Source organism: Streptomyces sp. NPDC005151, from assembly GCF_053599875.1.
In genome coordinates this window covers 1-55,986 of the sequence record NZ_JBSFYR010000040.1, presented here as the reverse complement: position 1 = coordinate 55,986, position 55,986 = coordinate 1, and the positions used below count along the sequence as shown (strand labels likewise).

General features: G+C 68.7%; 53 protein-coding genes and 6 pseudogenes (1 of these 59 only partly in view). 19 read left to right on the top strand and 40 right to left on the bottom strand.

Translation table 11 applies throughout. From position 1 onward, the window contains the following. The 8 genes from ACWD6R_RS21935 to ACWD6R_RS21900 form a co-directional block, all read right to left on the bottom strand. On the bottom strand, positions 1–1,033 hold the 5' portion of the coding sequence (locus tag ACWD6R_RS21935) for an N-acyl-D-amino-acid deacylase family protein (protein ID WP_451820226.1). The gene continues 587 nt to the left of window position 1, outside the view; the window shows 1,033 of its 1,620 coding nt (coding positions 1–1,033); the start codon lies at positions 1,031–1,033; its stop codon lies beyond the left edge, outside the window. Continuing rightward, positions 1,033–1,806: an amino acid ABC transporter ATP-binding protein gene (locus ACWD6R_RS21930; protein WP_451820225.1), complete on the bottom strand. Its 774-nt coding sequence runs from the start codon at positions 1,804–1,806 to the stop codon at positions 1,033–1,035. The genes ACWD6R_RS21935 and ACWD6R_RS21930 overlap by 1 nt, the downstream gene beginning before the upstream one ends. Next, positions 1,803–2,777 (bottom strand): amino acid ABC transporter permease, encoded by a 975-nt coding sequence (locus ACWD6R_RS21925; protein WP_451820224.1) that lies wholly within the window; start codon positions 2,775–2,777, stop codon positions 1,803–1,805. Before ACWD6R_RS21925 ends, ACWD6R_RS21930 begins: the two co-directional genes overlap by 4 nt. Positions 2,778–2,785: 8 nt before the next feature. Further along, on the bottom strand, positions 2,786–3,670 hold the full coding sequence (locus ACWD6R_RS21920; protein WP_451820223.1) for an ABC transporter substrate-binding protein: 885 nt from the start codon (positions 3,668–3,670) through the stop codon (positions 2,786–2,788). Between the two features lie 211 nt (positions 3,671–3,881). Then, the gene (locus tag ACWD6R_RS21915) at positions 3,882–4,409 is read right to left on the bottom strand and encodes a hypothetical protein (protein WP_451820222.1); all 528 of its coding nucleotides are present in this window, start codon (positions 4,407–4,409) and stop codon (positions 3,882–3,884) included. A gap of 39 nt (positions 4,410–4,448) precedes the next feature. Beyond that, a complete protein-coding gene (locus ACWD6R_RS21910) occupies positions 4,449–4,982 on the bottom strand; it encodes an Lrp/AsnC family transcriptional regulator (RefSeq protein WP_451820221.1) in 534 nt (177 codons plus the stop codon). 81 nt (positions 4,983–5,063) lie between these two features. Continuing rightward, the gene (locus tag ACWD6R_RS21905) at positions 5,064–6,479 is read right to left on the bottom strand and encodes an NAD(P)/FAD-dependent oxidoreductase (RefSeq protein ID WP_451820220.1); all 1,416 of its coding nucleotides are present in this window, start codon (positions 6,477–6,479) and stop codon (positions 5,064–5,066) included. Positions 6,480–6,578: 99 nt separating this feature from the next. Beyond that, positions 6,579–8,027: an aldehyde dehydrogenase family protein gene (locus ACWD6R_RS21900; RefSeq protein ID WP_451820219.1), complete on the bottom strand. Its 1,449-nt coding sequence runs from the start codon at positions 8,025–8,027 to the stop codon at positions 6,579–6,581. 367 nt (positions 8,028–8,394) lie between these two features. Here ACWD6R_RS21900 and ACWD6R_RS21895 point away from each other — a divergent pair, with 367 nt between their 5' ends. From ACWD6R_RS21895 to katG, 3 genes and pseudogenes are all read left to right on the top strand, one after another. Then, positions 8,395–9,759: an APC family permease gene (locus tag ACWD6R_RS21895; RefSeq protein WP_451820218.1), complete on the top strand. Its 1,365-nt coding sequence runs from the start codon at positions 8,395–8,397 to the stop codon at positions 9,757–9,759. Positions 9,760–10,559: 800 nt separating this feature from the next. After that, positions 10,560–10,784 (top strand): DUF6381 family protein, encoded by a 225-nt coding sequence (locus ACWD6R_RS21890; protein ID WP_451820217.1) that lies wholly within the window; start codon positions 10,560–10,562, stop codon positions 10,782–10,784. A 60-nt stretch (positions 10,785–10,844) separates the two neighbouring features. Then, positions 10,845–12,857 (top strand): annotated as a pseudogene (gene katG / locus ACWD6R_RS21885) (catalase/peroxidase HPI); the annotation flags it as partial. 554 nt (positions 12,858–13,411) lie between these two features. On the opposite strand, the gene ACWD6R_RS21880 reads toward katG, so the two are convergent. Next, complete coding sequence (locus tag ACWD6R_RS21880; RefSeq protein WP_451820216.1) at positions 13,412–13,771, bottom strand: hypothetical protein; 360 nt, start codon at positions 13,769–13,771, stop codon at positions 13,412–13,414. A 119-nt stretch (positions 13,772–13,890) separates the two neighbouring features. Then, entirely contained in the window at positions 13,891–14,379 is a 489-nt protein-coding gene (locus ACWD6R_RS21875; RefSeq protein WP_451820237.1) for an N-acetyltransferase family protein, read from the bottom strand. A 569-nt stretch (positions 14,380–14,948) separates the two neighbouring features. On the opposite strand from ACWD6R_RS21875, the gene ACWD6R_RS21870 reads away from it, so the two are divergent. Continuing rightward, positions 14,949–15,575, top strand: coding sequence for an LAETG motif-containing sortase-dependent surface protein (locus ACWD6R_RS21870; protein ID WP_451820215.1), 627 nt, complete (start codon positions 14,949–14,951; stop codon positions 15,573–15,575). Positions 15,576–15,681: 106 nt separating this feature from the next. Here ACWD6R_RS21870 and ACWD6R_RS21865 read toward each other — a convergent pair whose 3' ends face one another. Continuing rightward, a complete protein-coding gene (locus ACWD6R_RS21865; RefSeq protein ID WP_451820214.1) occupies positions 15,682–17,886 on the bottom strand; it encodes a SpoIIE family protein phosphatase in 2,205 nt (734 codons plus the stop codon). 258 nt (positions 17,887–18,144) lie between these two features. Here ACWD6R_RS21865 and ACWD6R_RS21860 point away from each other — a divergent pair, with 258 nt between their 5' ends. Further along, the gene (locus tag ACWD6R_RS21860) at positions 18,145–19,218 is read left to right on the top strand and encodes an enoyl-CoA hydratase/isomerase family protein (RefSeq protein WP_451820213.1); all 1,074 of its coding nucleotides are present in this window, start codon (positions 18,145–18,147) and stop codon (positions 19,216–19,218) included. Between the two features lie 119 nt (positions 19,219–19,337). Here ACWD6R_RS21860 and ACWD6R_RS21855 read toward each other — a convergent pair. From ACWD6R_RS21855 to ACWD6R_RS21820, 8 genes and pseudogenes are all read right to left on the bottom strand, one after another. Further along, positions 19,338–20,367 (bottom strand): annotated as a pseudogene (locus ACWD6R_RS21855) (rhamnulokinase); the annotation flags it as partial. A 65-nt stretch (positions 20,368–20,432) separates the two neighbouring features. Beyond that, positions 20,433–20,537: pseudogene (locus ACWD6R_RS21850) on the bottom strand (L-rhamnose isomerase); the annotation flags it as partial. 233 nt (positions 20,538–20,770) lie between these two features. Further along, the gene (locus tag ACWD6R_RS21845; RefSeq protein WP_451820212.1) at positions 20,771–20,998 is read right to left on the bottom strand and encodes a hypothetical protein; all 228 of its coding nucleotides are present in this window, start codon (positions 20,996–20,998) and stop codon (positions 20,771–20,773) included. 64 nt (positions 20,999–21,062) lie between these two features. Next, a complete protein-coding gene (locus ACWD6R_RS21840) occupies positions 21,063–21,575 on the bottom strand; it encodes a pyridoxamine 5'-phosphate oxidase family protein (protein WP_451820211.1) in 513 nt (170 codons plus the stop codon). A 34-nt stretch (positions 21,576–21,609) separates the two neighbouring features. Next, entirely contained in the window at positions 21,610–23,136 is a 1,527-nt protein-coding gene (locus tag ACWD6R_RS21835; protein WP_451820210.1) for an MFS transporter, read from the bottom strand. A gap of 91 nt (positions 23,137–23,227) precedes the next feature. Continuing rightward, on the bottom strand, positions 23,228–23,713 hold the full coding sequence (locus ACWD6R_RS21830) for a MarR family winged helix-turn-helix transcriptional regulator (RefSeq protein ID WP_451820209.1): 486 nt from the start codon (positions 23,711–23,713) through the stop codon (positions 23,228–23,230). A gap of 391 nt (positions 23,714–24,104) precedes the next feature. Next, a complete protein-coding gene (locus ACWD6R_RS21825) occupies positions 24,105–24,566 on the bottom strand; it encodes a hypothetical protein (RefSeq protein WP_451820208.1) in 462 nt (153 codons plus the stop codon). Positions 24,567–24,664: 98 nt separating this feature from the next. Next, complete coding sequence (locus ACWD6R_RS21820; RefSeq protein WP_451820207.1) at positions 24,665–24,814, bottom strand: FAD-linked oxidase C-terminal domain-containing protein; 150 nt, start codon at positions 24,812–24,814, stop codon at positions 24,665–24,667. A gap of 99 nt (positions 24,815–24,913) precedes the next feature. Here ACWD6R_RS21820 and ACWD6R_RS21815 point away from each other — a divergent pair, with 99 nt between their 5' ends. Continuing rightward, positions 24,914–25,705: a pentapeptide repeat-containing protein gene (locus ACWD6R_RS21815; protein ID WP_451820236.1), complete on the top strand. Its 792-nt coding sequence runs from the start codon at positions 24,914–24,916 to the stop codon at positions 25,703–25,705. A 15-nt stretch (positions 25,706–25,720) separates the two neighbouring features. On the opposite strand, the pseudogene ACWD6R_RS21810 reads toward ACWD6R_RS21815, so the two are convergent. Further along, a pseudogene (locus ACWD6R_RS21810) lies at positions 25,721–26,205 on the bottom strand (SRPBCC family protein). 116 nt (positions 26,206–26,321) lie between these two features. Between ACWD6R_RS21810 and ACWD6R_RS21805 the strand changes: the two are divergent. After that, positions 26,322–27,671: a radical SAM protein gene (locus ACWD6R_RS21805; RefSeq protein ID WP_451820206.1), complete on the top strand. Its 1,350-nt coding sequence runs from the start codon at positions 26,322–26,324 to the stop codon at positions 27,669–27,671. On the opposite strand, the gene ACWD6R_RS21800 is transcribed toward ACWD6R_RS21805, so the two are convergent. Together ACWD6R_RS21800 and ACWD6R_RS21795 are read right to left on the bottom strand one after the other, a co-directional pair. After that, complete coding sequence (locus tag ACWD6R_RS21800) at positions 27,672–28,628, bottom strand: LysR family transcriptional regulator (RefSeq protein WP_451820205.1); 957 nt, start codon at positions 28,626–28,628, stop codon at positions 27,672–27,674. A gap of 82 nt (positions 28,629–28,710) precedes the next feature. Continuing rightward, complete coding sequence (locus ACWD6R_RS21795; RefSeq protein WP_451820204.1) at positions 28,711–29,511, bottom strand: NADPH-dependent F420 reductase; 801 nt, start codon at positions 29,509–29,511, stop codon at positions 28,711–28,713. Positions 29,512–29,561: 50 nt separating this feature from the next. Here ACWD6R_RS21795 and ACWD6R_RS21790 point away from each other — a divergent pair, with 50 nt between their 5' ends. Both ACWD6R_RS21790 and ACWD6R_RS21785 read left to right on the top strand, forming a co-directional pair. Further along, complete coding sequence (locus ACWD6R_RS21790; protein WP_451820203.1) at positions 29,562–30,113, top strand: GH25 family lysozyme; 552 nt, start codon at positions 29,562–29,564, stop codon at positions 30,111–30,113. A gap of 177 nt (positions 30,114–30,290) precedes the next feature. Next, positions 30,291–30,464 (top strand): annotated as a pseudogene (locus ACWD6R_RS21785) (zinc-dependent alcohol dehydrogenase); the annotation flags it as partial. 10 nt (positions 30,465–30,474) lie between these two features. Here the strand turns inward: ACWD6R_RS21785 and ACWD6R_RS21780 are convergent. Continuing rightward, a complete protein-coding gene (locus tag ACWD6R_RS21780) occupies positions 30,475–30,882 on the bottom strand; it encodes a glyoxalase/bleomycin resistance/extradiol dioxygenase family protein (protein ID WP_451820202.1) in 408 nt (135 codons plus the stop codon). Positions 30,883–30,952: 70 nt separating this feature from the next. On the opposite strand from ACWD6R_RS21780, the gene ACWD6R_RS21775 reads away from it, so the two are divergent. Together ACWD6R_RS21775 and ACWD6R_RS21770 are read left to right on the top strand one after the other, a co-directional pair. Then, the gene (locus ACWD6R_RS21775; RefSeq protein WP_451820201.1) at positions 30,953–31,417 is read left to right on the top strand and encodes a MarR family winged helix-turn-helix transcriptional regulator; all 465 of its coding nucleotides are present in this window, start codon (positions 30,953–30,955) and stop codon (positions 31,415–31,417) included. Between the two features lie 35 nt (positions 31,418–31,452). Further along, positions 31,453–31,719, top strand: coding sequence for a hypothetical protein (locus ACWD6R_RS21770; RefSeq protein WP_451820200.1), 267 nt, complete (start codon positions 31,453–31,455; stop codon positions 31,717–31,719). A 43-nt stretch (positions 31,720–31,762) separates the two neighbouring features. Here ACWD6R_RS21770 and ACWD6R_RS21765 read toward each other — a convergent pair whose 3' ends face one another. Next, positions 31,763–32,410 (bottom strand): HD domain-containing protein, encoded by a 648-nt coding sequence (locus tag ACWD6R_RS21765; RefSeq protein WP_451820199.1) that lies wholly within the window; start codon positions 32,408–32,410, stop codon positions 31,763–31,765. A 535-nt stretch (positions 32,411–32,945) separates the two neighbouring features. Here ACWD6R_RS21765 and ACWD6R_RS21760 point away from each other — a divergent pair. Next, the gene (locus ACWD6R_RS21760) at positions 32,946–34,625 is read left to right on the top strand and encodes an MOSC domain-containing protein (protein ID WP_451820198.1); all 1,680 of its coding nucleotides are present in this window, start codon (positions 32,946–32,948) and stop codon (positions 34,623–34,625) included. A gap of 421 nt (positions 34,626–35,046) precedes the next feature. Continuing rightward, the gene (locus tag ACWD6R_RS21755; protein ID WP_451820197.1) at positions 35,047–36,012 is read left to right on the top strand and encodes an NADP-dependent oxidoreductase; all 966 of its coding nucleotides are present in this window, start codon (positions 35,047–35,049) and stop codon (positions 36,010–36,012) included. 131 nt (positions 36,013–36,143) lie between these two features. Here ACWD6R_RS21755 and ACWD6R_RS21750 read toward each other — a convergent pair whose 3' ends face one another. Continuing rightward, entirely contained in the window at positions 36,144–36,572 is a 429-nt protein-coding gene (locus ACWD6R_RS21750) for a VOC family protein (protein ID WP_451820196.1), read from the bottom strand. Positions 36,573–36,978: 406 nt separating this feature from the next. On the opposite strand from ACWD6R_RS21750, the gene ACWD6R_RS21745 reads away from it, so the two are divergent. The 3 genes from ACWD6R_RS21745 (at position 36,979) to ACWD6R_RS21735 (ending at position 39,603) form a co-directional block, all read left to right on the top strand. Then, complete coding sequence (locus tag ACWD6R_RS21745; RefSeq protein ID WP_451820195.1) at positions 36,979–37,485, top strand: hypothetical protein; 507 nt, start codon at positions 36,979–36,981, stop codon at positions 37,483–37,485. Positions 37,486–37,558: 73 nt separating this feature from the next. Then, positions 37,559–38,977 carry an MFS transporter gene (locus ACWD6R_RS21740; protein WP_451820194.1) on the top strand — a complete coding sequence of 473 codons (1,419 nt, stop codon included), beginning with the start codon at positions 37,559–37,561 and terminating at the stop codon, positions 38,975–38,977. A 152-nt stretch (positions 38,978–39,129) separates the two neighbouring features. Continuing rightward, positions 39,130–39,603: a transposase gene (locus tag ACWD6R_RS21735; RefSeq protein ID WP_451820193.1), complete on the top strand. Its 474-nt coding sequence runs from the start codon at positions 39,130–39,132 to the stop codon at positions 39,601–39,603. 416 nt (positions 39,604–40,019) lie between these two features. Here ACWD6R_RS21735 and ACWD6R_RS21730 read toward each other — a convergent pair whose 3' ends face one another. The 7 genes from ACWD6R_RS21730 to ACWD6R_RS21700 form a co-directional block, all read right to left on the bottom strand. Next, positions 40,020–40,514 carry a hypothetical protein gene (locus ACWD6R_RS21730; RefSeq protein WP_451820192.1) on the bottom strand — a complete coding sequence of 165 codons (495 nt, stop codon included), beginning with the start codon at positions 40,512–40,514 and terminating at the stop codon, positions 40,020–40,022. A 454-nt stretch (positions 40,515–40,968) separates the two neighbouring features. Continuing rightward, positions 40,969–41,538 carry a hypothetical protein gene (locus ACWD6R_RS21725; RefSeq protein ID WP_451820191.1) on the bottom strand — a complete coding sequence of 190 codons (570 nt, stop codon included), beginning with the start codon at positions 41,536–41,538 and terminating at the stop codon, positions 40,969–40,971. 260 nt (positions 41,539–41,798) lie between these two features. Beyond that, a complete protein-coding gene (locus ACWD6R_RS21720) occupies positions 41,799–42,518 on the bottom strand; it encodes a response regulator (RefSeq protein WP_451820190.1) in 720 nt (239 codons plus the stop codon). Next, positions 42,518–43,702: a sensor histidine kinase gene (locus ACWD6R_RS21715; RefSeq protein WP_451820189.1), complete on the bottom strand. Its 1,185-nt coding sequence runs from the start codon at positions 43,700–43,702 to the stop codon at positions 42,518–42,520. The genes ACWD6R_RS21720 and ACWD6R_RS21715 overlap by 1 nt, the downstream gene beginning before the upstream one ends. Beyond that, on the bottom strand, positions 43,696–44,298 hold the full coding sequence (locus ACWD6R_RS21710; RefSeq protein ID WP_451820188.1) for a class I SAM-dependent methyltransferase: 603 nt from the start codon (positions 44,296–44,298) through the stop codon (positions 43,696–43,698). The genes ACWD6R_RS21715 and ACWD6R_RS21710 overlap by 7 nt, the downstream gene beginning before the upstream one ends. 497 nt (positions 44,299–44,795) lie before the next feature. Next, positions 44,796–45,578 carry a helix-turn-helix domain-containing protein gene (locus ACWD6R_RS21705; protein WP_451820187.1) on the bottom strand — a complete coding sequence of 261 codons (783 nt, stop codon included), beginning with the start codon at positions 45,576–45,578 and terminating at the stop codon, positions 44,796–44,798. Between the two features lie 317 nt (positions 45,579–45,895). Continuing rightward, entirely contained in the window at positions 45,896–46,510 is a 615-nt protein-coding gene (locus ACWD6R_RS21700) for a DUF2867 domain-containing protein (RefSeq protein ID WP_451820186.1), read from the bottom strand. A gap of 135 nt (positions 46,511–46,645) precedes the next feature. On the opposite strand from ACWD6R_RS21700, the gene ACWD6R_RS21695 reads away from it, so the two are divergent. Beyond that, positions 46,646–47,209 (top strand): TetR/AcrR family transcriptional regulator, encoded by a 564-nt coding sequence (locus ACWD6R_RS21695; protein WP_451820235.1) that lies wholly within the window; start codon positions 46,646–46,648, stop codon positions 47,207–47,209. 404 nt (positions 47,210–47,613) lie between these two features. On the opposite strand, the gene ACWD6R_RS21690 is transcribed toward ACWD6R_RS21695, so the two are convergent. From ACWD6R_RS21690 to ACWD6R_RS21655, 8 genes are all read right to left on the bottom strand, one after another. After that, entirely contained in the window at positions 47,614–47,886 is a 273-nt protein-coding gene (locus ACWD6R_RS21690; RefSeq protein ID WP_451820185.1) for a hypothetical protein, read from the bottom strand. 216 nt (positions 47,887–48,102) lie between these two features. Beyond that, positions 48,103–48,975 carry a bile acid:sodium symporter family protein gene (locus ACWD6R_RS21685; protein ID WP_451820184.1) on the bottom strand — a complete coding sequence of 291 codons (873 nt, stop codon included), beginning with the start codon at positions 48,973–48,975 and terminating at the stop codon, positions 48,103–48,105. Between the two features lie 64 nt (positions 48,976–49,039). After that, the gene (locus ACWD6R_RS21680) at positions 49,040–50,374 is read right to left on the bottom strand and encodes a Dyp-type peroxidase (protein WP_451820183.1); all 1,335 of its coding nucleotides are present in this window, start codon (positions 50,372–50,374) and stop codon (positions 49,040–49,042) included. Between the two features lie 20 nt (positions 50,375–50,394). Next, the gene (locus ACWD6R_RS21675; protein WP_451820182.1) at positions 50,395–51,333 is read right to left on the bottom strand and encodes a hypothetical protein; all 939 of its coding nucleotides are present in this window, start codon (positions 51,331–51,333) and stop codon (positions 50,395–50,397) included. 119 nt (positions 51,334–51,452) lie between these two features. After that, positions 51,453–51,986, bottom strand: a complete 534-nt coding sequence (locus ACWD6R_RS21670; protein ID WP_451820181.1) for a hypothetical protein — start codon at positions 51,984–51,986, stop codon at positions 51,453–51,455. Positions 51,987–52,141: 155 nt separating this feature from the next. Then, on the bottom strand, positions 52,142–52,465 hold the full coding sequence (locus ACWD6R_RS21665) for a DUF4158 domain-containing protein (protein ID WP_451820234.1): 324 nt from the start codon (positions 52,463–52,465) through the stop codon (positions 52,142–52,144). A 481-nt stretch (positions 52,466–52,946) separates the two neighbouring features. Beyond that, the gene (locus tag ACWD6R_RS21660; protein ID WP_406424550.1) at positions 52,947–53,135 is read right to left on the bottom strand and encodes a ferredoxin; all 189 of its coding nucleotides are present in this window, start codon (positions 53,133–53,135) and stop codon (positions 52,947–52,949) included. A 31-nt stretch (positions 53,136–53,166) separates the two neighbouring features. Continuing rightward, positions 53,167–54,363 (bottom strand): cytochrome P450, encoded by a 1,197-nt coding sequence (locus ACWD6R_RS21655; protein ID WP_451820180.1) that lies wholly within the window; start codon positions 54,361–54,363, stop codon positions 53,167–53,169. A 660-nt stretch (positions 54,364–55,023) separates the two neighbouring features. On the opposite strand from ACWD6R_RS21655, the pseudogene ACWD6R_RS21650 reads away from it, so the two are divergent. After that, positions 55,024–55,143, top strand: a pseudogene (locus tag ACWD6R_RS21650) (WhiB family transcriptional regulator); the annotation flags it as partial. Positions 55,144–55,159: 16 nt separating this feature from the next. Then, a complete protein-coding gene (locus tag ACWD6R_RS21645) occupies positions 55,160–55,492 on the top strand; it encodes a YkvA family protein (RefSeq protein WP_451820179.1) in 333 nt (110 codons plus the stop codon). Positions 55,493–55,986 lie beyond the last annotated feature (494 nt).

The window sequence follows — 55,986 nt, the reverse complement described above, 5'->3', positions numbered from 1 at the left end:
CCCACCCCTTGACGCCCTGAGCGATGTCCGCCCTGATCCGGTCGCGCGTTTCCGGCCGACGCAGCCGTTCCAGCAGAGCGCCGACACCGCCCTCGCTCGTCCATGGGGGCAGCATGGCGTGCAGGACGGTGCTTCCCGCAGTGTACGGATAGACGTCGCACAGCACGTCCACGCCTTCGGCTCGGGCCTGTTCCAGCCGGGGCAGGGTGCGCAGCGTGGCGCCCCAGGCGTGCCGGCCCGCGGTCTTGTGGTGGGAGATCTGCAACGGGGCGCCGGAGCGGACCGCGATCTCCAGGGCCTCCTCCAGGGCCGACTCCACCTGTGACATCTCGTCGCGCAGATGAGTGACGTAGGGCTTGCCATGGCGGGCGGCGACCCTGGCCAGCGCGACGATCTCCTCGGTGTCGGCGTAGGTGCCGGGCGGGTAGATCAGCCCGGTGGACAGGCCGGCCGCTCCCTGGGTCAGCGCCCGGTCCAGCAGCGCGCACATGGTGTCCAGTTCGTCGGGCCCGGGCGGGCGGGCCTCGAAGCCCATCACTCCCGCGCGCAGCGTGCCATGGCCGACGAGCGAGGCGATATGGGTGCGACGCAGGGCGGGGTCCTGTCCGGTGGCGAATGTGTCGAAGTCCACCGCGGGCCGGACCGGGCCGAGTCCGAACGTCACCCTGAGATGTTCGGCGAGTACCGGCAGCCGTTCCGGGAGCGAGGGGAACAGGCTGGTCCCGCAGTTGCCGCAGATCTCCGTGGTGACGCCCTGGAGCAGCGGCGCGAGGCGGAGATCGTCCGTCGGCTCCGTGGCGCCGGCGCTGCCGTGGGGTGCCGCGAGGGCATCGGAGTGCGTGTGGACATCGATGAAACCGGGTGTGACGACCCGGCCCGTCACATCGAGGGTCTCGGCCGCCGCTGCCGGGGTACCGGCGGGGAGCACGGCGATCCGCCCGTCCACCACCGCGATGTCCGCCTCCCTGGCGGGTGCGCCGGTTCCGTCGACGAGCGTGCCGCCACGCAGCAGCAGATCGAGGGGGCGGCCCATCACAGCACCGTCGACAGGAAGGCCCGCGTGCGGTCGTGCCGCGGGTCGGTGAACAGAAGCTCCGGGTTTCCCGACTCGACGACGGCGCCCTGATCCATGAACAGGACACGGTCGGCGACCTCGCGGGCGAAGCCCATCTCATGCGTGACCACGACCATCGTCATACCGCTGCGGGCCAGGTCGCGCATGACGCCCAGGACCTCGCCGACGAGTTCGGGATCGAGGGCGGAGGTGGGTTCGTCGAAGAGCATGAGCGTGGGCTCCATGGCCAGTGCGCGGGCGATCGCCACGCGCTGCTGCTGCCCGCCGGACAGCTGCGCCGGGTAGTGGTCCGCGCGGTCCGCGAGACCGACGTCGGCCAGCAGTTGCCGGGCCTGCTTCTCGGCCTGCGCACGGGACCGGCCCTTGACGGCGACCGGCCCCTCCATCACGTTCTGCACCGCTGTGCGGTGCGGGAACAGATGGAACCGCTGGAACACCATGCCGATCCGCTCGCGCTGGCGTCGGATGTCGCGGGCGCGCCGTTCCCGCAGCACGCGGCCGGACGGGCCGTGCTGCTCGTAGCCGATCAGTTCACCGTTCATCCACACCCGCCCCGCGTCGATCTGCTCAAGGTGGTTGAAGCAGCGCAGCAGCGTGGACTTCCCGGACCCGGAGGGGCCGATGACACAGAGCACCTCACCGCTGCCGACGTCGAGATCGATGCCCTTGAGCACCTCGGTGTCACCGAATCGTTTACGGACCCCGCGGGCCCTGAGGATCACGTCATTCATGCTGCTGCCCCCTTCTTGGCGCGCCGGGGTACGAGATTGGCCAGGACCCTGCTCCGCAGCCCGGGAGCGGCGCCGGGGCTGTAGCGGCGTTCGACGGCGTGCTGGCCGATGCTGGCGATCGTGGTGAGCACCAGGTACCAGAGCGAAGCCACCAGGAGCAGCGCGACCACCTCGAAGTTGGCGAGGTAGAGGTGCTGGGAGACGGTCATCAGATCGGCGCCGGCGATGACCGAGACCAGCGAAGTCGTCTTGAGCATGGAGATGAACTGGTTGCCGAACGGCGGGATGATGACCCGCATCGCCTGCGGAAGGATGATGCGGGACAGGATCTGACGGTTCGACATGCCGATGGACGCGCCTGCCTCGCGCTGGCCGGGGTCCACGCTCTGAATGCCGGCCCGAACGATCTCGGCCATGTAAGCGCCCTCGTTGATGGACAGGCCGAGCAGTGCGGCCATGAATCCGGTGATGACTTGGTTGGACTGCCAGCTGATGAGTTTGGGGCCGTCGAAGGGGATACCGATGCTGATCACCGGGAACAGCAGGGCCAGGTTGAACCAGAAGATGAGCTGGACCAGCAGTGGGGTGCCCCGGAAGAACCAGGTGTAGGCGCCGGCGGTGAGACGCAGTACGGGACTGTCGGAAAGCTGCATCACCGCGACGACGATCCCGATGGCGATGCCGAGAGCCATCGAGACGAGGGTGAGCTGAATGGTCACCCCGAGGCCTTTGAGGATCACGCCGTCGAACTGGTACTCGGCGACGATGTCCCAGTGCAGGTTGGGATTGACGATGACGGTGTAGGCGAGCCACACCGCGAACAGTGCCGCGGCGAGGACCGCCAGCCAGCGCCCGGGACGAGGGCGTTTGGTCACCTGGAGGGACAGGTCGTCCTCCTGCGGTCTCGCGTCCGTGGGGGCCGGGTCCGGCGCCGCACCGAGGGAGGCGCCGGGCATCTTCTGGTGGCTCATGTCCTTTCTCACTGCCCGTCGTTGACGGTGGCTGCGGGTACGGCGCTGTCGCCGACTCCCCAGGTGTCGAGGATCTTCTTGTAAGTGCCGTCGTCGATCAGTTCCTGCAGGGCCTTGTGGACGGCGTCGCGCAGTCCGGCCTGGCTCTTCGCGGCCGCGATGCCCCACGGGGCGGTGCCGTACTGCTCCGGCAGGACCTGGTACGCGCTGCTCTTCTTGGTGAACATCTTGGCGACGGGATAGTCGACGATGGTCGCGACCGCACGTCCGCTGTCCAGCTGGAGCAGCCCGGTCGGTGCGTCCTCGCTCTGGGAGATCCGCATCTTCTCCTGGCACTTGGCGTTCTGTTCCTCGCCGATCTGGAGGTTCGAGCTGCCCTTGGCGAGGACGACGGTCTTCCCGCACAGATCCGCGAGTGAGTTGATGCCCTGCGGATTGCCCTTCTTCGTCATGATCACGCCGCCGGTGCGGAAGTAGTCGACGAAGTCGACCGCCTGGCGCCGCTGAGCACTGTCGGTCATGGATGACATGACCAGGTCGAACCGTCCGGATTCCAGCCCCGGGATCAGTCCGTCGAAGGCGGCATTGGTGAGTTCGAGCTTCAGTTTGAGCCGCTGGGCGATGGCCTTGGCCAGGTCGGGGTCGACACCGGTGAGCCGGGTGGTCCCGGGCTCGTACATCTCCATCGGCGGATAGCCGACCGCGGTGGCCACGCGCAGCACACCCTTCTGCCGGTACTGAGCAGGGAGCAGTTCGGCTGCGGTCCGGCCGGCGGTGGTCTGCGAGGCGCTGCCGGACGGGGCATCGCCCTGATCGGAGCGTCCACAGGCCGTGGCCGCGAGGGCCAGGACGGCGAGGGCTGCCAGGCAGCGCAGAGAACGGGGACGATTCATCGGATTCTCCCTCACGGGGTGGCGGTGCGCCGATGCTGGCAGTCGCGCCCGGGTGAATGGAAGATGATGAAGCTATTCATGCCTGACCATCGAAATCTGTACGGCTCCGAGCCCGGGCGAACCGGTCCCCGAACGGGAACGGGGCATCGCATGCGACAACCGCTCGGCCGACGCGCACGGCCGCTCGGTACCGGTGGACCGTGCGCGGGCACTACGGGCTCCTCGGCAACTTCGCGGACAGCGGCCGGCCGTCCACATCCGTGTCCCCGGCCGCATCGGAATCCACGGTGCCGTCTCCGTCTCCGCCTTCGTCCTTGCCCGCGACCACGGCCTGGCGCCCCGACCGTGACGACGTGGAACCGCCGTGAAACTGCACGCCGTACGGGTGGTGGAGGCGATCGGTGCCCGACCCGCCGATCGGGGCGGGTGCGGCAGCGGCGAAGAGGCGCATGGCCGCGCTGGGGCCCCGCCGCCACTGGTGGACCGGGCAGGCCCGCCGCACGCCGCCGTGGACGGGGCCGCCCTTCGGGTGATCGACGCGCAGTACGGCGGGATTCCGGCGGACACGGTGGCGGATCGACGGGCACATGGTCGTCGATCCGGCCACCTCGCGCCGTTGGGCGACTCGTTCCTGCGCGATGCGGCAGCGGCCGGCTCGTACGACGTCGGCGCGCCGATCCGGCCCTCCGGGGGCGCGAGGACGAATCAGTTCCTCACCGACGACACCCATCACGGCCATGTGCATGTGGGATTCGCGAGCCGACGCTCGCGACGCGGCTCAGCCGCGCTGGTCGAGACCGGCGCTGAGCGGCGGCTGCGGGGCGTCGAGCAGCGAGGTGTTCACCTCACCGACGCCCCAGCCGTACGCCAGCTTGTGCACTTCCAGCACGAAGAACGAGTCGGTCGAGACGACTCCGTCGATGTGGTGCAGTCTGCGGTTCATCAGGTCGGTGAAGTGGTCGGTGTCCCGGCAGATCACCTCCGCCATCACGTCGTAGGTGCCTGCCGTCATGATGACGTACGAGGTCTCGGGCAGCTCCCGCAGCCGTCGGCAGACCTCCTGGGCGCTGCCCGGCCTGACCCGGATGCCGACCATGGCGAACCGGTCGAAGCCGATGGTGAGCGGGTTTGCGATGCCGACGATCTGGAGGGTGCCGTTCTCCTCCATGCGCTGGACGCGATATCGCACGGAGGAGGCGGGGATGTCCAGTTCGTCGGCGATCTGGCTGTACGGGCGGCGGCCGTCCGCTTGGAGTGCGGCGATGATCTGGCGGTCGGTGTCGTCCAGGGGGCTGCCACCCAGCGTGCTCATGCTGTTGCTCCGGCTCTCATGTACGGTCCGCCACGGTGTGCGGGCCTGGATCTTTGGTCGTACGGGCCTATCCTGCCCGGCTCAGGAGTCGAAGCCGAGGCCGAGTCGGTCCAAGGTGCGCAGCCACAGGTTGCGATGGCCGTGCGTGTCCTCGCGGGCCATGGACCACCGGGTGGCCTCGACGCCGAGATACCGGACCGGCTCCGGGGGGAAGGGCACGGGAGGGCGGCGGATCATGGCGGGCCGGAGCCGTTCCGTGCGTCGGCCGGAGAGCAGGTCCAGCATGACCTGGGCGCCGTAGCGGGTGGCGCCGACGCCGAGTCCGGTGAAGCCGAGGGCGTAGGAGATCCGGCCGTGCGCGGCGGTGCCGGCGAACATGCAGAAGCGGGTGGTGGAGTCGATGACACCGCCCCACGAGTGCGAGAAGCGGACGTCGGCGAGGGCGGGGAAGGCTTCGGCGAACTGGGCGGCGAGGGTGTCGAAGGTCGCGGGGCGCTGGGTGAGGCGCTCGTCGACCCGGTTGCCGTAGTGGTAGATGGCGTCGTAGCCGCCGAACAGGATGCGGTTGTCGTCGGTCTTGCGGAGGTAGTGGAACTGGTTGCCCGCGTCGGTGATTCCGTGCTCGCCGCTCCAGCCGATGGCGGCGAGCTGCTCAGTACTCAGGGGTTCGGTGGTCAACGCGTAGTCGTAGACCGGAATCATGCTGAGCGAGAGGCGCTTGAGCAGGGGCCGGTAGATATTGGTGGCGAGGGCGACCTGCCGGGCGCCGACCGCGGCATAGGGGGTGGCGAGGCGGACCCGCCCGGTGTGACGGGTGGTCAGGGCGGTGACCTCGGTGTGCTCGGCGATGCGGACCCCGAGGTCGAGGCAGGCGGCGCGCAGGCCCCAGACAAGCCGGGCAGGGTCGAGGAGCGCGTAGTCGGGGGACCAGAGGCCGGCGGTCCACATGGGGGAGTCGACGTAGCTCCGCAGTTCGTCGCGGTCCAGCAGCCGGGTCTGTTCGCCGTACTGGTGGGCGAGCGCGTGGGCGTCCTTGAGCCCTTTCGCCTGCCATGGCGTGGCGGCGACGGTGACCTTGCCGCTGCGTACGAATCCGCAGTCGATGCCGTGGGTGTCCAGATCCCGCCGGAAGGCATCGAAGTTGTCCATGCCCAGGCGGTGCAGCAGCCGGGCCTCGGTGGGCCACCGGTCGGCGCCGTTGGCGAGCCCGTGGGTGATGCTGGGGGAGCAGAATCCGCCGTTCCGGCCGCTGGCTGCGTGGCCGCAGGTGTTCTGTTCGAGGACGAGGACATCCCGTTCGGGGTGGGCGCGTTTGGCGAGCAGGGCGGTCCACAGCCCGGTGTAACCGCCGCCGACGACGGCGAGATCGCAGGTGGTGTCGGCGGTCAGCCGGGGCAGCGGTGCGGGGTGCTCGGGCCGGTCCAGCCAGTAGGGGGCGGCCTTCGTGTCACGCAGTCGGCTGCGGTGGTCGGTGGGGCGCGGGGCTGCGGTGGTCATGTGGCGGGTACCTCGTTGCAGGCTTGGCGGGGCAGTGCAGGCCGGGGCCCCGACGCTGGTCGGGGCCCCGGTCGGCGGACGGTCGGGTGAGCGGGGCGGTCAGAGACTGATGACGCCGGTACGCATGTCGGTCATGTCCATGAGCGTCCACTTGCCGCCGATGCGGCCCCAGCCGGTGGAGCGGCCGCCGGCGCCGCCGAAAGGCATGTTGATGTCCCACCAGTTGTTGCTCTCGTTCACGACGACCTGGCCCACCTCCATCTCCTCGATGAAGCGGAAGGCGGAGGTCATGCTGCGGGTGAAGACGGCACCCTGGAGGCCCAGTTTGTCGTCGTTGGCGATGCGCAGAATGTCGTCCTCGTCCTGCCCGGTGATGATCGGGACGACCGGGCCGAAGGACTCCTCGCGGGACAGCAGGCTGTCCTCGGGCACCCCGTCCACCACGGTGAACTCGTAGTAGAGGTCCGTGGGGTGCCCTGAAGCGCGCTTGCCGCCGAGCAGGATGCGTGCGCCGCGCTCGCGGGCGTCGGCCATGTGGCGGTCCATCTTGGCCGCGACGCCCTCGTTGTTGAGGGGGCCGAGAACCGTCTTGGGGTCGAACGGGTCGCCGAGGGTGATGCGCTGGGCCTCGCGGAGCACGGCCTCGACGAACGCGTCGTGGATGTCCGCGTGCACGATGACGCGTTCGGTGGCGCAGCAGACCTGTCCGGCGCACGGATAGGCACCGTCGACAGCGGCCTTGGCGGCGGCCTCGACATCGGCGTCGGCGAGGACGACGAGCGGCCCGTTGCCCGAGCACTCCATGATGGAGCGCTTGAGTCCGGCGGCGGACTGGATCTTCGCGCCGGTCGCGGTGGAGCCGATGAACCCGATCGCGTGGATGCCCTCGTGGCGTACCAGCGCATCGCCGGTGTCGCCCTCTCCGGGCACGATGTTGACGAGGCCGTCGGGCAGTCCTGCGGCAACGAACGCCTCCATCGCCTTGAGGACGGTGAGCGGGGTGTTGGCCGGCGGCTTGACGACATGGGCGTTGCCGGTGGCGAGACCGGGGGCGACGAACTCCGCGAGCATCAGCAGCGGGAAGTTCCACGGCGTGATGATGCCCCAAGTGCCCACCGGGCGCCGGAAGGTGAACATCCGCTTGGTGTTGTCGGTGGAGGGCAGCGTCTCGCCGTGCAGTCGTACGGCGTCCTCGGCGTGCAGGTGGAAGAGCTTGGCCGCCTCCTCGATGTCGGCGACGGACTCGGCGAGCGGCTTGCCCTGCTCCAGGGACTGGAGGCGGGCGAGTTCGTCCACCCGCTTGCCGAGTTCCGTACCGATGCGGTGGCATAGCTCGGCACGGGTCCACACATTGGTCGAGGCCCAGGCCGGCTGGGCCTCGTTGGCGGCACGCACCGCGGCGTCGACGTCGGCGGCCGCGGGCAGCGGGAAGGTGCCCACGAGTTCGCCCGTCGCGGGGCTGATGACCTCGTGGGTGGTCCCGGAGGTGCCTTCGGTGTACGCGCCGTTGATGAAGAGCTGGTGCCGGTCGGCGGTCGGGGTGGTCATGCGTTGGCCTCTCTGTCCTGTCCTGTCCTGACCGGGAAAGGCGCGTCGGCTCTGGGCCGCGCCGGCCCGGGTCCGGTGCGATAACTGGAGACTCGCTGAGCAAACAAGAACTGTCAAGGCTGTGGATTGAGCAAAAACGAAAGTCGTCTGTTGCTTGTTCGTGAGTATTGACAGGCGTTTTTCGCTTCATCTATAACCAGGCTTCATCGACTCTCCTGTCTGCGCCCACCCTGAGGGGAACGCCATGTCATCCCAACCACAGATCCCAGCCCCACCCTCGTCGGACCCTTCGGACCCTTCGGACCCTTCGGACCCTTCGGACTCCTCGGGATCGGCGGGTGCGTCCGCCCCGGCGCTGCCGAAGAAGATGAGCTGGTTCGACGGATTCGCGATGTCGCTGACCATGCCGGCGGCGCTCATCGCCTCGCTCGGCGCCTCCATCGGCGGACTCGGCGCCTGGGGTGCGATCGCCCTGTGGGCGGCCTCGATGGTGCTGGCCACCGCGACCAACTGGATCTACACCGAGATGGCCGCGATGTTCCCCGACTCCTCCGGAGGGATCGCGCACTACGCGACCGAGGGCTGGAAGAAGCGGGCGCCCGTGGTGGGTCCGATCGCGAGCATCGGCTACTGGTTCCCCTGGACGACGGCCCTCGCCGTCTACTCCGGACTCATCGGCTCGTTCGTCCGGGCCCAGTGGTTCCCCGGCCAGGACTGGAGCGTGGAGTTCGGGCCGGTGAAGGTGGACTTCCCCATAGCCGTGGGCCTGCTCGTGATGCTGCTGCTGTTCGGCGCGGCGATGATCGGCCTGCATGTCGCCATGTGGGTCGTCTACGTCACCGGCGGTGCGCTGCTCGTGCCGCTCGCCGTATTCATCGTCCTGCCGCTGTTCTCCGGTGACTGGAGCGCGCAGGGCCTGCACTGGAATCTGCACGGCGCTGCGGGACTGCGCGAGGCGCTGGTGTGGCTGTACGTCATGGCGTGGACGTCGTTCGGTGTGGAGGTGTGCGCGACCTTCGCCCCCGAGTACAAGGACACGGTGCGCGACACCTCCCGGGCCCTGCGCGCCGGTGTGCTGTTCTCCCTCGGTGTGTTCATTCTGCTGCCACTGACCCTGTCGGGGTACGTCGGCGAGAAGGCCATCGGCAAGGAGCCCACCACCTTCTTCATCGGAGCCTTCCAGGACCTGGTGGGCGGCGCCTCCGACCTCATGGTGGTCTTCCTCATCGCCTCGCTGCTGCTCATCATGATCACCGGTCTCGCGGACGGTTCCCGGGTGCTGTACGAGATGGGCAAGACGGGGCTCACCATCAAGCAGGTGGGGGTGCTGAACAAGCGCGGGGTGCCGGCCCGGGCGCTGCTGGTGGCCCTGGTGCTCAATGTCTTCGTGCTGACGGTGCTTCAGACCCCGCTGGCCATTATCGTCACGGGCAACCTGGGATACATCCTCACCCATGTGCTGGCGGTCTCCGGCTTCGCGCTGCTGCGCAAGGACCGTCCCGACGCCGTGCGTCCCATCCTGCTGCCCCGGTTCTTCGTGCCCCTGGCCTGGACGCTGGCCGGGTTCCTCACCGTGGTGCTGGTGGTGGGCGCGACCGGCTTCTCCATCACCGGATACGGCGGCTACACAGAACTGGGAGTGGCACTCGCCGTTCTGGTCGTGGCGGTACTGCTGTGGCTGTACCGGACCAAGGTGCAGGACCGGCACATCACCGACGACCGCCCGGCCTGACCCGGCCGGCGCACAGGCTTCAGAAGCCGTTTCTCAAACGATCTTGGAACGTGCGGGTCGAACGGGGGTCCCGGTCGGGTGATGTTCCGGCTGTAAGCGCATGAAGACAGGGCCTCTCGGTAGCTCGGGGATGCGAATCGAACCGAGCAATGCCGGGAGGCCCTGTTGTCCTTGTTGTACGCGCCCACGTCCGTTGCCAACCCTGGTAGCCGCGAGAACTTGGTCGGCTTCGGACGCTGTGCTCGCGACCACGCCGCCCGATAACCCGCGCGCCCGACGTTATTCGTGACCTCGCGGCTGGCCGTCGAGGGTGAGCGGCCCAACCCGGTCGCGATCGCCCGGAACGAGCAGGTCCGCGGCCATGCGATGATCCGTTGAGACCGCAGGGTGGAACTTCATTCGACGCCGAACTCGTCTGGGAGTACACGCGCATGCTTCGTTGCCGTGCCTGGCTGGCGTAGGCATGGCCCGAGTTCACCGACCGGATTCAGGCCGAGCAGCAGGCAGAACTTGACGCGCTGGCCGCCCGCACTACCGGGCCAGTTGACCCGCTCGGTGACACGGGCCGTGGAGCAGCCACCTATCAGGGCCTTCCCGCGGGTCCGGTGGGTACCGGATTGCTGCAGATACCCAGCACATTGACGCAGAGGGAATGTAGGAGATGCTCGTCTTCGAAGTGACGCGACCCCATCAAGGCTGACTGCCTGCAACGATTGCGCAGGGTGACGCTTCCGGGTGCGCGAGCGGTGGAGCGCTGGTTGGCTGCGATGTGTCCCACCCGCACCTCCCCAGGAGTGAAGATGAGCATTGCAGGCGAGTCCGCCAGTCGTGCGCGGCAGACGCAGGACAAGGTTCGTGAGCTGAACGAGCGTGCCGAGCAGACGAGCGATCCGAAGGAACGTCGCAGGCTGTACGAGGAGGCCCGGCGCATCCAGGAGCGGTCCATGAAGGACGGCGGACGTGCGGCCGAGGACAGGCCCGGACGCAGTGCCGACAGTGAGAAGGACGAGTTCCCGTCTCGCTGACGCACCGTCGGCATCCAATGGCACGGAGGGCCTCCCACCGCATTGCGGTGGGAGGCCCTCCTCCCGGCCGTGAAGCGGGACATCGCGGAGGTACTGACGGACTCGCAGGACTGGTGGCCGGCCGACTTCGGTCACTACGGCCCGTTCATGATCCGGATGGCGTGGCACAGCGCAGGCACCTACCGGATCAGCGACGGCCGCGGCGGCGCCGGGGCCGGCCAGCAGCGCTTCGCCCCCCTCAACAGCTGGCCGGACAACGGGAACCTCGACAAGGCCCGCCGTCTGCTGTGGCCGGTCAAGAAGAAGTACGGCCAGAGCATCTCGTGGGCCGACCTCATGGTCCTCGCCGGCAACGTCGCCCTGGAGTCGATGGGCTTCAAGACCTTCGGCTTCGGCGGCGGTCGTGCGGACGTGTGGGAGCCCGACGAGGACGTCTACTGGGGTCCCGAGACCACCTGGCTCGGCGATGAGCGCTACACCGGCGACCGAGAGCTGGAAAACCCCCTCGGCGCGGTCCAGATGGGCCTCATCTACGTCAACCCGGAGGGCCCGAACGGCAACCCGGACCCGCTCGCCGCAGCCCGCGACATCCGTGAGACGTTCCGCCGGATGGCGATGAACGACGAGGAGACGGTCGCCCTGATCGCGGGCGGTCACACCTTCGGCAAGACGCACGGTGCGGGCCCCGCGGACAACGTCGGCCCCGACCCCGAGGGCGCCTCGCTCGAGGAGCAGGGCCTCGGCTGGAGGAACTCTTATCGCACCGGCAAGGGCGGCGACACGATCACCAGCGGCCTCGAGGGTACGTGGACGAACACCCCGGTGACCTGGGACAGCAGCTTCTTCGAGATCCTGTTCGGCTACGAGTGGGAGCTGTTCCGGAGCCCCGCCGGTGCGTATCAGTGGAGGCCGAAGGACAGCGCCGGGGCGGGCACCGTCCCCGACGCCCACAACCCGTCGAAGAGCCACGCCCCGACGATGCTGACGACCGACCTCTCGCTCAGGTTCGACCCGGCCTACGAGCAGATTTCGCGACGCTTCCTCCAGAACCCCGACGAATTCGCGGACGCCTTCGCCCGGGCGTGGTTCAAGCTGACCCACCGCGACATGGGCCCGATCGTGCGCTACCTCGGCCCGGAGGTCCCGGCCGAGACGCTGCTGTGGCAGGACCCCCTTCCCGCGGTGACGCACGAGCTCATCGACGCCGAGGACATCGCCGCCCTCAAGGGCCAGATCCTCGCCTCTGACCTGTCGGTGTCCCAGCTGGTGTCCACCGCGTGGGCGTCGGCCTCGTCCTTCCGTGGCAGCGACAAGCGCGGCGGCGCCAACGGCGCGCGCATCCGCCTCCAGCCGCAGAGCGGGTGGGCGGTCAACGACCCCGACCAGCTGGCGGCGGTGCTGCGCACCCTGGAGGGGATCCAGGAGTCCTTCAACGCCGCCCAGTCCGGCGGCAAGCAGGTTTCGCTCGCCGATCTGATCGTGCTCGCCGGTGGTGCGGCCGTCGAGCAGGCCGCCAAGGACGCCGGCTTCGACGTTGAGGTGCCCTTCACGCCGGGCCGCGTGGACGTGTCGCAGGAGCAGACCGACGTGGAGTCGTTTGCCGCGCTCGAGCCGACCGCCGACGGGTTCTGCAACTACCTCGGGAAGGGCAACCGGCTGCCGGCTGAGTACCTGCTGATCGACCGGGCGAACCTGCTGACCCTGAGCGCCCCCGAGATGACGGTCCTCGTCGGTGGCCTCCGCGTCCTGGGCGCGAACTACCAGCAGTCGCCGCTCGGCGTCTTCACCACGACCCCCGGGGCTCTGACCAACGACTTCTTCGCCAACCTGCTCGACCTGGGCACGACGTGGAAGGCAACGTCCGAGGACGCGAACACGTTCGAGGGTCGCGACGCCGCCACGGGCGAGGTCAAGTGGACCGGCAGCCGCGCCGACCTCGTCTTCGGGTCGAACTCCGAGCTGCGCGCGCTCGCGGAGGTCTACGCGGGCGATGACGCGAAGAAGAAGTTCGTGAACGACTTCGTCGCAGCGTGGGACAAGGTGATGAACCTCGACCGGTTCGACCTCGTCTGATCACGACGTCCAGGTAGGCCCGCGCCGGGTGACCACAGGTCCGGCCTCGATTGTCGCCCCCGTTGTCCTGGCCGTCAGGCACAACACCGAGGCGGCAACCGCTGTTGCTGCCATCGGCGGGTCGGTGACCGCAACTGGAGGCGCCCAGACGGGCATGCGCTCCCGCCGATAGCCAGCGACGGAGGACGAACCTCCGCCGGGCCGTAGGAAGCCCCGGACCGAAGATCCGGGGCTTCTCGCGTGCCCGCGTGGAGCGGCTCGGAAAGCGACGGTTCACACGGTGTGGTCGACGTGTTCGGTGAAGGCGGTCATCGGCAGCCCAAGGTTCACTGCCTGCGCGCAGGATCGTTCCATCGAGCCCTCGGGGCGTCCCAGGACCGCTCGCCGTGCACGTGGCTGTCTGAAGGCAAGGAACGCCGCGAACAACCTGCTTCAGCTGTCGGCATCCTCGTCGAAGTGCCCCGGGTACACGCGCACATGCTCGCCGCGTCGTACACGACGACAGCGCGGGGACCACCTGCCGACCGGTTGATCAACGGAGGAGGGACGTGGCCCTACGGCTTTGACGGTACGGTCGACGCGCGCAGGGCGCGGACTCGCGCAAGGGCGGCAGTGACGGGGCCGGCGTGGTCGGGCAGATGCTGAGACACCCAGTCGGGCGCCAGCGCAAGGAAGTTGGTCAGATCCTGCTCGGCACCGTCGAGCAGATGACGCAGCTCGGTGACGGACAGCTCGATCACCTGGCTGTCGCTTTGCTCCGCGTCGACGGTCAACCGGACGGTGTCGCCGAGGCGCTCGGCGAACGCGTCGGGGTCGTGGCCGAAGGAGGCCTGGCCGCTGCCGTCGACGACCTCACTCCAGTCACGCCAGTCCTCCAGCCCATTGCAGCAGCCGGGCAGGAACGCAGTTGTCACCAGCAGGGGGTCGAAGGGGAACATTAGTTGGCTCAGGGCATGCCGGACTCCTTTCAAAGTTCGGCTGAAGGCAGCAGCGCCCCGGAATCGTGAGACACCGGGCCAGTCCCCGGCGCTTCTCACAGAGTGCGGTGCATGATGTGCAGCCCGACGTAGCCCTTCTTCGGGTGGCGGAAGCCCTCCGGTAGTGTGCCCAGTACCTCAAAGCCGAGTGCACGGTACAGGTTCACCGCATGGACGTTGGTCTCCACAACCGCGTTGAACTGCATCGCCCGGTAGCCCGCAGCACGCGCCCACTGCATCGTGTATTCGCATAGCGCGCGCCCCACGCCCTGCCTGGAGTGCGCCGGGTCGACCATGTAGCTGGCGCTCGCGATGTGCGATCCGTTGCCCATGTGGTTGCGGTTCATCTTTGCCGTGCCCAGGACCGTACCCGAGTCGTCCACCGCGACGACGGTCCGGTTGGGGGATGGCAGGATCCACCAGTCACGGCCTTGGTCCTGGCCGAGATCCGTCGGATAGGTGAAGGTCTCACCTGCGGCGACGATGGTGTGGAAGAAGGGCCAGATGGCGGCCCAGTCCTCGGGGTTGGCTTCCCTGATCAACATGCGGTCAGGATGCCCGAACGGGAACACGACCTCCAGCACTTTTCCGGCCCGGAACATCGTCGGATTCTCCGGGTGACCCCATCGGGCGGAGGCTCGGGTGAAGGCGCTGGGGTGCGCGCAGAGAGGGTCCGTAGACGGTGGGGGGTGAGCTCAAGGCGCCCGTGACCTCTCGGTACGTGGGTATCGTTGGAGCGCCGGAGTACCTGGGCGCGTTTGAGCGCTGGATGTACCGAGACTCCCGGCGGCATGGAATCCCTCGCTACTGCTTCGGGGGACGGCTCAAGTTCATGGTCGAGGATCTCGATCGAAAGGCTTCGTCGGCCTGCACATCAGGTACCGCCCACTCTGACTGACGGCCGTTCGATACGGTCCGACAGCGGACGCTTACGTCATGCCACCGTCCACAGGGCCGCACGTTGAACGAAGTCTCCGTCATAAACCAACCCGGGTAGATGTGGTGACAGTTGTGAACCCACGTGGTTCATGGGGCGGCTGCGCGAACCTGTGAGCTGGGCAGTACTTTGCGCCTCACCGCTATTCAGGCGATGAAACATGTGGAGGAACAATTCATGACCATACCCAGGAGATCGTTGCGTGCCGCGGGGACATTCGCGGCCGCTGCGGTTGTCGGCCTGACCGGCGCGGTCCTTTCCGCCGGCCCGGCCGCAGCTCACACCCCCACCTGGGCCGTGACCTGTAGTGAAGTGACGCTTGACCTGACCGCCTACAACAGCGACGTCGCCAACACGGTGACCGTCACTGTTGACGGCAAGGACCTCCTGCCCACCGAGACATTCGGCAAGGAGTTCCACAAGACGCTCGAACTGCCGAAGCACGACAAGGAACTGACAGTCCACCTGGTGGTGAAGGCCGGCGACGGCGACCGGTTCTCGCAGGACGACACCAAGCAGGCACCGGTGTGTGAGGACAACACCCCGACGCCCACGCCGACGGCGTCCGAGTCGAAGCCCGCCGAGGAGCCCACGACGGAGGCGCTCGCGCCGAGCGCCACGCCGAGCCAGAGCTCCCCCGAGACCGCGCCTGCCGCGGCCTCGCCGAGCCCCAGCTCGCCCGACCTGGCCGAGACGGGTTCGTCGTCCGCCACGCCCATCATCGGTGGTGCGGCTGTCGCCGTGCTGCTGGCCGGTGGCGGCATCATGTGGTCCGTGCGTAAGCGTCGCACCGCGCAGGGCTGACGTAGCTCAGCAGTCCGCTGGTTCGGGCGTAGGACCGCGCAGGGACCGCCGGACGAGGGGCGTGCCGCATCATGCAGTGCGTGACGGCGCGCCCCTCACTGCTTCCTCAACGTCGTTCCTCCGTGGGCTCGGACGGATTCGGGGTCTCCGCCGGCTCTGCGGACTCATGGGCCTCCGTGGTAGTCGCCGCGGCAGCGACCGGGGGCCCGGAGGCGGGCGGTGTGGCAGGTCCGATCTCGCACCACACGGCCTTCCCCTCGCCGAGGGGCTCGACGCCCCAGCGGACGGCGACGGCGTCGAGGAGCAGCAGACCGCGTCCCGATGTCGCTGTCTCGCCGGGAGTCCGGCGCCTCGGCCAGGCACTGGAGCGGTCCTGCACCGAAAGCCGCACCCGGCGGACAGGCTCAGGCAGGACCTCCAACGTGAGCACTGCCCCGCCCTCGGTGTGCAGAAGCACATTCACCAGCAGCTCACCGGTGACCAGTTCGGCATCGTCCGCGAGATCGGCCATGCTCCAGTCCTGCAGTGCCTGACGCACGATGGAGCGGGCATCGGAGAGACCCTCGGGATCCGCCTGGTGGATGTACTGGTGCAAGCGCGGCGCCCGCCGCGACCCCGGGTCCGGACTGCGCCGGAGGATCAGCAGCGCCACATCGTCCCCCGCGCCCCAGCGCTCCCAGAGCCGGTCGGACAAATGGTCGGCCAGTGCCTGCGCACTCGCGGGCCCCGTGCTCACCTCGTGGATCAGCGCACGGACACCCGATTCGATATCGGCGCCCGGTTTCTCCACCAGCCCATCGGTGTACAGGACAAGGGTCTCGCCGGGCACCAGGTCGAGACGCGTCTCCGGGTACTCATCGTTCTCGAAGTCGGTGGAGAGCCCCAGGGGCAGACCGCCCCGTATCTGCGGAGAGCCGACCCGGCCGTCCATGTGCCGGATCAGCGGGCCGAAGTGCCCGGCGCGGACCACGCGTACGGTACCCGAGGGGAGGTCGACCTGGGCGTATGTGCAGGTGGCGAAGCGGTCCGTGTCCAGTTCGGCGAGAAAGCGCGAGGCCCGGGCCAGCACCGTCGCCGGCGGGTGTCCCTCGCCCGCGTACGCGCGCAGGGCGATGCGCAGCTGGCCCATGATGGCGGCCGCATGGGTGTCATGTCCTTCCACGTCGCCCACGACGATGCCGAAGCGGTTCTTGGGCAGGGCGATCACGTCGTACCAGTCGCCGCCGACCTGCCGCCCGCTGCGTGCCGCGTGGTAGCGCACGGCGATCTCGCCGCCCTCGATCTCCTGGATCTGCCGGGGAAGCATCGCTGACTGCAGCCCGGTGGCGAACTCCCGCTCCTCGTCGAAGAGGGTCGCCCGCTGCAGTGACTGGGCCACGATCGCCGCGAGCCCCAGACACAGGTTGCGTTCGTCGGCGTTGAAGGCCGTCCGCTCGCAGTAGAAGAGCGCGAGACCGCCCAGTGATCGCGCCTGCGCGACCAGTGGAAGATAGGTGGCGGCGCGGAACTTCAGTTGGTCCGCGTACGGCTCCAGGGCCGGATACCGCCGCAGGAGGCCGGCGATCGAGGTCACGAAACGGGGCCGACCGCTGAGGACCGTATCGGCCAGCGGGAACCGCGGATCGAGGTGCCCGGACCCGATCTCGATGATGCTCTCCGGCGCGACCCCGCTCACCGCGATGACATTCATGGAGGTGTTCTCCACCAGACCGAGGGCGAGCCCGTCCGCGCCGAGCATGGCCAGACTGCCGGGACCGGTGAGCGTGGCGGTCACGTCGTTCACGCTCACCGCACGCGACATCGCACTTGTTGTGCGTTCAACGATGCTGGTCTGCCGTTGGCGGCGTTTCTCCAGGTCCAGCACGAAGGCCGAATGGGTGACCTCCGCCGTCGCATCCCGCACGACCCCGATGACCCGGTGCGCCCGCCCGTCGTCCCTCCGCAGAATCCGCGCCTGGACATGTGTCCACTGGTGGGTGCCGTTCTCACGCGGAACCTGGAAATAGACGCTGTACGAACTGTGGCCACCCGTGATGGCCTCGTCGATCGCAAGTTCCAGCCGGGCCCGTTCCGCCGGGTCGAGCCGCGAAACCAGAATTCCCGGGTCAGGGGTGAACTCCTCCGGGTCCAGTCCGAACACGAGCAGACCTGCCGCGTCGATGTCCAGTGACCGCGCATCCAGGTCCCACTCGAAGCTGCCCGTGCGATTCAGGGCAAGCCGCTCCTCCGTCCCGGTCTCGCCACTGTATGGCCGGTCGATCTGAAGGCGGGGCGTATCGTCGGAGTCTGGCTCCCGGTCGTGGTCGGTCATTCCTGCTCCGGAGATCGTCCGGCGGGATTGGCGGACAGTACGGCCTGTATGTGCGTCTTGTGTGTGTCTCAATTGTCGAACCCGTCCCCGAGTACTGCCACAGCGGACCCGGAGCTCCCACCGGCCCGCCGAACGCGTCCCTGCGGGTCCTCGGTACCCCTGCTGCCCCGACCTGCGGACCGCCACCGCAGAATGAGCAACGGAAGATCGTCCGTGACCGGCGGGCGGTACAACCCAGGGGCTGACCGGAGCGCACTGATGAACAACGAAGACCCCGTCCTGCTGCACGCCGAGGGCCGCACCCGGCACATCACGCTCAACCGCCCACGCGCCCTGAATGCGCTGACCCACACCATGGTGCTCCGTGTCGACGAAGCCCTCACCGGGGCAGAACACGACGACTCGGTGACCGCGGTGCTGATCAGCGGGGCAGGGGAGCGTGGCCTCTGCGCAGGCGGCGACATCCGCGCCGTATATGAGGACGCCCGCGCGGGCGGCTCCGCATCGCTGGACTTCTGGCGTGACGAGTACCGGCTCAATGCCCGTATCGCCCGCTTCCCCAAGCCGTACGTTGCGCTCATGGACGGCATCGTGATGGGCGGCGGGGTGGGCATCTCGGCCCACGGAAGTGTCCGTGTCGTCACGGAACGCTCCCGCGTCGCCATGCCGGAGACCGGTATCGGCTTCGTACCCGACGTGGGCGGGACCCATCTCCTCGCCTCCGCACCAGGTGAACTCGGCACCCACCTGGCGCTCACCGGGGACGCCGTCGGAGCGGCCGACGCCCTGCTGTGCGGGCTCGCGGACCATTTCGTACCGTCGCGGCACCTCGCGGAACTGACCCGGGAGCTGGCCGGGGCCGCCACGCCCGCCGACGTCACGGAGGCGGTGCAGCAGTACGTCACCGAGGCGCCCGTTGCCGAACTGGCCGCGCATCGCGACTGGATCGACGCCTGCTATGCGGCGGACTCGGTCGAGGAGATCGTCGACCGGCTCCAGAACTGCGGCGTACCCGCCGCGAAGGAGACCGCCGAGACGATTCTGGCCAAGTCGCCCACCGCACTCAAGGCGACCCTTGCCTCGGTGCGCAGCGCCCGGCTCCTCAACAGCTTGGAGGAGGTGCTCGACCAGGAGTTCCGCGTCTCCTGCACCGCCTTCACCCGGCCCGATCTGGTGGAAGGTGTGCGCGCCCAGATCATCGACAAGGACCGCAACCCGCAGTGGTGCCCGGCCCGGCTGGACCAGGTCACGACGGCTGACGTGGCAGCGTTCTTCACCCCCTTGGGCGGCCGCGAACTCGGACTCGCCCGCGACGCCTCGGCCGCCGGCTGAGGCCCGCGGCGACCCGGGCGCGATTCACGGACCCGGCGGCGCCCCGACACAAGCGGCCGAGCTGGCAGCGCCCCCGGGCCGCTGCCCGCTCACTTCGCTTCGGAGCTCGTGGGGCCCGCTCACCCTGCGGAACGGAACTCCGCTCGGGCGGCCGCCCGGTCCCACGCCCGGCGGTCGCCCCGCGGCCTGTAGTGACGCAACTCCTGGGTACGCGCCACCAGCCGCCGCATCTCCGCAAGGTCGCCCACCAGGCCATAGGCGCGCGCCTGTATCAGGATGTTGCCCAGCGCGGTCGCCTCGGCGGGACCGGCGGTGACGGGCAGCCCGGTCGCATCCGCGGCCCATTGGCACAGCAGCTCATTGCGGGAGCCGCCGCCGACCAGATGGATCCGGGTCGGTTCGCGGCCCGCCAGCTCTGCGGCGCGCCGCAGCGTACGGCGATGGGCCAGTGCCAGACTCTCCAGGACACAGCGCGCACAGCCGCCAGGACCGTCCGGCGGCGCCTGCCCGGTGCGTACGAGAAATGCGTCGATCCGCGAGGGCATGTCCCCCGGTTCCAGGAGCGTCTCGTCGTCCGGGTCGATCAGCGGCGAACGGACGCGCGTCGGCCGCGGCGGTCAGCAGTTCGGCCAGCGTCGGGGACGCACCGGCATGGCCCCAGGCGCGACGGCACTCCTCCAGCAGCCGCATTCCCATGATGTTGCGGAGATGGCGGACGGTGCCGTCGACCCCGCGTTCATTGGTGAAGTTCGCCGCCCGTGACTCCTCGGTCAGCACCGGTGCATCGAGCTCCAGTCCCGCCAATGACCAGGTGCCGCACGAGACGTAGGCGAATCCGGGCTCCGTGGCCGGAACCGCGGCGACCGCCGACGCTGTGTCGTGGGAGGCGACCGTTGTGACCGCCGTACCGGCGGGCAGTCCGGTGAACTCAGCAACTTGCGGCAGCAGAGTCCCCGACGGATCGCCCGGTGCACGCAACGCCGGGAACAGCGAACGCGGCAGCCCCAGCCTGCCGATCAGCGCATCGGACCAGGTGCCGGTCCGCGCGTCGAACAGACCGGTGGTGGAGGCATTGGTGATCTCCGCGCCCACCGAGCCGGTCAGCCAGTGCACCAGCAGATCGGGCATCAGCAGCAGCGTCCGCGCGGCGAGCCGAGGGTGTTCGGAGCGGGACAGGAAGTCCAGGACGGGCCCGGCGTCGGTGAAGTGGCCCGCCTGCGGGCGGCACTGGGCGTGTCCCGGTCGATGAGCAGGGCCTTGGACGTTGCTTCCTGGACGTTGGCCACCGACCGGATGACGGCGGGAATCTTCGCCTCGATACGCCGGGCGCTCCTGCTGCTTCGAATCATCGGCGGACCGCCGTCCTCATGGCAGCCACCGTAGGGGCGGTGGCACCGCCGTGTCACCGGCATTCCGCCGCGCTGCCCCGGCTTGCCCGCGGGCACCGACCGAGGCGGCCGCCCGTTCCTTCCCCTCGGGAACGAACCGGCCGCCGCTGCGGGCATCGCAGCCTGGGCCGCCACACTGCGCGGTATGCAATGTTCCGTGCTGCTCAGCGACCGCTGCCGGACATGCTCGGCTGCAGGGTCCGCACGAGGTCGAAGAACCGGGCCTCATTGCCGCAGAGCCCTGCACGTTGCAGTGCACCGTCGGCCTCCGCCATCGGCGAGGCGAGCAGGGGCAGGTACAACGGCGCCTCGTCCGGGTCCGCGAGGGCGGCCCGAGTGGCCTCCAGCAGCCGGACGTACGCCTGCGCCGCGGCGAGTTCGTCATTGCGCATCTCAGCATCTCCTGGTCAGAGGTGTCGGACCATCAAGCATCTCTCATGGGTCTGACAACGCCGTTCAGGAATCCGTGACGGGGATGTCCAGGGCCGTTCCGTAGAGACGCGACACGCGGATCCGGATCACCACGCGCCGGTCCGCCACGATCTGTTCGAGGAACGCAGTCTCCTCCGCGGGATCCTCGAACCCGGGCGTCATGGAAAGCAGTTCACGACCGGTCGCGTCACCGGGAACCGCCGTCACCTCCGAGATCTCCGCATCGCCCTCGGCGACGGCGAACGAGAAGATGTCCGGCCCCTGGACATGCAGCGCGGCCTGCGGAGCGTTTCGCAGCCGGCGCACCTTGAGGCGATCGGCGGTGGCGGAGATCCGTACGACGCGCTCGTCGAGGTTCCATCGGTACAGCACCGTGGACAGATGGGGGTGGCCACTGCGTCCGACGAAGGAGAGCACTCCGAACTGCTGGTTGCTCAGGAGCCGTGACAGCTCGTCATCGGTGAGTGTGCGGGGCGCGGGCCCGGTACCCGGCTGCTGTTCGTCCTTTTTGCTCGTCTGTTCCGTGTTCGCGCTCATAGGGGTGCCTTTCGCGGGAGTAACGGTGGGACGTTCAGAGGTTTCGAGTGCTGCTCTGTGGCGACGCGGGGAGATGGTTCGGCCGCTCCGGGCGCAGCACCGTGAACGCGACGGCGAACGCGGCGACGAGGAAGCCCGCGCCTACGGTGAAGGCCAGGTGGTAGCCGCCCGTCAGTGCCCTGGCCCGGTTCTCTCCGTCCGTGAGCAGTCCCTCGGTGCGGGAGGCCGCCAGCGTGGACAGCAGGGCGACGCCCACCGCCATACCGATCTGCTGGGTGGTGTTGAACAGCCCGGACGCGAGCCCGGCGTCATCGGCCTTCGCATCGGACATGCCGAGCGTGGTCAGCGCCGGGAGGGCGAGGCCGAAACCGGCCCCGAGCAGCATCACCGGGAGCAGATCGGTGAGGTAGTGCGCGTGTACGGGCACGCGGGCGAGCAGTCCGAGGACCCCGACCAGCATGACGAGCCCGGTCAGCAGGACCCGGCGTTCACCGAAGCGCGCATTGAGGCGGGCCGAGACCCCCAGGGACACGGCTCCGATCGCCACGGCTGCCGGAAGCATCGCGAGTCCGGTCCGCGCGGAGCCGTAACCGAGAACTTTCTGCAGGTACAGGGCGACCAGGATCTGGAACGAGAACAGCGCGGCGACCATGAGCAGTTGGACCAGATTGGCCCCCGCGACCGTACGCGATCGCAGGATGTGCAGCGGCATGAGCGGGGTTCCGGCAGTGGCCTGGCGGGCGGCGAACGCGCCGAGCAGGACGACGGCGAGGGCGCCCAGCCCGAGCGTGTGCGCCGAGGTCCAGCCGTACTCCTCGACCTTGACGACTGTGTAGATGCCCACCATCAGCCCTGCGGTGACCAGGAGCGCGCCGGTGACGTCCGCTCCGGCCCGGAGGCCGAGACCGCGGTCGGCGGGCAGGACGGGCACGGCGACCACGAGCGCCGCAAGCCCGATCGGCAGATTGATGAAGAAGATCCAGTGCCAGCTGAGCGCATCGGTGAGGATACCGCCGAGCACCTGTCCGATCGACGCCCCGGCCGCACCGGTGAAGCTGAACACGGCTATCGCGCGGCCACGTTCGCGGGGGTCGGTGAAGAGCGTCACGAGGATGCCCAGGCCGACGGCGGACGCCATCGCGCTGCCGACGCCCTGCAGGAACCGGGAGGCGATCAGCATCGCGGGCGTGGTGGCCACGCCCGCCAGCAGCGACGCGGCGGTGAACACCGCGGTGCCCGCAAGGAACATGCGCTTGCGGCCGAGCAGATCGCCGAGCCTGCCTGCGAGAAGCAGCAGGCTGCCGAATGCGATCAGGTAGGCGTTGACGACCCAGCTCAACCCGGCAGGCGTGAACCCCAGGTCGTTCTGGATGGTCGGCATGGCCACGGTCACGATGGAGCCGTCGAGGACGATCATCAGCATCCCGGTGGCGATCACCCCGAGTGCCGGCCGACGGGAGCGGGCCGTGGGAGCGGGGGCCGCGGACGGCGCCGGAGGCTCAGCAGGTGCGGAAGAAGCGGAAGAAGCGGAAGAAGCGGAAGAAGCAGAAGGAGCGGACATGCGGTCTCTCCTGTCAAATGAGGTGACAGGAGAGACGTTAGCAGATGGTTTTGTTGCGGACTATTTCTTTCGGGCCTATCTCTCTGGCCCGTTACCCGCGCTGGCGTGCCCGCCGGACCGTCTGCGGACTCTCGGACGGAGTGGCCAGGTGTCCGTCGACCAGGTGTTTCAGTGCGCGCAGCAGCACGTCGCGCTCGCCCTGGGGGAGGGCGGTGAGCGCCCGCTCGTGCACACCGTCGACGATCTGCTGGCTCTGCTCGGCGACCTTGGCGCCCTTCTCGGTCGCGGCGATGATCCGGGCCCGGCGGTCCTTGCTGGAGGGGCGGCGCTCGGCGAGGCCGGCCTTCTCCAGGGCGTCGACTGTCACGACCATCGTGGTCTTGTCCATGTCGCCGATCTCGGCGAGCTGGATCTGGGTCCGCTCCTCCTCCAGCGCGTGGACAAGGACGCAGTGCATGCGCGCCGTGAGTCCGATCTCGGCGAGCGCTGCCGACATCTGAGTCCGCAGGACATGACTGGTGTGGTCCAGCAGGAAGGAGAGGTCCGGTTCGGTGCGGGTGGGTGCCATGGCAGTCATGTCTATCAGGGTAACCGCGATTGGGTCCGTGGCGGATTATCCGGAAGTCGGCCTATGTGGCATCGCCCGGGTGGCGGCCGGCGAAGGAAAACCGGTACCCGAACAACCGCCGGCGATGCCGCCATGGGGCGCCAAGCAGAGCGGAGCCACGACGTGCGGCGTCATCCGGCGCCGCCTGGGGGGTCGCACAGTCATCACATCACTCTTCATAGGTAGATCATGTGCATGACAGATTGCACGTTGGACCGACGCCCGGGAGAAAGCTCGACACCGCTTCTTAATTCACTTCTTGATCTAAGTGATGGCGTGAGAGGGCGTCAAGGAGCTCGTACAGACCTTGTGTTGCGGGGTTCTGCACCACGGCGCGTTCAGGTCTTGAACGGGTGACATTTCAGGACTCGACCTCCAGGAACCGTCGGCGTCGCGGCCCGCGGTACAGCAGCGCCGTCCAGCCCAGCTGCCCCAGCGCGGCCGCACACCGGGTCAGCTCCGTCTCCTCCTCGTGCGCAGCCCCGCTGCCGGGCGGACCGAGCCACTCCACCCGTACAGTGCCGGGCGTCCCGCCCTCCTGCACACGGTACCCGGGCGCGACCCGCTGCCCGGACGCATCAACGGCCGATGCGGGCACACCGGCCGCCTCCAGCGCCAGCGCGACCGCCCGCACCGTCCGATGGAGCTCCCATTGAGCCGGTACGCCCTCCGGGGCCGCCCGCCCGGTGTTCGTCAGCCGCCGGATCTGCAGCAGCCCCTCCCACGCCGTCCGCACCGACGCGGCACGCTTCTCCGCCGGCTCCGGAGCCAAAGGGCCGTCCCCGGTGGCCGGTTCGAAACCGGTGTCGTGCTCGCTGCCCATCCGCGTCCCCTTTACCCGTCCCGCACTCCTGTCAGTGTGCTTCGCCCCACTGACAAGGGCCCCGGACCACCCGTCCGACCGGCGACGACACCCAGGAGCTACGTCGGAACGCCCGGCCCGGCGCCGAGAACCTTTCCGGGATTCAGGATCCCGTGCGGATCCAGCGCCGCCTTCACCGCGCGATGCATGCCGAGCACCGCGGGCCCCAGCTCCTTGTTCATGCCGCACCGTCCACGCAATCCGTACACCAGAGGATCCAACGCACTGTGTCCGACAACGCCCAGGGCTCCCGGACCGACCGCACCCACCGCACCGAGCAGCGCGTCAACGGTACGGAGCGTGCCGCCCTGCGCGCCGACTGCGCGAACTGCTTCGGACTGTGCTGCGTCGCGTTGACCCTGACCCGGTCGGCGGACTTCGCGGTCAACAAGGACGCCGGGAAGCCGTGCCACAACCTGCAGGACGACTTCCGTTGCGGCATTCACACCGAGCTGCGGACCCAGGGGTTCCCCGGCTGCACGGTGTACGACTGCTTCGGTGCCGGCCAGAAGGTCTCCCAGGAGACCTTCGGCGGACGGGACTGGCGGCGGGCCCCGCAGACCGCGCAGCAGATGTTCCAGGTGTTCCCGGTCATGCGGCAGCCGCACGAACTGCTCTGGTACCTCACCGAAGCACTGACGCTGCTGCCGGCCCGCCCCCTCCACAGCGAGATACGACGCACCATCGACAAGACCGAACGTACCCATGTCGCCCCCGACGCGTTCGCGGACGTGGACGTCGCCCGTCACCGGGACGACGTGGCCGCGCTGCTGCTCCGCGTCGGCGAACTCGTACGCGCCACCGTCCCCCGCAAGAAGAAGCGCAACCATCGCGGCGCCGACCTCGTCGGCGCCCGGCTCAAGGGCGTCGACCTGCAAGGGGCCGACCTGCGCGGTGCGTACCTCATCGCGGCCGACCTCACCGGCGCCGACCTGCACCGGGCCGATGTGATCGGAGCCGACTTCCGGGATGCCGAGCTGTCCGGCGCCGACCTCACCGGGAGTCTGTTCCTGACGCAGGCGCAGCTGAACGCGGCGTGGGGCAGTGCCGCCACGAAGCTCCCGCCGTCGCTCAACCGCCCCACCCACTGGGGCACGTGACCGCAGGCCGAACAGTCAGATCGCTTCAACAACCTCCTTCAACCGCCGCAGAGTGGTACGGATGTTGCCGCGCTGGAAGTCGGCGAAGGTCTGCCCCCGGGTGGCTGCCCGGTCGAAGGCGTTGGCCAGCACATCCGGCCAGGCCCGGCGGCCGTCGGTCCAGATCTCGATGACCCTGGTGCCCCCGTCCACCGCCTCGAACCGGTACTCCCAGGTGGCGATGGACCCGGGCAGCCGCGGGCGCCGTGCACCGATCGCATGGACCCGGAAGGCGAACCGCTCACCGGGATCCGCCGCGGTCACCGTGCACCGCGTCGTCCAGCGCATCGCTCCGCGCTTGTTACGGCCCTCGAAGACCATGCCGACGTACGCCTCCCGACGCTCCCCGAGCACGATGGCGCCACGGTTCTCCGGGCTCCGACGTCCATCGCTGGAGGGTCGCTGAGCTGCGCGTACACCGTAGAGGGAGCAGCGGCGATCACGACGCTGTCCGACTCCACGGACGGCGACGCGAAGGGATGCGGACGGGCGTCGCGAACGGATCACGTCCGTGGTTCGTTGCACAGTGTGGCGTACCCGGAAGAACATTCGACAACCGGACCGAGGAGCCCCGTACATGCCCAGCCGTACCGACACCGGCCGCAACGACCCCAGCCGCACCCACCTGATCGAGCGGCTCATGGAACGGTTCCCGCACGTGCCGCGGGAAGCCGTCATCAAGGAGGACCTGCTCCGCGGCGGCGTGGCGTTCGACGAGTCCGCGCTCAGTGACAACGAGGACGGCGACGTCAAGCCGAAGTCGTACTTCATCTTCTCCTTCGACCACGGCACCCTGCCGGAGCTGGGAGCGGCCGCACTGCGACGCCCGCCGGAGGAGATCGTGCTCACCGGAGGCCCGTACGAGCTGCGCCGCACGGTTGTTTCGGTACGGGTGAACCCGACGTCGCCCTACCGCGTCGCGGCCGACGAGGACGGCGTCCTGGGGCTGTACCTGGACGGCAGGCGGATCTCGGACGTGGGTCTGCCGCCGATGCCGGACTACTACCGGCACACGCTCGCCAACGGCAAGTCGGTGATGGAGGTCGCGCCCACCATCCAGTGGGGTTACCTCGTCTATCTGACGGTCTTCCGCGTCTGCCAGTACTTCGGCGCGAAGGAGGAGTGCCAGTACTGCGACATCAACCACAACTGGCGCCAGCACAAGGCGGCGGGACGCCCCTACACCGGGGTCAAGCCGGTCGAGGAGGTGCTGGAAGCACTCGCCATCATCGACCGCTACGACACTGCGAAGACCTCCACCGCCTACACCCTGACCGGCGGCGCCATCACCTCCCACATCGGGGGGCGCGACGAAGCCGACTTCTACGGGCAGTACGCCAAGGCGATCGAGGACGCCTTCCCCGGCCGCTGGATCGGCAAGGTCGTCGCGCAGGCACTGCCGAAAGCCGATGTCCAGCGCTTCCACGACTACGGCGTCCAGATCTACCACCCCAACTACGAAGTGTGGGACCGCCGGCTGTTCGAGCTGTACTGCCCCGGCAAGGAGCGCTACGTGGGCCGCGACGAGTGGCACCGCCGGATCCTGGACTCCGCCGAGGTCTTCGGCGCCCGCAACGTCATTCCCAACTTCGTGGCGGGCGTGGAGATGGCCGAGCCGTTCGGCTTCACGACCGTCGACGAGGCCATCGACTCGACCACCGAGGGCCTGCGGTTCTTCATGTCGCACGGCATCACCCCGCGCTTCACGACATGGTGCCCGGAGCCCACCACGCCGCTGGGAAAGACCAACCCGGACGGCGCGCCACTGGAGTACCACATCCGGCTGCTGGACGCGTACCGCTCGACGATGGAGGAGTACGGGCTCAGCTCGCCGCCCGGTTACGGCCCGCCCGGACCCGGTCGCGCCGTGTTCTCCGTCAGCTCGTTCATGGACAGCCTCCCGGCCGCACCGTACGACGCGCGGTAGTCACTCGTCGGACAACGCCCGTGCGTCGGCCGCGAGTTCACGTACGACCTCGGCGAAGCCCCGCACCAGGGCGTTGTCCGCGCCGTCCACCCAGGCGAGCACGGTCCGCAGCGGCTCCGCATCCGTCAGCGGGACCCACGAGAGATCCGGCCGGGCGTAGTACTGCGCCATGCTGACGGGTGCGAAGCAGATCGCTGACCCCTCCGCGACCTGCTCCAGCATCTCCTCGACATTGTCGTTGGTCGGGCCCCAGCGCGGGCTCGACCCGTCCGGCCTGGGGTTGACCGCCCACCAGTCCACCCACTCGCGAGGTGCCCGCTCCGTCCACATCAGCGGCTCGTCGGCGACATCGAGTAGGGAGACACCGGAGCGGCCGGCGAGCGGATGCCCGGGCGGCAGACCGACGGCCCGTGGCTCGGAGTGCACGACCTCGGCATGCAGCCCCGTCAGGTCATTGGGCAGCCAGACAAAGGCGACATCGGCAAGCCCGTCGCGCAGCGCAGCGGCCTCCTGGCCCCAGTCGTACCGCTTCGGCGCCACCCGTACGCCCGGGTGACGCCGCGCGAACTCCGCCCTGGCCCGGGTGGTCAGCTTGCCCGCGCCGCTCGCCTCGAACCCCACCCGTAGGACGCCCGTCTCTCCGCGCCGGTGCCGTTCGGCGGCGGTTGTCACCCGCTCGGACTGACGCAGGGTGAGACGGGCCTCGGTGATCACATCGAGTCCGGCGGCGGTGGCGGCCACGCCACCCGCGTGCCGGTCGAAGAGCCGTACACCGAGTTCCGATTCCAGGCTCTTCAGCGCGGAGGACAGGGCCGGTTGGAGGACGCCGCTGCGGCTGCCGCTCGGCGACGACGCGACTGACGCGGTTTTCGCCGCTCTCGACACCGCCCGCGCCGAGACAGTGGCCTGGGAGAAGGTCAGCCGCAGCACGGCCTTCGACAACTGAGCGCGAGCCACAGGACCGACGAGGGGCGGGTCCGGGCGGAAATCCGACGTGAACCCGCCCCGTCGCCGATGGACGGAGCGGCGCGCCGATCCGTCAGGCGCGCCACTGCGCCGTACGCTCCGGGGACGCCTCGGCCAGCGCCTTCGCGATGGTCTCGGCATCGCCCTGGTTGCCGTAGACGGGCGTCCCCGGCTGCTGGCGCCACGATTCGTCCAGACCGCCCGCGTCCACCGTGTCGAAGCCCAGCTCGTCGATGAGGTCGCGCACGGTCTGCTTGGCGGCCGCGTCGTCGCCTGCGACCGGCAGGGCCTGACGGCCGGGGCTGCCCTTCGGGAGCGGCTTGGAGAGGATGTCCTCCGCGTACGTCCCGTTGAACGCCTTGATCACCGGGTGACCGATCTGCTCCTCGGTCCACCTGCTCTCCGGCAGGCCGTCCTCGATGGCGGCGATACGGCCGTCGCGCTGCTGCGGGTAGTAGTTGCCGGTGTCGATGACGACCACACCCTCCGCCGCCCCGTCGAGGAACCCTGCGGGCAGGCCGGGTACGGCCTTGACCGGGATGGTGACGACGACGACGCGCGCCCCTTGTGCCGCCTCCGCCACGGTGACCGGGGTGGCTCCGGTCTCCTCGGCGAGCGCCGTGAGCGTCTGCGGGCCACGGGAATTGGCGACGGACACCTCGTGGCCGAGCGCGGTGAGACGCCGGGTCAGGTTGCCGCCGATGTTGCCCGCTCCGATGATGCCGATCTTCATGGATCCGACCTCCGATGGTGCCTGCGAAGTGCAATGCCGTCTTGTCGCTTCACCAACTCGTCGATACAGCGACCTATTCCGGGGGGCCGGAAGAACGTTCCCCCTGGGGAGGGACGGATGGGAACCGGCGGCTGCGGGCACGTACAGAAAGAGAAAAACGGAACCACAGAGCCCACTTGAAGGCGGTGCCCATGCTGCATGGCGTCGATGTCAGCTCGTATCAGTCGTCCTTCGACACGGACGGACTCGACTTCGTTTTCATCAAGGCCACCGAGGACCGTTCGTACGTCAACCCGTACCTGTCCGCACAGGTCAAGCGCGCCAGGGACGCAGAATGCGTGGTCGGCTTCTATCACTTCCTGTGGTCGGGAAACCTCACCGCGCAGGCAGAGTACTTCGTGAGCAAGGCCCCGGAGAAGGCGGGCGATCTGCTTGCCGTGGACTGGGAAGTGACCGGTGACGGAACGCGGGCGAGCGATGCCGAGAAGGACCGCTTCATCCGCGAGGTCAAGCGCCTGAGGCCGCACCACCGGGTTCTGCTCTACTGCAACCGGCACTTCTGGCTGAACTACGACACCACGTCGTATGCCGGTGACGGTCTGTGGATCGCCGACTACATGACCGCCGGCCATCCCCGTATCAAGGCGACCTGGCGCATCCATCAGTACGCCGACCACCCGCTCGACAAGGACGTGGCCGCCTTCGCCTCACGCAGCGCCATGCGCACCTGGGCGCGACCATGACCGCTGCCTGCCTCAACGGCGGGCCGCGCCCATGACGGGTTGCGATCGCCGGACAAGCGCATACCGGATATTCGAAATACTCTGTTCCGAGGCTTCTGTCACTGCATGAGGCGCATGGTCCGTATCCGGCGTGGTGACCTCGGCCCGACGCGCCAGTCCGAAAGCGGAGGAGTGTCCATAAAAGCCGCTGTTGTCCGCAGCTTCGCCGAACCCCTCGTCGTCGAGGAGCGGCCGGTACCGACCCCGGCCGGGCACCAGGTTCTGGTGCGGATGGAGACCTCCGGGCTGTGCCGCACCGACATTCATGCCGCGCAGGGCGACTGGCCGGTCAAGCCGAGCCCGCCGTTCGTGTGACATCCGATCAATACGACTGAAGCTCGATCAGATGCCCTTCGGGATCGCGCACATGGGCAGTGCGAATTTTCGGCCCCCAGTCCGGACGGTCGCAGGAACCAGTGACCAGTGAGGCGCCGTGTTCCAGGCACAGCGTCAGTCCGGTGTCGACATCGGTGACCCGGCAGACGAACATCGAGCTGTCCTGCGCCGGCGGTGTCGTGGCGGGCAGACCTGCGGTCCCGGCCACCGCCGCCATGGCCCCGCGGTCGAAGAGCGCCAGCACACCCTCGCCGTCGACGTCCCAGTGGGCGTACGGTCCGGACGCGCTGCCGCTCGCCCGGACGGCCCCGATCAACCCGGGCAGCACCGCGTCGTAGAAGAGGAAGCATTCGGTGAACCTGCCGACCAGCAGGCGGGGGTGCAGCGCGTCCATCGGAAGGCCCTCCCAGGGTGCAATTGATAGGTGTGGACCCATTATTGGGCGCGGCCCTACGATATGGGCGATGAACGAGACACCGCCCAGCCTTCTGGGACTCACGTCCTACCTGCTGTCCAAGACGGGCAGGACGGCAAGGAACCGGGTCGCGGAGCGGCTGGCCGAGCGTGACCTGCGGCTGTGGCACATGGCCGTACTTGCCGCGCTCGTCGACTTCGGTCCGCATGTGCAAAGGGAGTTGGCGTCCAGACTTGCGATCGACCGCAGTGACATCGTGAAGGTCGTCGACGACCTTGCGGTCGCAGGCCTGGTGGACCGCGCCCGCGACGCCGGCGACCGGCGCCGCGTCACTGTCACACCGACACCGGCGGGCCGATCCGTGCTTGCAGAGATTCAGTCGGACACCCGAAACGTGCAGGAAGAGCTTCTGGCGCCGCTGACCGAAGACGAACGCACGCAACTGGAAGACCTGTTGAGGCGCGTCTACGTACACATCAACCATGAAGAGGACGGACAACGGCCAAGTCGCTGACCGAATCCAGGGTTCCGGTGCGGCAGACTTCTACGGTGACCACAGCAGCTCAACCGCCCCGCGACCGTGCGCTCGGGCGCGGCATCACCACCCTCATCCCGCAGGCTGCGAGCGTGACCCCGGCGGAGCAGGCGGCCGCGGTACTGGCAGGAATGCGGAGCGTTCCGGTGCGCATCGGGGTCATCCAGGCGGCCGTTGTCCTCCTGGAGGAGCGTGTGCGTACGACAGAGGACGACACGGAGCGTCGGGCGGCGGCCACGACCGTGGCCATGCTCCGCGGTGCGATCGGCCAAGCCGGCTGAACCGCCACCGCGGCGCCGTCCGGTGCGGATCGGTTGCGCCCGCTCACTCCGGCCACGGGGAGTCGAGGATCGTACGGACGAAGTCCCTGCGCTCGAAACCGGGCACATAGTGCTGCAGCACATCGGCCTTCACATTGCCGAAGGTCGTCTCCGGCTTTGGCTGGATCCCGTCGGTGAACGCAGCGAGAATGCGCCGCTTGAAGTCCGGCCGCGGATGCAGGGCGACAATCTCCGCCCGGTCGGCCTCCGAGATGTCCTCGTAGCCGATACCGAGCACGTCGTATTCGACCCCGGCCGTCACCAGGGCTACTTCCGGCTCCATGAACTGCGGGATGCCAGGCGTCGTGTGCAGCGCAATGGCGGTCCACACGCGCCGGATGCTGTCTTCCGGCACATGGTGCGACTGGAGGAATCGCCGGGCCTCGTCCGCGCTGTCCACCTCGAACCGCCGGCCGCTCCCGTGGAAGCGTTCGCCGAGCCCGAGGTCGTGGAAGAGAGCGCCGATGTAGAGGAGTTCGGGGTCGAAGCTCAGATCGCGACGGCGTCCCTGCAGGGCGCCAAACCAGAAGACGCGCCGTGAGTGGTAGTAGACGAGCTCGCTCGTGGTGTCCCGGACCAGCTGGTCCGCTTCCCGCGCGATTCCGGTGTCCGGCGAACGGATACCGGCTGCGGAGGACGGTGCGGTGGTCACCGTAATTCACCTGCACTTTCTTGTAAGTGGACAGCCATTGGCTCCACCTTCCGTGTTCGCCGGTGGAGCGACAACCCGGGCAGCGTGCCGAGAGCACGCCGAGGACCTGGGGGAGACCCCTGATGCCGCGATCCGGGTGCCGCGTCCGGCGGGCACGGGTTCATCTCTTGGCATGGACCTGATTGGGACTCTGGGCTGCAGTCCGTTGCGGCACACACTGAGAGCGCTCTCAGGTGAGACCACTCGGACGGCTGCTGTTCCTCCCCCAGTGTCACCCCCCATCCCTGGCCCGCCCATGAGCAGCACGGACCTGTGCTGAAAAGGAGATCCGTGCAGGGCACTGCGTCACGTGTCCTGCACGTGCCATCGACAGTTCGCGTATTAGCGTGGCAGCGATGGGGGCGGTCCGTTCGACCAGGGAGACGCACCGATGGCCACGCTCGTCGCGGTGAATGTCGGGATGCCCCGGGATGTTCCCTGGAAGGGCCGAGAAACGCATACGGGTGTATGGAAGCATCCAGTCACGGGCCCGCGGATGGTCAGGAAGCTGAACATCGACGGAGACGGCCAGGGCGACCTCACCGGTCACGGCGGGCCGTACCGGGCAGTGCTGGTGTACCAGGTGGACTCCTATCGGTACTGGCAGGAGCACCTGCACCGCAACGATTTCACTCATGGTCAGTTCGGTGAGAACTTCACCGTGGACGGCCTGCCCGACGACGAGGTGTGCATCGGCGACCAGTACCGCATCGGCGATGCGTTGTTCGAAGTCACGCAGCCCCGGGTGACGTGCTATCGCGTAGGTCTTCGCATGGACGAACCGCAGATGCCCGCCCTGCTGGTCGCCCATGGACGCCCCGGCTTCTATCTGAAGGTGCTGGCCGAGGGGGTCGTCCAGGCCGGAGACGAGATCGTCAAAGTCTCCACGGGGCCGGAAGCCATGACCGTCGCGGAGATCGACGCCGTCCTCTACAGACCCGGGCGTTCGCGCTCCCAGGTGGAGCGGGCGCTCCGCATTCCCGCGCTCAGCCCCGGCTGGAAGACGTCCATGCAGTCGCTCATGGACGACTACGACTCGAAGGGCTGGTCAACAGGCAATACGGGAGGCAATACGGGCCTGACTGCTGCCGCGAGCAGCCAGCCGCCGGCCTGGCCGGGTTTCCGTCCCCTGGTGGTCACGCACATCGCCCCCGAGAGCAGGAGTATCTTTTCCCTCACTCTCGCTGCCACCGACGGCAGTCCGCTTCCACCAGCGCTGCCAGGCCAGTTCGTCACCGTCAGGATGCGTCCCGACCCGCAGGGCGCGCCGGTTATTCGCAGCTACTCCCTGTCCGGGCGCCCGGGGGACGCTCACTACCGGATCAGCGTCAAGCAAGAACCCCATGGCGTGGGCAGCAGCTATTTGCATCAACACGTCTTGGTCGACGACGTCCTTGATGTAGCTGCCCCGCGAGGCACGTTCACCCTCGACAACAACGAGGCAGCCATCGTGCTGGTCTCCGCCGGCGTCGGGACCACCCCGGTGCTCGCCATGCTCCATGCGCTGGCCGACAATCGTGATCCCCGCGCGGTGTGGTGGGTGCACGGAGCTCGGGACGGCGCCGAGCATCCTTTCGCCGACGAGGTGCGTACCCTGCTGTCACGCCTGCCGTCCGGCCGACGGTATGTCTCGTACAGCCGCCCACGCGACGACGACCGTCTCGGCGACGACTACACCTCCACCGGTCGGCTCACCGCCCAGCTTCTCGAGGACCTTGGAATCCCGGAGGACGCCAACGCCTACATCTGCGGTCCGGTGGCGTTCATGGACGACATGACACAAGCACTGGTGGACTGCGGCCTGGCCCCTGGGCGGATCCACACAGAGACCTTTGGATCCGTGACCGCGATGACGCCCGGAGTGGTTCCGACCGATGCGCCGGCTCCCCATCCGCCCGCCCATCCGCCCGGACCGGGTACTGGCCCCTCCGTCACTTTCGCCCGCAGCAGCCTGACCGTCCCCTGGGACCCCGGCTACGGCACACTCCTGGAACTCGCCGAGGCATGCGACGTCCCAGTGCGGTGGTCGTGCCGCACCGGTGTCTGTCACACCTGCGAGACGGCAGTCGTCTCCGGCGGTGTCGACTATTCTCCTGCCCCCATCGACCTGCCGGCCGAGGGCAACGCGCTCATCTGCTGCTCACAACCACCCGCGGATCTCATCCTCGATCTGTGACTCCCTCTCCTGCCGCCGCGGTTGCTTCATCGTTGCGGGCCACCTGCCCCGTCGGCATCGATCAGGGCGTTAGGCACGTCGCCCCGCACCCCGGCAGGTATCGACCGGGTGAGCGGGTCCTCCCTGAGCAGTCCGCGGCGCAATATCGGTGTGCGGACACGCTCGGGGACTGTCTCAGCGGCGGCACCTCGTGGGCGAGTCGGGCAAGGCCCGGGCGTAGCTGGGGCAGTGGTCGCAGGCGATGACCGGCGCCGGGCGTTCAAGAATGCGTCAGGCGCGGTCTTCCTCCTCCTGGTCGTGCGGGACGGCGTCGGCGAAGGGGCGTCCGGTGCCGGCCCGATGAGGAGCGATCTGCCGTCCAAGGAGTGATCGGGCCGATGTTACCGACTGAGGTCGGTCCGATCATGGGAGTGATCTCCTCATGACCAGTACGATGCACGCCGTCCGGGCCCACCGACGGGGCGGCCCGGAACAATTCGTCTACGAGTCGGCCCCATGCCCCGAACCGACCACCGGCGAAGTGCTCGTCGCGGTGTACGCCGCCTCCATCACCGCCGGCGAACTCGAATGGGACGCCAGCTGGACCGACAGCCTTGACGGGACGGGGCGCGACCGAACGCCGACCATTCCCTCGCACGAGGTCTCCGGCGTTGTGGCCGAAGTCGGTGCCGGGGTGACCGGTCTCGCTGTCGGCGACGAGGTCTACGGGCTGATCCCGTTCACCCGCGACGGTGCGGCAGCCGAGTACGTTGCCGTTCCCGCGAGCATGCTCGCCGCGAAGCCGTCCCAGTTGGACCACGACCGCACGGCGGCTGTACCGCTCGCGGCCCTCACCGCATGGCAGGCGTTGGTCGGCCATGCCGAGCTGCAACCGGGACAGCGCGTCCTGGTTCACGGCGGCGCCGGCGGTGTGGGCACCTTCGCCGTGCAGATCGCTACGGCGCTGGGCGGGCGTGTGACGGCCACCGCTTCCGCGCGTGACATGGACTTCGTCACCGGGCTCGGCGCGCAGCGGGTCATCGACTACCGGGCCGAACGGTTCGAGGGCCTGGTGCGGGACGTCGACGTGGTGCTCGACCTGGTAGGCGGAGAGACGCAGGACCGCTCCTGGGCGACGCTGCGGCCCGGCGGAACCCTCATCAGCATCGTGCAGCCCCCGGACCCTGAGAAGGCCGCCGCCCACGAAGTTCGCGCCCTGTTCTTCATCGTCGAACCCGACCGGGCCGGTCTGGTGGCCATCGCACAACTGATCGACGAGGGCCGGTTGACGCCGGTGGTGGACCGCGTGGTGCCACTCACCGAGACCCGCGCGGCCTACGAGGTCCTTGTGACCGAGCACCCGCGCGGCAAGGTCGTCCTCCATGTGGACGGCAACCGGAGCACCTAGGTTCTGTCGTCGAACTGCCGTCTGCCGCATGGCGTCTGGCACGCTCGGTAACTTGCGATCGCACACCAGATGCGGTGTGGCCGCCCTTCGAGCGACGACGGCAGTTCGACGACAGACCCTGGCTAGTACACCTAGGGGCGGAGGTAGGGCCGGGTCATGATCTCCATGTTGTGGCCGTCCGGGTCGTCGAAGTACGCGCCGCGACCGCCGAACAGGCGGTTGATCTGTCCGGGTTCGGTGTGGCTGGGATCGGCGTAGTAGGTGACCCCAACCGCTTCCAGACGGGCGACCATGTTGTTGAACTGTTCGTCAGGCACGAGGAACGCGTAGTGCTGCGACTGGATCGGCTCGTCACGCTTCTCGTAGTAGTCGAGCGTCACCCCGTTGCCGAGGTCGACGGGGAGGAACGGCCCGAATGGAGCACCGACCTTCAGCCCCAGTATCGCGGCGATGAACTCGGCCGACAGTTGCCGGTCTGTGGCGTAGACGGCGGTGTGGTTCAGCTGGACGGCGGTCGCCGTCAGTTCGGATTCGTACGGGTAGTTCTTGTCGTTCGGCATGTGTGAGGTGTGTCTCCGGGTCTTGGGATCCGCTGGGATGGGCGCCACATACGGGCGCCAGGCAGGAAGACGCGGAAATGGGGCGGGGCTCTTGCCCGCCTCGCCATCATGCCGAGGCCGGGAACCTCACTCGTGCATGGCTCATGGCCGACCCGGCAGTCACCTGACGGACTTTAGTCATCACCACGGGCTGAGGCAATGCCGTTCCTGGCCTGCTGCGTGGTCCACTGAGGCTCCGCCAAGCTCGTTTCCGCAGGTCAGTGGGGCTGGTGTGATGCGGCGGTGAGGTACTCACGCTGGCAGGTGGGGTGATCGTTAGCACGAGATCGTCCGGCGCGGGTGTTCTCGCGGGTTCTGGAGTGAGGTTCGGGGGCGCCGCGTAGGTTTTGCGCCGGGAGGAATCTTCATGGCGGATGTGCTGACGTGGACGATCGAACGGCGGTTTGAGCTGGCGAAACGTGCCGAGCTGCTGCGCAAGGAGCTGGGCGAACTCGAGACGGAGGTCGCCCGGTTGGAGGCTGCCGAGGTGGTGTTCGGGCAGTGGGCCGAGGCCGCCGATGGTGGACGGCGGCCGCCGGGCATCGTGTCACCGGAGCCGGAGCCGGAGCCGGAGCCGGAGCCGGAGCCGGAGCCGGAGCCGGCCGCTGTGACAGTGGGTCCGGGTGCGGGCGGGATGCGGGTGGTGCTGGACCGCGTCGAGGGGATGGGACTGGAGGTCCTGACCTCGGAATATCGGCGGGTCATGGAGATCGTGGCCGGGGCGGACGGTCCGGTGACGGCCAAGGACGTCGCCCTCGGGCTGGGCCGGGAGGCGACCCCGGCGAAGATCGAGCCGGTCCGGGGCCGGCTGCGCAAACTGGCCGACCGGGGCTGGCTCTCACGCACCGCGTCCGGGCGTTACCTGCCACGGTGACCAGTGACGCCGCCGGCCGGACGGGCCGGTTTATGCCGTAACGCAAAGGCCCCCGGCGGGAGTTGGTAAGTGTGTGACCAAAAACCAGCCCGCCGAGGGCCCCCAGGATGTTGTCTACCAGGTTCGTCTCCCGCTGTCGAAGCGGACCATCGATCTCGTCGCCGACCTGATACGCCAACGCCGCAACCAGATGCGCTCTCCCTGGCGCAAGGCCGAACCCGGTAAGCAGGCCGTCATCGTGCTCGCCGTACTCCGTCACGACCAGCGCCTGGCCGACATGGCCGACGGCAACCAGGTCGGCGAGTCCACCGTCCGCCGCTGGGTGAAAGAAGTCGTCAAGCTGCTGGTTGCCAGTCTGATCGGGGGCTTGGCGCCCAACGGGGCGCTTCTGATCACGGCCCGGATCGCCCAGGGAGCCGGTGCCGCCGCGATGGCCCCCAGCAGCCTGAGCCTCATCACCTCCACCCACGGCGACGAACACGAGCGCGGGCGTGCCCTGTCGCTGTGGAGCATGATGGGCGGGGTCGCGGGTCTGGTCGGCGTGGTCCTCGGTGGAGTGCTCACCGCCGAGTTGAGCTGGCGCTGGGTACTTTTCGTCAATGTTCCCCCTGGCATCGTGCTGATGGTCGTCGGGGCGCGGCTCCTGATCCCCTCCGGCGGCACCGAGCGGACCCGGCTCGATCTGCCCGGTGCCCTCTGCGTCACCCTCGGGATCGGGGCGCTCACCTACGGGCTGTCGGAGGCCTCCGCCAAGGGCTGGGGTTCGCCGAGTGTCGTGATCCCGCTGGTCGCCGCGGTTGTCCTCGTCGCTCTCTTCCTGTTGGCCGAAGCCAGGAGCTCCCACCCGCTGATCCCGCACGACCTGGTCCGGCCGCGGGCCCTGCGGATCGCGAATCTGCTCATGTTCTGTCTGGGTGTGACGCTGACCGCCCTGCTCTTCTTCCTCTCGCTGTACTGCCAGCAGGTTCTCGGCTACAGCGCGCTGCGCACCGGTATGGCCATGCTGCCCATCACCGTCATCTTCATCGTCGGCGGCGTCACCTCCCGCCAGCTCGTTCCCGTGGTCGGCCCCCGACCCATGCTGGTGGTCGGCGGCCTCCTCGCCGCCGGGGGTATCGCCTGGCTCGCCACTATCCCCACCCACCCCGCGTATCTGACTCACATCCTCGGCCCGAACCTGGTCGGCGGGTTCGGCGTGAGCATCATGCTGCTCGCCGTCACCATCAGCGGCACCACCGGTGTGGATCCCAAGAACGCCGGTGCGGCGTCCGGACTGCTCAACACCTCCCGACAGATCGGCGGGGCCGTCGGCCTCGCCGTGCTCGTGAACATCGCATCAAGGGTGACCTCGCACGCGAGCAGTCACACTGATCACCTCGACGCACTGGTCCAGGGCTATCGAGTCGCGTTCCTCTTGAACGCGGGTCTCATGCTCGTCGCCGCGCTGGCCGCTCTGGCGTTGACCGCCCCGGCGCCGGCGAAAGACCAGTGAACCGCTCGGCGGCCGCCCGGCGCGGGCGTCCGCGCTTGGGGGCGGTTTCGGCGGTCGGGCCGCATTGACGGGGGAGTGGCGGGAGGGAAGCGGCCGAAACCGTCGTATCCGAGGACCTCGCGCCTCGACAACTCGTGCTCGTCAAGGTTGAGTTGACTCGGATTGGCACTTACGGGCGGCAGATCCACGAGGCATGGCAGGCCAGGGAGCTCCTGCGCGATCTGCTCCGCCTCACCGCCGAGCACGCCCACGTCACTGCGGGCCGATCCGCGATCTCCGCCGCTCGCTACCGCTTCCATAGCTTCTGCGCCGACCGCCCCCACCTGCCCGAACTGATCACCCTCGCCGAGACCGCCGACCAATGGTGGGACGGCATCGAGGCCTACGTGGCCACGGGCATCACCAACGCCGCCAGCGAGGCGACAACCGCCTTATCAGGCTCGAAACCCGCAACGTCTTCGGCTTCCGCAACCGAGCCCACCAACGACTACGGTCACGCTGCGCGACCATCAGGCGGAGTCGCGGACAGCCGAAGCCCGGCTGCATTCGAAGACCCGCAGAAGTACCTGCGAGTCGAAGGGCGCCACCCCGGAGCACCGCGGCCCGGAACCCCGGTATCAGGGTGACGGACCCCTGGACCTCGATGGGCCGATGCATCGCGAGGCGATCGGTCGATACCTGTGGAGGCTGTGCGTTTCCGATCGTGGCCGGATCGGATGAGGTCGGCCCGTGACGCACGGGAGCCCCCGCGTCGCAGAGGGCGTCGACCACGTCCTGCGGAGCAAGGGGCTTCGTGGTCGGCTACCGCGCCACTCTCGGCGTCCGCCCGGTTCGCCGGAGGACGCACCTGGACGGCGCCCTCGTGCCCGATCCTCAGTCGCGCCGGCTCCGGCTCCCGGCCCTGCAACGCGGGCCCAGCACCCACCCCCGACGGTGAGCGCCGGGCCGCCCGCCCACCGGCCGCGGCCGCCCGATCCCATGGCCGTCCTGGTGACCCGCTGCCTCGCAGGACGATCCGGCCGTGCCGGATGAACCACCCCGGTCAGGCACGTGTGACCCGCACGCACGGCGACGCGAACCGACCCCGATCGGCCTGCACCGCCCACCCCCGCACGACCAGGCGCTTCGCCTTCGCCCGCACGCCCTGCACCGCCGAGGCCGTCACCTCCAGCCCGAGCAGCCGCGTCAACTCACGGGCCCGCAAGGGCTCCTGGGACGCAATGAGCGCCTGGGCCAGCTCCCGGTAGATCCCCGGAAGCGCTGTCAGGCCCATGTCCGGTTCCCGCTTCGGCACAGTCACCCGGATCTCACCGCCCAGCCCCGCACCTGCCGGGCCCGGCGCCATCGCACCGCTCCGGTCGCAGGGCTCCGCACACAGCACCTCCCGTAGCGTCTCCCGGGCGATCACCAGCCGCGACAACTCCGACTCGGCCTCCCCGAGAGCTGCGGCCAGCCTGGCCGCCTCGCCCTGGAGCCGCTCGACCTCGCGCCGAGCCCCGGCCTCCCGCTCCTCCAGCAGTTCCAACACCGATGCCACCAGCAACCTCCGAACACATCGAAAGAGACGAACCACCACATCTCTCTCGCGCGCAACGGAAGTTCCCGCCACCAGGGCATGATCCGGTCAGCGGTCGGGTTCTGCGGGCCGAGCGGCCCTGTCCGGACTTCCCGACCGTGCTGGAGAAGGGATGGGTGGCCGATGGCGACGGGGTGATCGGGGGTGCGGCCCGGCACCCGGTCGCCGACCGTTGGTTCCGTGCGGGGCGAGCCGGGAGCTCGGCGAGGCGGGGGCGGTGCTCCGGCAACGGCCGGTGCGGGGCCGTCAGACCGGCTGTGAGGACGGGGATACGACCTCGCAGCCGGCCCGCCGAGTCGCTCAGGAGGACCCGCAACCTGCTGAGTCGGTACTGGCCCGGCACCGTACGTCCCAGTGCCACGGCGGTGCTCCCGGACCGACCGTGGTGCACCGCCGCAGCTCCGCGGCTGTGCGGTCAGACGAGCGCGGGTCCGGGCACGTGGACGGGCTGCTCCTCCATGGGCGGCTCAAGGGCCAGGTGCGGCAGGCAGCGGTCCAGCCAGCCTGGCAACCACCAGTTGGCCGGACCGCACAGGTACATCACGGACGGTACGATCACCCGGCGGATGTCGGCAGGGTCCAGGTCGTTCGCCGTCTTGGTGAAGTTCAACGTGGCATACGCGGTGCGTCCGTCAGCGCTCACCTGGACCTTGCCGCCCGGCAGGTAGGGGCTGGCGACCGAGGCCACCTGGGGCAGGTGCGACACCTGCGTGAGCATCGCCGACATCCGCTGTTCGACGGCCGGATCGGTGGCCCTGCCTTGACTCACCTGCCAGACGATCTGGTCGGAGTCGCCGGCCTGGGCCGGCGCCGACCGCAGGAGCAGTTCCTGGGCTCTGCCCGAGCTCGTCCCCGGCACTATGAGGGAGTTGTCGTACGTCGTCTTCACCGCCTGCGACATCACCGCCAGGCCGATGAGGAGGGCTACCCAGGCAGCGATCACGACGAAGCGGTGCTGATAACACCAACGTGCGAGTGCGGACATGATCATCCATTCCTTTCAGACTCGGCTCTTCATCGTCGGGGTCTCAGCCGCCCAGGTCACCGGCCGACCGCAGCGATTGCCCGAGGCGCTACCGCGCCATTCGGTGCGGCTCGCGGCTTCGCCTACTGCGTTCGCAGTAGTTCCGCTGTTGACGGCGGCCGTGCGTGACGGCTCTCAGCCGCCCGGCAGCGGTGCGGCGCTTCTCCTGCGGCGGTATCCCCGCGCGGAGTTCGGGGTCGTGCTCGCGGTGGCGCGGTCGCTCATGGCCGGGGGCGCGGCGCGGTGACCAAGCCGGTCTTGTAGGCGAGGACGACGAGTTGGGCGCGGTCGCGCGCGCCGAGCTTGGCCATGGCGTGGTTGGCGTGGGTCTTGACGGTGAGTGGGCTGAGCGTGAGCTGACGGGCGATCTCCGTGTTGGACATGCCGTCGGCGACGAGGGCCACCACTTGGAGCTCGCGGTCGGTGAGGGTGGCGAGCAGCGGCGAGGGGCGGACCGGCTCGCTGTCGTGCAGCGTGAGGAACCTCGTGATGAGTCCCCGGGTGGCGGACGGCGAAAGCAGCGCGCCGCCGCGGGCGACCGCGCGGATCGCGTCGATCAGGACCTCTGGGCGCGAGCCCTTGCCGAGGAAGCCGCTGGCCCCCGACCGCAGCGCCTCGAAGACGTACTCGTCGACCTCGAACGTCGTCAGGATCAGCACCCGCACTCCGGCGAGGCTGTCGTCGGCGGCCATCCGACGGGTTGCGGCCAACCCGTCGAGGCCCGGCATCCGGATGTCCATCAGGACGACGTCGGCGCGTGCCTCGCGGGCTACCCGGACCGCGTCGTCACCGGTGACCGCCTCGCCCACGACCGTCAGCCCCGGCGCACGGTCGATCACCAGCCGCAGGCCCGCGCGGATGAGATCCTGGTCGTCGGCGAGGACCACGCGGGTCGGCGCCGTGGCTGCGGGCGCCGGCAAGGCGGGCGCGGTCCAGGTCATCAGCTCTCGATCCCGGTCGCTCGCAGCGGAAGCTCGGCGAGGACGAGGTAGCCCCCCTCGGGCCGTGGCCCCGCCGCCAGTCGTCCGCCCACGGCGGCCACCCGTTCCCGCATGCCCACGATGCCGTGTCCTCCGTTCGTGCGTCGGCGGACCCAGGCCACCGGCCTGCCCTCGTCCTCGACCGCCAGACTGAGTGCCCCAGGCGCGTATCCGAGCCGCACCACCGCAGAATCACAGCCGGCGTGCTTGCGGGTGTTGGTCAGCGACTCCTGGATGACCCGGTAGGCAGTCAGCTCCACTACCTCGGGCAACGGCCTGGCCTGGCCGGTCACCTCGTGGGTGACCCGCAGGCCCGCGCCGGCGAATGAGCAGATCAGTTCTCCCAGTCTGTCAAGGCTCGGCACCGACTCCGCCGGCTCGGCCGCGCCGGGCTCGCGCAGCAGCCCGACGGTCAGCCGCAGTTCCTCAAGGGCTTCCTCGCTGGCCTGCTGGATATGCGTGACCGACTCCATGGCCTGGGACCGGTCCTCGTCTTCGAGCAGATAGACCAGCGCGCCGGCCTGCACGTTGATCAGGGCGACATGGTGGCCGACGGCGTCGTGCAACTCCCGTGCGATCCGCAGCCGTTCCTCGGTGACGCAGCGGTTCACCTCGTCTTCCCTGGCCTGCTCGGCGTGTCTGGCGCGCTCGTCGGCCTCGGCGACGTAGGCACGGTGGCTGCGGGCGGCGATGCCGGTGGTGACCGCCAGGGTCGCCCACAGCACGATGACGACGCCCGTCATGCCGGGATGGGTGATGAGCGAGCCGGTGAGCAGCGTCGCCTTGACGGTGACGCCGACCGCGAGCGCCCGGCCCTGGGAGGAATCCAGCGCGACCCAGTGGAGCGCGCAGAAGAGCGCCAGCAAGGTCGGCGGGTAGTCCATCCCGTCGGCCATCAGCACGACCGACCCGATGACGGCGACCGCCACTGTGCCGATCGGGAACCGCCGGCGTACCACCAGGGCCGCGTAGACCACGACGGTCACCAGCAAGCTCAGCGGCTCGTGAGAACTGAGCGCGTGCCGGACGGCCGCGGGGACCGTCGCGACCGTGAACAGCACCATCGACGCGAGTGACGAGAGCAGCAGCAACAGCTGCTGCCTGGCCATCAGCCTGCTCCAGGAGATCGCGGCCGCAGTCAGCATGAATCCGCGCCTGCGGGCCGGCGCTCTTTGACGACATGCAGCAGGGTGACGCCGAGCCACGGGCCACCGTACGAGTACCTGACCCCCAGTGGGCGCAGCGTGCCCTGCCCGAGGTGCGCGGCATACTTCGTGGCCGCCCACCAGAAGTCCGCGATGAGCAGCTGCCCGCCCGGGCGCAGCACCCGCATCGCCTCGTCCACCGCGCGGTAGCGTCCCTCGCGTGACGGGATGTTGTGGATGGCGAGCGCGCTCGTCACGACATCGAAGGAGCCGTCCGCGAACGGAAGCGCCGTCATGTCGGCCGTGTGCACCTCCACCCTGTCTGCGGTTCCGGCCGCGGCGGCGTTGGCGAGCGTGGCCTCGGCATTGTTGCCGCTCTGGTCCGTTCCGGACCACAGATCGGCGCCGTGGGCGCGCCCCGCCGGTAGCCGCTTGGCCGCCTCGATCAGCACCGCGCCGCGACCGCAGCCCAGGTCCAGCAGTTGCTCGTCACCCTTCAGGCCGATCCGGCCCAGTTCCCGCTCCCAGACGCGCAGCTTGCCGCGCAGCGTGGTGTGCAGGTAAACGCCGGTGGACGCGAGCAGTGCCGTTCCCACGGTCGCCATCGTGATCCGTCCCCGTCCCCGCCGGGCGGCGGCCAGGCAGCACGCCACCCCGGCGGCAGCGGTGACAACCGGGAACGCCGGCGCGTCGACACCGTACCGAGGCCGCTGAGGAGGGGGAGACGGGGAGCCACTGCGGTTCTTGGACACACCCGCAGCGTCACAAGCGCGACCGCCTGGTGTCTTGAACAAATGTTCCTCTCGCGGCCGATGCCGACCGCCACCGCAGAACCTGGACACGTCTTCGGGCGCGGCCCACGCGACAGGGCCGACCGCGAGCCACGGCGCGCTCGCGGACGGCCTGGGCGTCACCTTGCGCTGGTCGGCGTAGCCGCTCTCCGCCGCCGCCAGGACGGCGCTGTGATCCGAGGCGCGGAGGTGGGCCGCGCCACCTGCGCGCCCCGCTCACCCTCCACCTCTACGACAAGCAGGGCTGACGGGCGTGGAGAGCCCGGGTGCCCAGGTGCGGGGCCCCGGTCGGCGCGATCGCATCACGCACGGCGCAGAAGCTTGCTGGTGGTGTCGGTCCATGCGATGTCGTCAACCGCCAGCCATGGTTCGCCGGCCACCGTCGCCGGGGTCGCTCCGGTGAGCGCCAGGACGTCCCGATGCAGATGGGACTGGTCGGCATAGCCGCTCTCCGCCGCGACTCGGGCTGGGCCCACACCCGCAGCCAGGCGGTGGACGGCATGGTCGAAGCGGACTAGCGTCGCAGCCCGCTTGGGCGGCAGGCCGATCTGCGAGAGGAACCGGGACCACAGGCGCTTGCGGCTCCATCCGACCTCGGCCGCTAGTCCTTCGACCCGGGCCAAGCCGCGGCTGGCGACGATCCGGTGCCAGGCCCAGGCCACCTCCGGGTCTATGGGTGGCGCCGCCGCACGTCGGCGGCCGAGCAACGCGTTCGTCAACGCGAAGCGTTGCTCCCATGAGGAGGCATCGTCCAGTTGTTCACGGATCCGCGACGCCTCCCGGCCCCACAGATCGTCGAGGGTCACCACGGCACCGTCCAGGTCGGCCGGGGAGACACCCAGCGCCGCGCGTGCGATCGTCGGGGACAGGCGCACCTGCACGCCCTCGAAGTTCTCACCCCGCACCCGAACCGCGCCTCGGCACCCGGCCCCGAGCCCGGCGACGAAACCTCCCCGGTGCTGCCGCCCGGCAGCGTCGTCCACGAAGGTCGAGCCGGAACCGAACTCCAGAGCCATCATGACGGTGGGATGCGGGATCACCCTGAGGTCGATCGGGGCGACGCCACGGTCACGGAACCCGGCCATACTGACACCGGCCACCCCGCTGGGCCGCTCCGGACATACGACGTCCCATAAGGCGGTGTCGTCACGTTCACCTGCGCCGGATCGCATCCTCGAATGTTACGCGAGCCAAGTGTCCGGAACACGCCGTTAGCCGGACATCGCGCCTACTGGTCGGACGCGCCCGGGGCGTCTGGTCGTCACCGGCGTCCCGGGCAGCCGGCAGCGTTTGCCGGACTCACCTGACCGCTGACCCGGCGTCCGTGCGCGCCGTACTGTTGTCGACGCCCTGGCGGCTGTGTCCAAGCGCCCTCCAGCCCCCGGGTCGGCGCTCGCGGCGATCAGGGCTGGGGACTGATGCCCCGGGGGAGCAGAAGCGCGCGGTCCCGCCAGGCGCGCTCCCACTGGCGAGTCAGCGATGGATAGACGATCAGGTAGCGGAACGGCGCGATGAGGGCCATGTAGATCCGTCCGAATCGGCCGTTGGGTTTGACCAGGACCGCCATCCGCAGCTCATAGCCACCATCCCCGGTCGACTCCCAGCCCAGGTGCATGAGGGTGTGGACGGTCTTGTTGGCCAGTTCCCCGACGGCTTCGTCGCCGAGCTCGTAGACGGGAGTCAGCGGGTTCTCGCCGGGGCCGGAAGTGTCCACGGTGCCCCGCAGTTCGGGCGGCAGCCGGTCGCACAGCGACCCGACCCGCTCCCCGAGTCCCGCCGTGGCCTTGTCCCATCCGAACAGGGCGCCGAGCTTCCAGCGCGCCGCGAAGAGGAAGCGGACCCCAAGTGGCTGCCTGGCGAGGCCACCGCCGGCCCGCATCGCGGCGAGCATCACGGGAAAGTCGTCCGGTCCTGCGCCGGGGGTGCGGAAGGACCACACGTCCTCGACCCGGAAGTCGGGGGCGAGGACGTGGATCCGCCAAGGCCGGCCGGTGTGCTCGGTGCGAGGGACCTTCATGTCTGGTGCCGCCTTCCTGCCCGTGCGTCCTATCGGGACGACCGCCGCCATCCCGATATACGCTTGCGTATAAGCTGAGGGTAGGTCAGATATACTGTGGCGTATATTCCGTGGATGAGTGAGGTGGGTCACATCATGGGAGCTGCTCGCACACCGCGCGCCAGGTGGGTGGAAGAAGGCCTGCGCGCGCTGGCCGACGGCGGCCCTGACGCCGTCAGGGTCGAGGCCCTGGCCAAGCGGCTCGGCGTCACCAAAGGCGGCTTCTACGGGTACTTCGCCGACCGCGACGCGCTGCTCACGGCCATGCTGGACACCTGGGAACGAGAGAGTACCGACGAGGTGATCGACCGTGTCGAGCGAGAGGGCGGCGACCCGAGGACCAAGGCTCGGCGTGCGGGCAAGCTCACCTTCTCCGACGGCCGGCTGCTCCCCATCGACCTAGCGGTCCGTGACTGGGCCCGGCGTGACGTGGCGGTCGCAGAACGCCTGCGCCGGGTGGATAACCGGCGGATGGACCTGCTGCGCGAGATGATCGGCACCTTCTGCTCCGATTCCGACGAGGTCGAGGCCCGCAGCTTGCTCGCCTTCTGCGTGGCGATCGGACACCACTCCCTCGCGGCCGACCACCAGGGCCGTACCCGGGCCGAGGTCCTCACTCGCGCTAGCGACCTGATCCTCAACCGCACCAGCGGCCGGTAGGGCCACTCGACCTCGCCGTAGCGGTAGGGGGGTCGGTGTGGGTGCGTCAGAGGTGCGACGTGAGCCGGTAGAGGGGCGCGGCGTGGTGGCCCACGCGTACCGCGGTCTTCGCCCGGGCCGCATCCATCGCGCCAGTCCCCGACCCTACTACTGGTGCGATGCCGCTGGATTCCGTCGGCTTTGGCAGGGCAGGCATGGTCAGTTGCGGGGCTCGGCGCGACGATAGGCCGGTAGATCTCTCGTGTGACGTAGCGCTTGAGGCAGCGGAGGATCTCTCGACGGGTCTTGCCCTCGGCAAGGCGTCGCCGCAGATGTCGTTCACGAGCATCTGGCCACCGGTCTGGCCGCCGCTCTGCGGGCCCTGACCCCGCGGACGCAGTCGCGTTGGAGGCCCGCAAGGCCGCTCAGGCCGAGAACGAGCCACCAGCCCCGGACTCACCGGCCCAGTTTGCCGGCCAGCCGTCGGGAACGGTGACGTTCCTGCACGCGTGGCGGATCGCCCATCTTCCGCCAGACACCAGGCCGCTGCCCTCGGTAGCGACCGCCTGCCCGATACCCAGCATGGCCTGCAGGAGCTGACCGCCGTGCCGGGATGCCACCCGCTCCTCTGTGGTCCGCCGGGTTCCTGGGACGGTGAACGGGTCGCCGCTGTCGACGGCCGGGCTCCGTTCCTCCACGTGCACACGCCCGCGGGGCCGGCGTGCCCTGGCCCGGTGTCACCCACTGCCTGGTCCGGCCCGACGGCTACATCGGGTACCTCGCGTCCGGTCGTGGACCACGGCTTGCAATGCGGCGGCGCGCTCGGCCCCGGGCCGGGCAGCCCCGAAGGAGGGGCCCCGGAGAGCGTGCGCGTGGCATTGCTCATGAACCACGCGTGTCCTGGTCAGCGTGTCTTACGGGTTTCCGGAGCCGCTTCGTCGGCTGCTGAGCATGGTAGCGATCGGCAGGGCTGCCGCCAGGCCGCTCAGCAAGGCTGCGGCGAGGGCGCCCAGGATGGCGGGCTGGTCGGCGAAGGCGATGCCGATGGCGGCCAGAGCGGGCCCCGCGTTGCGTACAGCGGTGACGCCTCCCATGGCGGTGCGGCGCACCGGCGGCCCGGTGGCCAGTAGTGTGCCGACGGCGAAGGCGGCGGCTGCGAGGACGAACCCGGCCAGCAGCGTGAGTGAGCCGATCAGCGCGACGACGTCACGCCAGTTGCCGACCAGCATGCCCGTCAGCACGATCAGGAATGTCACATTCGAGACCGCGGCCGCGGTGGGGTGCCACGCTTGTGCGGTGAGTGCCGCGTAGTGGCGCAGCAGCAGGCCGATGACGAACGGAACGAGCTGCAGGAGTGCCACAGTCTGTACCAGCGCCCCCACGTCGAGGGAGATGCCTTTGCCGACCTTGGCGGCGGTGAGGATGCCGTTGACGGTCGGGGCGAAGGTGAGGCTGCCGATGGCGGCAAGCAGCACCTGCACGGCCCCGGCTGCGACGACGTCGCCTTTTTGCACCATGGCCAGCTTCGCGCCGAAGGGGCCGCCTGGGGAGGAGGCGACCAGGACGAGCGCGATGAACGACGCGGTGGGCAGGCCGAACAGGGCACCGATGCCCCAACCGAGCAATGGGATGGCCACCATGTTGGCGATCAGGGACAGCGTCAGCAGTGGGACGTCGGTGAGGACGCCCCGCAGTGCCGCGACGGTGGCCCCCAGGCCGGCAGTGAACATGGTGGCCGCGATGAAGATCACGGTGACGGCGTTGAACAGCAGGTGCAGGGTGCCCATGAGGCATGTCTCCTCGGGCTGCGGGGCGCCTCGGAGCGGTGCCACGGTGCGCGTGACCGCAGTGTCAGTCCTGGAGATCGCCGAGCCAGCGCAGGGCGTTGAGGCCCGGCAGGAAGCAGTACTCGCCGCCGCGGGTGACGACGAACCGCGGCAGTGGGGACAGGCGTCGTCGGACCGGCCGCCGGGGAAAGGTGTAGCCGGTCACGCCGTCGTGGGATCCCGTGACGGGGTCGCCGGCGTTGCCCCCGCCGAAGAAGACGCTGTCGTTCATCCACTGGGACTGCACGAATTCGAACTGACGCCCGAGGTGGGCCCCGATGAACGCGAACATCAGGCCGCGGTCGGCCCCGTCGTCTTCCAGCACTCCTTCAGGCAGCGGCGGACCGTAGGCGGCGCCGCGTCTGATCATGCGGTGGAGTCGCACTTCGCCCGCCACCGACGCGTCGCGGGGGTTGGCCCGCCGGATGTGGCAGCCGCTGGGCGTGGTGAAGCCCACCGGATCGTCCCGCTCGTACAGGAAGGTGTTGCGGCGCTGCGGGTCGGCGCCGAGAGCGGGGTCGTCGTGCTGCGGACTGAGCGCCAGCGGTGCACCGCTGCGCCAGCGTCCCATGATCTTGGCTGCCAGCAGTTCCTCGTCCTCGGGGCCGTTGGCATTGTCTCGCAGATAGCACCGGAAGAGGGCGACCCGCTGGTGGAGTTTGCGGAAGACCGCGTAGCTGCCGTTGCGTCCCAGTACCTCCGGCTGCAGCGTGTGGATGCCGCCGATCTCGTCCCGGTAGCCGAGCACGAACTCGCCGGCCTTCAACGGCACCTCCAGCTGGTTCGACCCGGCGATGCCGCTGCCCTCGACGGCAGGATGGCTGATGCCGTCGCGGTAGCCGAAATGCTCGGTCTCAGTGGGCAGCGCGTAGCAGTCCTGCCGCCAGATCGCGGTCACCCCGGGGAGCCGGTCGTAAGCGGGGCGGGCCCGATCGAGGGCCCCCTCCAACCGCGTGGCATCGGGCGCGACCGCCGTGAGCACGACATGGACATCCGGCGTGCCCAGCGGCGCTTCCCAGTGCTCGGGGCCGCTCTGGCCGACATCGCCCAGCGCCTTGGCACGGGCTGCCATCCCCTGGCGGAACTCCCAGGCGAACGTGTCCACCGATGCGCGCGGCACACCCAGCGCCTTCAGCCCGTGAGAGGTGACCGCGACACTCACCCACGTCTCCCGCAGGGGGCTGACCGAGTCGGCGGCGGAAGTCACCACCGCGCTCGCGCGCCGCATCAGCTCCCGTCCATGCGTCCGGTCATCGATACGGAACACCACATAGGTCGCCGCGTAGGGCGTAGGGCGAGGGCTGAGGACCCCGCGCTGAATGTCGTCGAGCTCCAGTGCGGCTCGCGCGTTCGTGCTCACACTCGCGCCTCCTTGCGTCACTACTTCGTGACGAGGTTCCGCCAGAAATTCCGCAGGCTCTCGTCGCCGCCGAACAACGAACTGAAAATCGTGGAGTCCGCCAGCAGCACATCGCCGGCCCGCTCACCGCTCGGGGGCATCCACAGGAACATGTTGAACTCGGTGTTGCCTGCCTCGATGAATGGATGCGGCCTGGAGGTGTCGATCGGCTGCCGGGCCAGCAGCTGAATGACATCCGGCTCGTCGCTTGTCACGGCGTAATGCGGAAGGTGCTGGTGGAAGTTGAAGTTCGTCACCCCGTCCAGCCAGCCTCTCGTATCCGCATCCCGGACCGGGGAGAACGGGGCGATTTGGTTCGGCCCTTGTACGGCGGGACGTAGTCCGTAGCGGTTCTCGACGGGTACCCCGAGGCCGTGCATCACGCCCCGGACATAGGTGGCGAACCGCTGCTGGCGGGGAACCAAAGGATCGCCGTGATGGCAGTATTCGATCTCCCGCACTGTCAGATCGTCCGATGCCCCGACGTCGTGGTGGGGTCCCAGGATCAGACGGGCGTCCTCCCGTCCAAGGAAAGCCCGCAGTGCCTCGACCTCCCCGGGTCCGGGCTCTTGTCCTGTGATCATGTGATCAAGCCCGAACACGAACAAGGTGTCGGTGTCCGCCAGTACCCGCTCGTCGAGCGGGGTATGGAAACCGGCCTGGTCGATGCGTTGGTATACGGGGACGGGATGTCCGGTGGTCTCCTCGACGAACTGCTGGAACGGCACCCAGGCCCAGAAGAACAACTCCAGTGAGCCGGCGATGCCTTGCTGGAACTGCAACGGCTCGGACCACTTCGGGTCCTCGTAGGCGGGCCAGGTCACCCGCCGGACCTCGGTCATGGTGGAGAACCGGTTGTCCAGCTCGGCAGGGCTCCTGCCCGCCTCCGCTGGATAGCTCCACGAGACGTAGATGCTCACCCGTCGCCGACCAGGGGTGTGTTGACGCGGGATGTGGTTCTGATTGTAGGTGCGTGCGGTCGTGACCTCGTTCATCTCGTCTCCGATCCACAGTGGGACGAGCGTGCAGGCAGCCGCTCTCACTGCAGTTGGTCGAGCATCTCCGACAGTGCGCTCTTGATCCGCAGAGCCTTCTTGATCTCGTCGGCCGTGACGAACGGATACTCGCCGTACTCGATGAAGCTCGGGCAGTGGTGTTCACGCACGAACCTGACGAACGCCTCGGGGTTGGTCTTCCAGTCCTCGGGAAACCCTTCGAGGTTCTCGAAAGCCGTGCTCACCCCCGCCTTGCTGAAAAGGGCGACGGCGTCCTCGGTGTACTTGTCGAAGTCGGTGTCGAAGATCCCCTGATACATGAAACGAGTGTCGTCGTCGAAGAGTACCCAGCGCAGGTAGTGCAGCTTCAGCGGCGCCAGAAGATACGGATCCCGCTCCAGCGCCTTGGCCAGGGTGTTGCCGTGCTCACGGATTGCCTCGGCTCGGCCCGGCTTGACCCTCGCGATGATGGTGAACCCGTAACACGCCGGTGTCTTCGGAAAAACGGGGCCGTACTTCCCCTGCTCGAGATGGCCCGTCTCCTTGGGGATGACAGCCGCCTGCGGCTTGATCTCCATATCTGCTCCCTCCCGCCACCTACCGGCCGGGAACAACTCCCCTCATCGTGCCACGCAGCCACTCCACCCGCCTCATGAGCAGCACCGTCGTGATCAGGAGCCTCGCGTGCGGGCAACACCGTCGGCAGCTTGGCCGGAGCGGGCCGCGGGGGTGGTCAAGGGCAGTTCCGGACAGGGGCCGCCGGACGGAAGCCAAGGGCGTCGCGGATCTGCGTACGGTGCCCCTTGGCCGACCGGGACGACAGGTCGTACTTCGCGAGGTCATCCGCCGGCAACTTCACCAGGTCGGCCATGTAGTCGACAGCGGCCCGCGGGAACTCCTCGCCGAACTGGGAGAACCGGCCCTCCAAGTCGAAGAACTTCAGCATCAGCACGAAGCCGAGCCGAGTCGGGCCGGACTTGTTCGCGACCAAGTCCCAGTCATCGCCCACCGGCGTCCAGCACGCCGCGACCTCCTCCAGTGACCATTCCTGGTGGATGTCTGCTCTCCCGCCCTTCGCCGTTCAGTCGGGCGGCCCGGCGAAGCGGTCGACTACGAGGAAACGCCAGAAGACGCGGCGGCCGCTTTGGACCTGGGGTCAGAGATAGGCGTCCGGGGCCGAGAATGAACGCCGGATCCTGATCGGTGGATTCCTGGACTCCGCCTTTGGCGGACTGCATACCGACCTGGTCCGCCATTGCGAGTCACCCGGGCGAGCAGGAGGGCGGGCGGGCGCGAACCTGAAATCCGTTTACCTGGCCCTGAACACGCGCCGCCCCTGTTTGCCGGGGGACGATCGGCGGTAGCGAGTCTCCCGCAGGCTACGTACGACCTGCGCAGGATCCCCGCGGGCGCGGGTGCGGGGCCAGGACCTTCGGGACAGCTCTTCTGTCCCGTGTGCCGACGCCACCCGGCGACAGCGGCCGGGGCGGATCGGCCGTCAGGGACAACGTGATCCACTCAGCGTGTGGGCTATGGGGCTATGTGATCGTGATCGCTTGTACGGGGCAGGCGCGGGCTGCCTCCCCGACCAGGGGGCCGGCGGCGGCGTCCTCGTGGTCCGGCAGCAGTTTGCTGAAACCGTCGTCGTCCTGGGTGAAGACCTTCGGCGCGGCAAGCACGCACTGTCCGGCGCCGATGCACACATCCGTGTCGATACTGATCCGCATCACAACAGGGTCCTTTCCGTTCGGATTTCGGTCACCACGCCACGGGCAGTTCAACCATGCCTTGGATAGTGTCACCCGGTTTGAACGGGATATCGTCGGCGGGTACCGCCAGCCGTAGTCCCGGAAGACGGTCGAAGAGCGTACGCAGCGCGATCTCCATTTCGGCCCGCGCCAGATTCTGACCGAGGCATTGATGGATACCGAAGCCGAAGGCGACGTGGTTGTGCGAATTCCGTCCGAGGTCCAGTTCGTCCGGCGAGGGATATGCGTCCTCGTCGCGGTTGATCACGGACGTGGACAGGATGACGCCGTCCCCGGCCCGGATTGTCACCCCGCCCACCTCGATGTCCTGCGTAGCCACCCGCGACATTCCGTCGGCGATGGAGAGGAAGCGGAGCAGTTCCTCGACGGCAGTAGGCATCAAGTGCGTGGAGGCGCGCACCCGGGCCAACTGGTCGGGATGCTGCAGCAGAGTGAAGGTACCGAGCGAGATCATGTTCGCGGTCGTCTCGTGACCGGCCACGAGCAGGATTTCGGCCAGTCGGACCAGTTCGTCGTGGTTGACGGCCCCGGTGTCGAGCTGTTGGGTGATGAGCTCGTCGAGCAACCCTTCGCCGGGGTCGGACCGTTTGCGTTGGATCAGGGCTCGGAAGTAGTCGTCGAGTGCGTCCCGTGCGGCCTCGATATCGCTGGCTGCAGGGCCGCGCAGCAGCCCGCGCGACTGCGACTCGAAGAACTCGTGGTCGGCGTAGGGCACCCCGAGCAGCGCACAAATGACCATGGACGGAACGGGCAGTGCGAAGGCACTGACCAGATCGGTCGGCGGGCCCTGCTCGATGATCGCGTCCAGCAGTCTGTCCACGGTCTCCTGGATCCGCGGCCGCAGGGCCGCTGTGCGCTTGACCGTAAAGCTCGGAATCAGCATCCGTCGTTGAACATTGTGCTCGGGGTCGTCGAGACCGAGCAGTTCGACGCGTCGCGAAGTGGTCGCTGCCACCCGCTCGGTGAACACGGGAAACGCAGGGTTCTCCCGGTCGGCCGACAGCCGCGGGTCGACCAGCAACGCACGCGCCTCCGCATGCCCGGTCACGAGCCACACGGTGCGGCCGTCGAAGAGCCGGGCGGGCGACACCGGCTGTGGTCCCCGGTGCGCAGGCCGGTACCCCGTCGGCGGGTGGTAGGGGCAGGTTCGGTCCTGCGGAAAGGAAATGGTCTCAATATCTGCCATGGCGGACCTCGCAAACAGGGTGGGGATTCCTACCGGCCTCTCCCCACTGGATTCCTCAGGCACCCAAATGGTCTAGTGAGTGTTCGGCCAACTCGCCGTGAACCGTTGATTCCGGCTGCCGCCTTGGCCGGGCGTTGTGAACCACCGAGGTGATGCGCCCGGATTTCCGTACATAATTGGGCACGCGTCGCATACGGAGTGCGTGCCTGTGGACCCATGAATCAGGACTGCACCGAGAGTGGGGCGACGAGGTCGGCCAGGTTCTGCACGTGCGGTTCTGACTCACATACGTCATACACGCTATGGAAACCGATTTCGGTTGCCACGCCGACATTCACGAGAAGGGAGGGTGTTTGACCATCCGCTGAATGGAAGGACGGGGCGCCGTCCCCCTGCACACGGCAATAGAGCCGATGGCTCTTGAGATAACCTGTCTGCCGCACCGGGCTGCGGCAGGGTCGGTTCCCACCGCGGTCGGTCGCGCCTTCGTCGACCTCACGGATACGAATCTCACCGTCCGCAACCACATCCGTCGGTCCCGGACGGCCCACCGCTGGCGCGGCTCGCCCGAGACAACGCCCCTGAGCTCGCGTATCTCGTCTCTCGCCCCCGGAGTGGTCCTCAGAATCTGCTGGATCAGCCCAGCTCCTGTTGCGGGATCAGTGTCTCGAGTGGGCTATGGAGAACGGTCAGGACTCCGGCGTATGGGGCGGGCTGGGTGAGGCCGAACGGCGTGCGCTGAAGCGACGCACACGCAGGCGTGCTCAGGAATCCGGATGAGGACGGACTATGCACCATGGACACCAGGGCCTGGATTCTCGTCGGCGCGGTCGCCGCACTGCTCACGATGGGGGCTGCCGGCGTACTCCTGGTCAGGCTGTTCCGCGCAAGGAAGCTGCTGATCGACGCGGGTGTCCCGCTGCGCAGCAAGGCGTTGGTGTGGGCCGCGGTGATTTACACCGTGTGCCCTGTCGACCTGATCCCCGACCCCGTCTATCTGGACGACATCGCGTTCCTGTTGCTGGCCCTGCGTTCGCTCCCCGCCCCCGGCCCCGGTCGACTCGGGCGCCGCGTTCCTCGCGCAGAGCGGCCCGGCCCCCGCGTCCGACGGGACCGCAGACATAGTTGATCGGGACGGAAGCAAGTGACATACGGTAGTTGCGTCGCCGTCCTCGTTGAGCGCCGGGCGTCTGATGACGGGAGAAGCCAACGGTTCAGAGAACTCGTGCATGTCATCGGGTGGGACGAGAAGGCGCTGCCCGAGGGGGCAGCGCTGAGCACTGAGATCGATTCTCCCTGGCGGCGGGATTCTGCCGTTGGGACACCGGCCGGGAGAAGGACGAACTCGCCGTGAATCTGCTTGCCCAACAGGGCTCAGGCTCCCGTGGTGCCGTCGATGCCCTCTCTGAGAAGATCCGCGTGACCGTTGTGGCGGGCGTACGCAGACGGGAGGCCTCGACGCGTCGGTGCAGCTGGCTGGGCTCGCGTATGGGCGTGGTTTGCTACCGGCACCGGACTGGGCTTGAGTCAAGGCCGCGAAGTTTGCTGATCGGCTGGGCTGTCAAGGGGTGATTCGTGCTGGTGGGAGGGCCTGGACGCGCGACGGGACCCCAGCACGACGGG

Excerpts from the sequence above, each read along its gene's own strand:
- ACWD6R_RS21930 (WP_451820225.1), bottom strand. The coding sequence starts at position 1,806 with ATGAATGACGTGATCCTCAGGGCCCGCGGGGTCCGTAAACGATTCGGT.
- ACWD6R_RS21925 (WP_451820224.1), bottom strand. The coding sequence starts at position 2,777 with ATGAGCCACCAGAAGATGCCCGGCGCCTCCCTCGGTGCGGCGCCGGAC.
- ACWD6R_RS21920 (WP_451820223.1), bottom strand. The coding sequence starts at position 3,670 with ATGAATCGTCCCCGTTCTCTGCGCTGCCTGGCAGCCCTCGCCGTCCTG.
- ACWD6R_RS21915 (WP_451820222.1), bottom strand. The coding sequence starts at position 4,409 with ATGGCCGTGATGGGTGTCGTCGGTGAGGAACTGATTCGTCCTCGCGCC.
- ACWD6R_RS21910 (WP_451820221.1), bottom strand. The coding sequence starts at position 4,982 with ATGAGCACGCTGGGTGGCAGCCCCCTGGACGACACCGACCGCCAGATC.
- ACWD6R_RS21905 (WP_451820220.1), bottom strand. The coding sequence starts at position 6,479 with ATGACCACCGCAGCCCCGCGCCCCACCGACCACCGCAGCCGACTGCGT.
- ACWD6R_RS21900 (WP_451820219.1), bottom strand. The coding sequence starts at position 8,027 with ATGACCACCCCGACCGCCGACCGGCACCAGCTCTTCATCAACGGCGCG.
- ACWD6R_RS21895 (WP_451820218.1), top strand. The coding sequence starts at position 8,395 with ATGAGCTGGTTCGACGGATTCGCGATGTCGCTGACCATGCCGGCGGCG.
- ACWD6R_RS21890 (WP_451820217.1), top strand. The coding sequence starts at position 10,560 with ATGAGCATTGCAGGCGAGTCCGCCAGTCGTGCGCGGCAGACGCAGGAC.
- ACWD6R_RS21875 (WP_451820237.1), bottom strand. The coding sequence starts at position 14,379 with ATGTTGATCAGGGAAGCCAACCCCGAGGACTGGGCCGCCATCTGGCCC.
- ACWD6R_RS21870 (WP_451820215.1), top strand. The coding sequence starts at position 14,949 with ATGACCATACCCAGGAGATCGTTGCGTGCCGCGGGGACATTCGCGGCC.
- ACWD6R_RS21865 (WP_451820214.1), bottom strand. The coding sequence starts at position 17,886 with ATGACCGACCACGACCGGGAGCCAGACTCCGACGATACGCCCCGCCTT.
- ACWD6R_RS21860 (WP_451820213.1), top strand. The coding sequence starts at position 18,145 with ATGAACAACGAAGACCCCGTCCTGCTGCACGCCGAGGGCCGCACCCGG.
- ACWD6R_RS21845 (WP_451820212.1), bottom strand. The coding sequence starts at position 20,998 with ATGCGCAATGACGAACTCGCCGCGGCGCAGGCGTACGTCCGGCTGCTG.
- ACWD6R_RS21840 (WP_451820211.1), bottom strand. The coding sequence starts at position 21,575 with ATGAGCGCGAACACGGAACAGACGAGCAAAAAGGACGAACAGCAGCCG.
- ACWD6R_RS21835 (WP_451820210.1), bottom strand. The coding sequence starts at position 23,136 with ATGTCCGCTCCTTCTGCTTCTTCCGCTTCTTCCGCTTCTTCCGCTTCT.
- ACWD6R_RS21830 (WP_451820209.1), bottom strand. The coding sequence starts at position 23,713 with ATGACTGCCATGGCACCCACCCGCACCGAACCGGACCTCTCCTTCCTG.
- ACWD6R_RS21825 (WP_451820208.1), bottom strand. The coding sequence starts at position 24,566 with ATGGGCAGCGAGCACGACACCGGTTTCGAACCGGCCACCGGGGACGGC.
- ACWD6R_RS21805 (WP_451820206.1), top strand. The coding sequence starts at position 26,322 with ATGCCCAGCCGTACCGACACCGGCCGCAACGACCCCAGCCGCACCCAC.
- ACWD6R_RS21790 (WP_451820203.1), top strand. The coding sequence starts at position 29,562 with ATGCTGCATGGCGTCGATGTCAGCTCGTATCAGTCGTCCTTCGACACG.
- ACWD6R_RS21780 (WP_451820202.1), bottom strand. The coding sequence starts at position 30,882 with ATGGACGCGCTGCACCCCCGCCTGCTGGTCGGCAGGTTCACCGAATGC.
- ACWD6R_RS21775 (WP_451820201.1), top strand. The coding sequence starts at position 30,953 with ATGAACGAGACACCGCCCAGCCTTCTGGGACTCACGTCCTACCTGCTG.
- ACWD6R_RS21760 (WP_451820198.1), top strand. The coding sequence starts at position 32,946 with ATGGTCAGGAAGCTGAACATCGACGGAGACGGCCAGGGCGACCTCACC.
- ACWD6R_RS21755 (WP_451820197.1), top strand. The coding sequence starts at position 35,047 with ATGACCAGTACGATGCACGCCGTCCGGGCCCACCGACGGGGCGGCCCG.
- ACWD6R_RS21750 (WP_451820196.1), bottom strand. The coding sequence starts at position 36,572 with ATGCCGAACGACAAGAACTACCCGTACGAATCCGAACTGACGGCGACC.
- ACWD6R_RS21745 (WP_451820195.1), top strand. The coding sequence starts at position 36,979 with ATGGCGGATGTGCTGACGTGGACGATCGAACGGCGGTTTGAGCTGGCG.
- ACWD6R_RS21725 (WP_451820191.1), bottom strand. The coding sequence starts at position 41,538 with ATGTCCGCACTCGCACGTTGGTGTTATCAGCACCGCTTCGTCGTGATC.
- ACWD6R_RS21720 (WP_451820190.1), bottom strand. The coding sequence starts at position 42,518 with ATGACCTGGACCGCGCCCGCCTTGCCGGCGCCCGCAGCCACGGCGCCG.
- ACWD6R_RS21715 (WP_451820189.1), bottom strand. The coding sequence starts at position 43,702 with ATGCTGACTGCGGCCGCGATCTCCTGGAGCAGGCTGATGGCCAGGCAG.
- ACWD6R_RS21705 (WP_451820187.1), bottom strand. The coding sequence starts at position 45,578 with ATGGCCGGGTTCCGTGACCGTGGCGTCGCCCCGATCGACCTCAGGGTG.
- ACWD6R_RS21700 (WP_451820186.1), bottom strand. The coding sequence starts at position 46,510 with ATGAAGGTCCCTCGCACCGAGCACACCGGCCGGCCTTGGCGGATCCAC.
- ACWD6R_RS21695 (WP_451820235.1), top strand. The coding sequence starts at position 46,646 with ATGGGAGCTGCTCGCACACCGCGCGCCAGGTGGGTGGAAGAAGGCCTG.
- ACWD6R_RS21685 (WP_451820184.1), bottom strand. The coding sequence starts at position 48,975 with ATGGGCACCCTGCACCTGCTGTTCAACGCCGTCACCGTGATCTTCATC.
- ACWD6R_RS21670 (WP_451820181.1), bottom strand. The coding sequence starts at position 51,986 with ATGGAGATCAAGCCGCAGGCGGCTGTCATCCCCAAGGAGACGGGCCAT.
- ACWD6R_RS21660 (WP_406424550.1), bottom strand. The coding sequence starts at position 53,135 with ATGCGGATCAGTATCGACACGGATGTGTGCATCGGCGCCGGACAGTGC.
- ACWD6R_RS21655 (WP_451820180.1), bottom strand. The coding sequence starts at position 54,363 with ATGGCAGATATTGAGACCATTTCCTTTCCGCAGGACCGAACCTGCCCC.
- ACWD6R_RS21645 (WP_451820179.1), top strand. The coding sequence starts at position 55,160 with ATGGACACCAGGGCCTGGATTCTCGTCGGCGCGGTCGCCGCACTGCTC.